A 56,528-nucleotide genomic window follows, 5' to 3' on the forward strand; every position below is an offset into this window, starting at 1 on the left:
ATCGGGGGTGGAGAGCGACGAGAAGATCACCCAAGCCGCCAGCGCTATGCCAGCTATATATATAGTATAGGCCGGGATGCGGCGGGCGGTTTGGTTGATCGCGTTGAGCATCAGTAATCCTTTGTCAGATCTTGGCCGGTATAGAGGCTGGCGACCTGATCGCCGTAGCCGTTGAACTTCACCGTATCGATACGGCCTGCGAACAGGCCCCCACCGATGCGACGTTCAGAGGCCTGAGACCAGCGCGGGTGATCGACCTCGGGGTTCACGTTGGCGTAGAAGCCGTATTCATTGGCGGCGAGGGTGTTCCAGGTGGTGACGGGCTGTTCGGCCACCAAACTGATCCGCACAATCGCCTTCACCGACTTGAAGCCATACTTCCACGGCACGATCAGGCGGATCGGGGCGCCGTTTTGGTTCGGCATCGGTTTGCCATACAGGCCCGTCGCCATGATCGTCAGCGGGTGCATCGCTTCATCCAGCCGCAGGCCTTCCCGGTAGGGCCAGTCGATCATGCTGCCGCTGATGCCGGGCATCTCATCCGGGCGGACTATGGTTTCAAACGCCACATATTTCGCGCCCGCCTGCACCCCCAGCTTTTGCAGCAGGCCGGACAGTTGGAAGCCTTGCCATGGCACGATCATCGACCACGCCTCGACGCAGCGGAAACGGTAGATGCGCTCCTCGATCGGTTGGCCTGCGATCAGATCGGAGAGGGAATAGCTGCCGGGGTTGTCGACGAGGCCGTCCACCACGACGGACCATGGGTCAGTTTTGAGCTTGCCCGCGTAGGCGGCGGGGTCGGCCTTGTCGTAGCCGAATTCGTAGTAGTTGTTGTAGGTAGTGATGTCCTCGAAAGTATTCGGGACCTCATCGGTGGAATAGGGGCTGCCTGCGCGGGCGGGGCTGGCCACGGTGAGGGCGGCGGCTCCGGCGATCAGGGCGCGGCGGTTCAGGAACATCTGTGGGGGGGTGACGTCGGCGGGGGTGTATTCGGGCAGGTAGGACATGGCGGGTCTCCTCTGAAGCTTGAGGAATAAGATGGCGCAGGATCAGGAAAAGACAAAATCATCTGATCTCACATCTGTGACAGGACGTTGAAATATATCGCCACGGGCTTTGTCCACGCGTGGACAAAGCAGGCTCTCTAGCAATTTCAATGAGTTATGTGGTGTTCATTAGGAGTTTATTAAGACTTTGGGCAGAGTGGTCTGGCCGTGTTGCCGCGCAAACAGGATAAAGCCCTGCCGCAGCGTCTGTCAGAACAGCCGCTTGGGCCGTGTTTCGCAGATTTCCCACGCATTATTACAAGTGCCCACTGTCCCGAGCAGCAGATACAGGCAGCCTTGCCTAAGCATCAACAAGGCTGCCCGCAGTTTCTTACTTCATCAGATCAGCGACCGGGATCGGGGCGGAAATCGTCCAGCTGTCGACCACGGCAGGTTTGCCCTTTTCGGTATCGACGATCAGGTATTTTGCCGAGTTCTGGTGGTGCAGTTCCGACGTGAAGGTGCGCGGACCGAACAGGGTCGGCTCGTCCTTCATCTTTTCCAACTCGGCCACCACGGCGGCGGTTTCGGTAGTGCCTGCCCGCTCCACCGCTTTGGCCCAAACGTCGATCATCACATAGCCGGGATAGACGTATTGGGTGGACGGGTCCGCGCCGGTGGCTTCCTTATACTTGGCGTTGAATTTGGTGACTTCCGGGTTCGGATCGTCGCCATAGACCGAGCCTTGCACTGGGACATAGAAGTTCGACAGATCCGGCACGGCTGATTGCCAATACGACCCATCAACACCCGAACCGTTCAGGATCATTGCGTTGATCCCAGCGGCGCGGATTTGTTTGATCGCCGACACCGCGCCCGGCATCATGGTGCAAAGCATGATCGCATCGGGTTCCGCAGGCAGCGATTTGATCCGGGTGATCTGGGCGGCGATGGAGGCATCTTCGTTCTTGAACGTGTCCTCGCCGACAAGACTTGCGCCTTCCAGCTTGGGCAGCATGTAGTCAAAGCCGTCGCAGATGCCTTTGTTATACTCGGTCCAGGTATCCAGCAGCCGGTAATAGGTGCGGGCGTTCTTCTTGGTGTAGGACCATTCCGCCATCGTGGCACCCTGCACCGCTGCCAGCACCGAGGCTGAGAACGAGTTCGGACCAACGCCCTGAATCCCGGCCTTGATCGACTCGGCACACAGGAAGAACGAGGGCAGGCCCGCGCCTTCGGCCGCCAATGCCGCCGGGGCGCCAAAGTCATAATCGCAGGATACCACGACCATATCAGCGCCGGCGTCGATCACCGAAAGGCCCGCTTTGGCGCCCTCGGCCCGGTCGGTTTTGGTGTCGGCGTTCACAACTTCAATCTGCTTGCCGAGCAAACCGCCTGCTTCGTTGATTTCCTTGATGCGGATCATGGCTGCGTCTTGGGCGGGCTTGTCATAGCCCTGCATGAAGCCGGATTCGGCGGTGGCAAAGCCGACGATGATCTTGTCGTCATCTTGCGCCAGCGCCGGGGTGACGAGGGCGGTGGCCCCCAGCAGCGCAAGGCCTAGTTTGGTAAGGGTCTTCATTTGGATACTCCTTGTTGGGTGGGCTTATTGCCGGGGTGTTCGCCCGGATTCTGTAGGTTGGCCCCTTCGGATCGGAAGAGCGGCCAGCGCAGTTCGAAATTTGCCATGATGCCTGCGGGGCGGCGGATCAGGATCAGGATCATCACGATGCCCAAGGCGATCTCTTGCAGTCCGTTCGGGATGGCGATGGTGGTAGTGCCGACGGTGACGCCCGCTTCAAGCCAGCGGAGGGCTTGGATCAGGCTGGACAGGATCACCACGCCCAGCACCGCGCCCGACAGGCTGCCGATGCCGCCGACGACCAGCATCGACAGGGTGGTGAAGGTCAGGGTGAGGTAGAAGGTGTCCGGGGTGACGACGCCGATGGAATGGGCGAAAAGTGCGCCGCCCATGCCCATGACCGCGCCCGACAGGATGAAGGCGATCAGGCGTTGTTTCGGGATATCGACGCCCGAGGCGGCGGCGGCAGTCGGCTCATCCCGTGCGGCGCGCAGGGCGAGGCCCGCGCGGGAAATCGCGTGTGCCCATGCCACGATCACGGCGATGATGGCCGCGATCAGGTAGGGCCAGATTGAGCGGATGATCGGGATGCCAACGACGGAGGAGGTGGCGGCAGTGACAGATTCCCAGTTGGAATAGACCGTGTTGATCATCGCCAACATGGCAAAGGTGGCGATAGAGGCCGCGATGCCAGACAACCGCATCAGGATTTTGCCGAACAGGGCGGCCCAAACGGCGGCCCAAAGGGCGGCAAAGATTGCTCCGGCCCAGTAGGGCAGTTGCGTGTTCATCAGCCAATCGGGCAGGCCGGGCAGCAGGGTTTGCTTCATCATCGGCGGCATGGTCAGCCAAGCGGCGGCATAGGCTCCCAAACAGGTGAAACCGATATGGCCGAACGACATCACGCCGGAATTGCCGATGAAGATATAGAGGCCGATCACAAGCACGACGCGCAGGAAGATGTCGATCACGGTCTGGTTGAACGGGCGCGAACCTGCGGCGACAGCGATCAAAGCGATGGCGATCAGGATCAGCGTCAGCAGGATCGGGGTGGAAATGGTGCGGCGGATCACCGACATGTCAGACCCTCTCTTTCGTGCCGCGCGCGGCGATCAGGCCTTGGGGTCGGAAAATCAGCACCATAATCACCGCGCCGTAGACGAAGGCATCGCGGAACGGGCGGGCATCAATCGGCAGCACCGTTTGCATGACGACTGAAGCGGCACCTAAGAGGAAACCGGCGAGGACAGCTCCGGGCAGGGAACCAAGGCCGCCGATCACCGTGGCGATGAAGGCCATCAGCATCACCGACGCGCCCATCTGGATATCGACGGTTCCGGTTTGGGCGGCGAGGATCAGGCCGATGGCAGCGGCAAGCGCGCCCGATAGCGCGAAGGCCCCCATGATCACCCGGTTGGCGCGGACGCCCAGCATCCGGGCCATGGTGAAGTTTTCGGCCGCCGCCCGCATCTCCAGCCCAAAGCGGGTGCGTTTCAGGAAGGCGGTCAGCGCGAACAGGATGGCGATGGTGGCGACGATGGTGATGACTTGCAGCAGCGGGATGCGCGCGCCGAGGATTTCAACAGGCTGGCTGAGGGCTGGCAGCAGCGAGATGGATTTCGGGCGGCTGGAGAACAGCATCAGCAGGAAATAGCGGATCACAAAGCCCAGCGCGAAAGAGGCGATCATCATCGTGGCCGGATTGGCGCGGCGAAAGCGGCGGAACACGATGATTTCCGAAAGCACCGACAGCCCCGCGCCCATCGCCAGCACGAAGGGGATCAGCAGGAACCACGGCAATTCGCCCGCGAATACGATGGCGACGGCATCGGTTGAGGGCCACAGCAACGCAAAGATGGAAAACGAAATCACATCGCCATGCGCGAAGTTGACCAAGCGCATCACGCCAAAAATCAGCGCGATGCCCAGCGCGCCAAGGGCATAAAGCGAACCAAGGCTGAGCGCGTCAAACAGGGTTTGCATCAATGCTCTCCATATCCAAAATAGGCGGCTTGCATGGCCTCGGATTGGCCCATCGCGCGGGCATCGCCATCCAGCAGGATTTCACCGCCCCGCATCAGGATCATTCGGCCGCCAACCAGTTGCGCGCGGGTGGAGGATTGCTCGACGATCAGCAGGGTCAGCGCGCGGTGGGCGCGCAATGCGATCAAACGTTCATAAACCTGATCAGTGATGTTCGGGGCCAGACCCAAGGACGGTTCGTCAATCGCGATCAAACGCGGGTTGGTCATCAGCGCCCGTCCGATCACCAGCATTTGCTGCTGGCCACCGGACAGCAGACCCGCCTGCGAATGGCGGCGGTCTTTCAGGATCGGGAAGGTCGCATAAACAGCCTCCAACTCGGTCGCGGCACGGCTGCGCCAGTTGCGGGTGGCAGCGTGCATTCCGGTGCCGACCAGCAGGTTTTCTTCGATGGTGAGTGACCCAAACACCTCGCGCCCCTCGGGCACCATCGACAGACCCATGCGGGCGATATCCTCGGGCGCGCGTCCGGTGATGTCTTGGCCGCCAAAATCAATCCGACCGCCAGCGGGTGGTGTCACCCCGGCGATGGCGCGCAGCAGGGAGGATTTGCCCGCGCCATTCGGCCCGGTGATGAACAGAATCTCGCCTTCGGTCAGGGTGAAGGTGACGTTGCGCACTGCGGTCAGGCGGCCATAGCGGATGGTCAGGTTGGACAGCGCAAGCAGGCTCATGCCATGACCTCCAACACCGGAAGGTTGGTATCGGCGGCGGTGCCCATATAGGCGTGACGGACTTTTTCACTGGCGCGGATCGCGGCAGGATCGCCCGTCTCAATCACCACCCCGGAATCCAGCACGACGATATGATCGCAGAGACTTAGGACCAGCCCAACGTTGTGTTCAATCAACAGCACACCGCAGCCTATCTCGGTAGCAATGCGGCGGATCAGGGCGGCAAGATCAGCGGCTTCCGGGCCAGACATGCCAGCGGCGGGTTCATCCAGCAGGATATAGGCGGGCTTGCCGATCAAAGCGCGGCCAATCGCAACGCGGCGTTCATCGGTATAGGGCAGGGTTCCGGCGATGCGGTTTTGCAAAGAGCCAATGCCGATCCAATCCAGCATCGCGGCGGCCTCTGCGCGGGCCTTGCTGCGCGATTGGCCAAGGCCCACGCCGGTCACTTCCAGATTGTCGATCACCGCCAGATCGCGGAACAACCGCCCGCCCTGAAAGGTGCGGGCAATGCCACGGCGGCGGATTTCATGCGGCTTCAACCCCGAGAGGTTCAGTTTAGCCGAGGCGGTGTCCAGCGACACCGCCCCGTCCGTGGGGGTTTGAAACCCGGTCAGCACATTGACAAGCGTGGTTTTGCCCGCACCATTCGGGCCGATCAGCCCGGTGATCTGACCGGGCGTGATCGTCAGATCGACATCCGACAGGGCCTTGAGCCCCGCGAAGGCAACCGACAGCTTGTCTGCGCTGAGTTGGCTCATTTTCTCTCCTTGCGGGTGATCAGGTAAGAGCCGGAGGCGTCTAAAGTGGCGCTCCATCCCGGCTCGATAACGATGGTGGTAGTGACTTCTTCGATCACCGCAGGGCCATTGATCTGTGCCCCTGCCCCCAAAGCGCCGCCTTCGTAGATCGGCGTGCGGGTGCGGCTGCCATCGGCGGAGAACACCGCATCGCGGTAGGCTTTGATCGCCTGATCGGCGGCTTTGCCGGGGGCGATGTGCATCCGCTTTGGCTTATCGACTAGCCCGTAAACCGTGCTTTCGATGTTCACCACCTCGACCGTCGAATGCGGTTCGGCGTAGGTGTAAAGCTGTTCGTGGCGGGCGTGGAAGGCGGCCTTGATCTGGTCGATGGTATCGGCGTTCACCGGGAAGTTGCCGATTTCCACCGTGCATTCATGCACTTGCCCGACATAGCGCATATCAAGGCTGCGCTTTATCATGGTGTTGCCCGCGCCAAAGCCATCCGATTGCAGATGCGCGATACCCTGCGCTTCGATCTCGGTGAACAACTGGTCGATGCGGGTATAGGCCGCGTCATTGTCCAGCCGCAGCACGGCGGTGGCCATATAGTTATACTTCACATCCGAGATGATCTGACCAAAGGCGCAGAGGCCCGAGGCGAGTTTTGGCAGCACGATGGTGTCGATGCCCATATCCGCCGCAAGTGCTGTGATATGCGCCGCTGTAGCGCCCCCGGCCCCGACCAGCACGAAATCGCGCGGATCGTAGCCGCGTTCAATCGTGACGCGGCGGATGCCGTTGACCATGTTGGCGTTGACGATAGTGAACATGCCGTAGGCGGCGCGTTCCACCGTCAGACCCAACGGGTCGGCGATGCTTTTCACCGCGTCATAAGCCTTTTGCGCATCCAGCGGCAGGCGGCCGCCAACAAGGCCATCCGGGTTCAGATAGCCCAGCACGATGTTGGCATCCGACACCGTGGGCAGTTGCCCGCCTTGGCCGTAGCAGGCAGGCCCCGGATCGGACCCCGCCGACTGCGGCCCCATTTGCAAAAGACCCATCTCGTCAATCCAGCCGATGGAGCCGCCACCCGCGCCCAAGGTTTCGACCTGAATCATCGGCACGCCAATGCGGTAGCGCAGGAAGTCGATGTTCTTGTTGATATTGGTCGAGCCGTCTTTGGTCAGCGTGATGTCAAACGAGGTGCCGCCCATATCCACCGTGATCACATCGGTTTTGCCGAAGGGGGTGCAGACATAAAGGCCAGCGGCGGGGGCCGAGGCGGGGCCGGAGTTGATGGCATAGACGGAACGATCCGTCATCGCCTGTCCAATCGCAAGGCCGCCGTTGGATTGGTAGTAACGCACGGGTTGCTTGGCACCCAGCTGTTGGAAATAGGCATCCACCGCCGTGACATAGCGCTTCATGATCGGGGCGAGGTAGGCATTGACCACCGCCGTTGAGGTGCGGGTGTATTCGCGGACTTGCGGGTAAAGTTCCGACCCCATGGTCAGGATCACCCCCGGCATCATCTCGCGCACAATCTCGCCGGCACGGCGTTCGTGCGACGGGTCGAGCACCGACCAGACGAAGCTGATCGCCACGGTTTCGATGCCTTCGGCAAGGAAGATTTCGCAGGCGGCGCGGACATCGGCTTCGGTCAAGGGCGTGCGGATTTCGCCGTTGGACAGGATACGCTCACGCACGCCCCGGCGCAGATAGCGCGGCACCAGCATGGTGGCGGGCGGGTAATCGGGGTCATAGCGGTAGCCGTCTTCTTTATGGCCGAGGCGGATCTCCAAGCTGTCCTCATGCCCCGCCGTGCAGATCAGCCCGGTTTTCGCGCCCTTGTGCTGGATCAGCGCATTCAGGCCAACGGTGGTGCCGTTGATGCAGAGATCGCAGTTTGAGATGATCTCAGATGCAGAAACGCCCAGTTCTTCGGTCATCAGGGCAAGGCCGTTCTTGATCGCCAAGGTGGGGTCTTGCGGGGTGGAAAGCGCCTTGAACAGGCGGACTTGCCCGGTTTGATCGGCGAGGACGAAATCGGTGAAGGTGCCACCGGCATCAATGCCCAAACGGTAATCGGTTTTCATCGTGGCGCCCTCCTAGTTCGCTGCCACGGCGCGGCGACGCGCACGCAGGGTTTCAGTTGCCGCCATATTGACGGTCAGGCTTTCAGAGATGATCACGCCGTAATCCTGTTCCGCCCCCTTCACCGAGACGAGGCCGTTCTTGATATCCCACACCACCTTTTCCACCGCCCGATCCATCGGGTCGCCATAGCCGCCGCCGCCGGGGTTCATGTTGGTGATGCGGTCACCGGGTTTGATCACTTTGATGACGTTCTCGCGGATGGTTTCGGAATGGCTGCCTTCCACCAGTTCCAGCCGCCCGACCTTTTCGTCGATCATCGTCGAACTGGCCCCTGCCGCCCCCACAGCCGGAATACGGCGACCCTCACCAAAGGTGATGAAGGTCATATCGTCGCTCAGCGGCTCCACCTCCCAAGCCGTGCCGGATCCGCCACGGAATTTGCCCGCACCGCCACTGTCGGTCATCAGCCCGTAACGGTGAATGATGATCGGATAGCTGTATTCCAGCAGCTCCACGTCACCCGAAGTCAGCGCGCCAAAGCAGCATTCCGGCCCGCAGGCGTGCCAGCCATCTTGCGCAGGCGTCGCCCCCGCGCCTGAGATGATGGTGGCCAGCACCATCGTCACATATTCCTCGTCGTGGCGCTTGTCCCATCCGGCGATGTTCAGCCCGTTGGCATGGCCCCAGCTTGCCGAAACCTTCGATGGCACGGCCTTTTCAAACGCCAGGCGCACCGCATCGGTCAGCGTCTCCATCGGCGTGGTGGTGCAATTCATATGCGGCGCGGGTTCTTTGGCGTTACACAGCGTGCCCTTCGGCCCCATATCGACCGAGATGCAGCGATACAGCCCCTCGTTATAAGGCGGCGGCAGTTGCGCGAACATCATCAGGCCGAGATAGACGCCGGAATACGAGTTCCCCTCATAGCTGTTGATGAAATACGGGATTTGCGGCGGGCTGGAGATTGCGATGTGGCAACTGTCGTCCTTGATCGTCACCGTCGCGGTGATGGTCAGATCGCCAAAGCCATGGCCAGCGTCTTCAACAATCGCCGAGCCTTCATAGGTGCCGTCCGGCACGGTGGAAATCAGGCTGCGCATCTGCTTTTCAGCCATGTCGAGCAGCGTGTCGATGCAGGCGTCCACCACGTCTTCGCCATACTTATCCAGCATCGCGATCAAAGCGCGCTCACCCACCTGACAGGCTCCGATCAACGCGTTGAAATCGCCCTCTTGGTCGCGCCGCGCCCGCATATTGGTGAAGATGAAGTTCAGCACATCCTTACGCGGCACGCCGCGATCCCAGATTTTCACCGGGGGAATGCGCAGACATTCGGCGTAGATTTCCTTGGCGTTGGGGTTATAGCCCGCAGGCACCGGGCCGCCGATATCGGTCAGATGGCCTTTGCAGACGGTCCAGTATTTCAGCTTTCCCTTGTAAAACACCGGCTTGTAAAAGCAGGTATCAATCGCGTGGCTGCCGCCCCAAGCCGGATCGTTGTGGATCAGCAGATCGCCTTCGTGAATATCGCCTTCAAAATATCCCGCGACCACTTTCATCGCCGGGATCAATGAGCCGAGGTGGATCGGAATATCCTGCCCCTGCAAGATCATCTCGGGCCGCGCATTGAACAGAGCGGTGGAATAGTCGTGCGCCAGATTGAACACCGACGAGCGCGCGGTTTTCTCAAGCGACAGCGTCATTTCGCGCTGCGTGGTTTCCAAGATGCCGCGAACGACCGATAGCGTGATCGGATCAACCTTCGTGGCAGATGTGGTGGCGCTGGCCATGCCTATTCCCCTTCAAATGCGCGGCGCAAAAGGGGGACGATCAGGCAAAATGCCCGCTGTGATCGCCGAAACTCCCTGTTGCGCGGCGTCTTCTGCACCGTTGCAGCGGTCAGGCTAGGCGGCGCGGGCGGCTGGCGTCTTTGCAGAGGGTGCATGGGTTTTTGTCGCAGAGCGCATTTTGACAAATTGCGCGCAACCGGCGCTTTACAGAAAGAATATTGCGTGGCCAGATTGGGGAAACCCGGGGGGCTGCGATGAAGACCACCATCACCACCAAAGGCGTCGATCTGGCCGCGCGCAGCCGTCACTGGCACGAGGCGATTGGGCAAGCCTATTTCCCGCTGGATCTGTCGTTCCGCCGTCCGGAAGCCTTCGACGGTGAATTGAGCATGTGGCAGTTGGGTGAGGTGTCGCTGTCGCGACTGACTTCCGACGCGTTGATGTATCGCCGCCTGCCGAAGCATTTGCAGGTGCAGGGCCCCGAGGAGTTTCTGGTCACCCTGCCCGCGAAATCGGAATTGCTGTTTGCCCAAGGCGGGCGCGAGGTGCGCGCCAACCCCGGCGCGTTCTTCATCGAACGCAGCCATGAACCCTATGAGTTCAGCCACGCCGAACCCGCCGATCTGTGGGTAATGAAGCTGTCGCTGGCGATGCTGGGCGGACGGGTGCGCGCGCCGGATCGGTTTTGCAGCTTGCAGTTTGATGCCACCAATGGCGCGAACGGGCTGTTCGTTGATATGGTGCATCTGATCCCGCAGCGTTACGACGCGATGAGCGAGGAAGCCCGCAGCATGGTCGGGCGGCAGTTGGCGGATTTGCTGGCGCTGGCGTTGCAGTCGGACGAGCGGGTGCTGAGTTCGGGCGGCTCGACGGTGCGGATGGCGCATTTGGCGCGGATCGAGAGCTTTGTGCGGCGCCATATCGACAACCCCGACCTGGGGCCGGATGAGGTGGCGGCGGGCTGTGGCGTGTCGGTGCGCTATTTGCATGAATTGCTGCGCGACACCAACCAGACCTTGGGCAGTTGGATCAGGGATCAGCGTTTGGCCGCAGCGCGCGAAGATCTGGGCAACCCGCGCGACAAACGTGCGATTGGCGAGATCGCATATGCGCGCGGCTTTGCCGATCAGGCGCAGTTCAGCCGCGCGTTCCGGCAGCGCTACGGCATCACCCCGAAAGAGGCGCGGGCACGAGAGTGAAGGGGAAACGTTGATCCGCATCACTCCCCCCTTTCCTTACCGCTGGAGATGGGCGCGGACGCGGGCGATCGCGGCTTGGCGATCGTGGCGGGCGGTAAGTGCCTGATCCAACGTCACTTCGACAAACCGCGCCGGGCTGTGTGGCTGAAGCTGGCCGATCAGGTCCATGTCGGCGGAAATGATCGTGCCCAGCATCATATAGCCGCCGCCCGACACCGCATCACGGTGCAGCACGATGGGCTCGGTGCCGGATGGCACTTGCACCGAGCCGTAGGGATAGCAGGCATCAACGATATTCGACGGGTCAGACCCCGCGCCAAACGGTGGCGTGCGGGGGACGAAATCCAGCGCTTTGCCGCCTTTGAAACGGTAGCCGATGCGGTCGGCCTCGGGGGCGACTTTCCAGGTGTCGGCGAAGAACTGTTGGCCCGCCTCGGCGGTGATGCGGTGCCAGTACAGCCCCGGCAACATCCGCAATTCCGCTGGATTGCCGGGACCACGGCGCAGGTTTGCGGGAACGAAGCCTTTGCCCGTGCCGCCCTGCCCCAAAGGCAGCGTGTCGCCTGCCTTCAGCGCACGCCCCTCATGCCCGCCCAGCGCGCCCAAAGTATAGGTCGATCGCGAACCGAGTTTCACCGGCACATCAATGCCACCCGAAATCGCAATATACGCCCGCGCGCCCGATTTTAGGAAACCGAACGACAGTTTATCACCGGGCTTGACCGGGAAGGTTTCCCAGGTCGCACGCTCATCGCCGTTGACTTTGGGGGGCAGTTCACCGCCCGTCACTGCCACCGTGGCGGCTTGGGTGAACTCAATTTCCGGCCCCATGAACACCGCTTCCAGCACAGCGGCACCTTCGTCATTGCCGACCAGCATATTGGCGGCGCGCAGGGCGAAGCGATCCATGCCACCCGAGATCGGGATGCCGAGATGGTAGTAACCGGGGCGGCCCAAGTCTTGCACGGTCGTCGATAGGCCGGGGGAGATAATCTTAACGGCCATGAAGAACCTCCATCAGCTTGGCATTGGTGCCGTTGATGTCTTTGTTGAACTCGGTCAGCGAAAAGCTGGCCTCGCGAATGGTCGGCAGGAATTTATTCTCATTCACCGCCTCGATATCCGCGTCATATTGATCGCGGCTGATCGGTTTCCATTTCACGATGTCGCCGGGACGGAACAGACACATTTCGTCTTGCAGGTAGCTAACCTGCTGATTGGGGTCATAAATCGGCATCGGGGTGACACCGAACATCTGATACCCGCCAGCCCCGCGCACCGAATAGATGCAGCTGAAGCAACCGCCGTGGCCGATGGTCAGCTTCGGCGTATCGGTGCGCGGGCGCAGGTATTTTGGCACCTGCAACTGCCGCTTGCGTTCGACCATCTGATACAGAAACGGCAGCCCCGCCACGAAACCCACCATCGAGACGAACCACGGCTGGCTGGAATGCGCCTGCACGAAATCCTCAACGCTGCCGAGGCCGTTCACCGCTGCGGCATATTCCAGATCGGTGGCTTTGGGGTCTTGGTGACGCTCGCGAAACCGCATCAGCGTCTCATGCGTCCACGGGTCTTGATAATAGACCGGGATTTCCATGATGCGGGTTTTCAGCGTGGCGTCCGATTTGCTGGCCGCCCCTTCCATCGACTGCAATTCGCGCAGCAGGTCGGCGGGCTTGATCTGGTCGGGGTCGTACTTCACCTGAAAGCTGGCATTGGCCGGACAAATCTCGGTCACGCCGCGGATACCGGCCTGCTTGACCGCATTGGTCATCGACAGGCTGGTGAAGAAGGCTTCCAGCGACATTTCTTCCGAGACTTCCGCGAAGATATGTTCGTCGCCACCAAAGCTGAAACGGATCGACATGGGTTTCTCCTACGGTTCAAGATTGGGGGTCAGGCGGGCGGCGTGGTGTTCCAGCCAGCCCTCCAGCCAGCGGGTGTGAAAATCGCCTGCCTGAACCGAGAGGTCGGCGGCCAGCGCCTGAAACAGCGGCTTGGTGGTTTTCAGCCCGTCGATCTGCAACTCCGACAGCGCACGCGCCATACGGGTGATCGCAGCCTCGCGGGTTTCGGCGTGGACGATCAGCTTGGCCAAAAGCGAGTCGTAAAACGGCGGCACGATGTAGCCGGGGTACAACATCGAATCGAAGCGCACGCCGGGGCCACCGGGGATGCGCAAGCTGTCCACCGTGCCGGGGAAGGGTGCGAAATCGCGGGCCGGGTCTTCGGCGTTCAGGCGCACTTCGATGGCATGGCCTTTGACCGTCACATCAGCTTGGGTCAGCCGCAACGGCTCGCCCCCGGCGATGCGCAGCATCTCAGCCACCAGATCAATGCCGGTGATCATCTCGGTGACCGGATGTTCCACCTGAATCCGTGTGTTCATCTCGATGAAATAAAACCGATCGGCGTCTTCGTCGTAAAGATATTCCACCGTGCCTGCGCCGGAATAGCCGACGGCAAGCGCAAGCCGGACGGCGCTGCTGCACAGCGCGTCGCGCAGATGCGAGGAAAGTGCCATTGAGGGGGCTTCTTCCCACACCTTTTGGCGGCGGCGTTGCAGGCTACATTCGCGCTCAAAGCAATGGATCGCATCGGTGCCGTCGGCCAGCACTTGCACCTCAATGTGCCGGGCTTTGGTGATGACCTTTTCCATATAAAGCCCACCGTCGCCAAAAGCGGCCAAAGCCTCGGCCTGTGCCTGCGGGAAGGCGTGCTCAAACTCGGCCAAGTCCTGCGCAATGCGGATGCCGCGCCCGCCACCGCCCGCTGCGGCCTTGATCATCACCGGAAAGCCGGTGTCGATCAGGATGTGGCGCGCAGCCACAATGCCATCGACCCGCCCCATCGATCCCGGAACAATCGGCACGCCCGCCGCATGGGCCGCCCCGCGCGCCGCCACCTTGTCGCCCATCAGCCGGATCGCATCACCCGATGGCCCGACAAACACCAACCCCGCCGCCGTCACCGCATCGGAAAAGCTCGCGTTTTCAGCCAAGAATCCATAGCCCGGATGCACGGAATCGCAGCCCGTCTCCGCCGCCGCCTTCAGGATCGCCGCGATGTTCAGATAGCTTTTCTTCGCAGCCGGAGGGCCGATGTTCACCGCTTCATCTGCCAGTTGCACATGCAACGCGGTGGCGTCGGCGTCGGAATAGACCGCGACGGTGGCAATCCCAAGATCCTGCGCCGCGCGGATGATCCGCACCGCAATCTCGCCCCGGTTGGCAATCAGCAGCTTTTTCAGCATCAGGACAATTCCGCCAGAACCGCGCCCGCCATCACCGGGTCTTCATTGTCGGTCACGAAGGTAATGGCGCTGCCCGCGACTTCGGATTTCACCTCGTGGAAGCTTTTCATCACTTCGATCAGCCCGATCACGTCGCCCACTGCGACCGCATCGCCATCCTGCTTGAACGGCGGGGTTTCCGGGGAAGATGAGCGGTAAAAAGTGCCGGGAAGCGGGGATTGGATGACGGGCATAGGGGCCTCCATTAAGTCAGAATGGCGCGCACGGCGCGGGCGATGTCGAGGGCATTCGGCGTATCAGAATGGATGCACACCGTATCGCAGCGCACCGGAATGTCGCTGCCGTCTATGGCGGTACCAAGGTTTTCCTGCATCGCACGGCGCACGCGGGCGGCCATCAGCGCGGGATCTTTGGAGTCATGCTCACGAGTGACGATCAGGCTGCCATCAGGGCGATATTCCAGATCGCCGTAGAACTCGGCGATAAAGCTATGGCCGCGCGCGGGGTAGATCGTTTCGTGCAAGGTGCCCGTCATGCCCAGCAGTGGCACGCCGAAAATATCGGCGGCATCGCAGACGGCATGGGCAATATCTTCCTGCCGCGCCGCCATGCCATAGAGGCTGCCATGCGGCTTGATATGGTTCAACTCGACCCCTTCCGCGCGTAGAAACCCGCACAAAGCGCCGATCTGGTAGATCATGCAGTTGGCCATTTCCTCGCGGCCCATCTTCATCTCACGGCGGCCGAAGCCTTGCAGATCGGGCAAAGACGGATGCGCCCCGACCTTGACGCCATGTTTCTTGGCCAAGCGCACTGTGGCGCGCATGTGGTCGAAATCGCTGGCGTGAAAGCCGCAGGCGACGTTGGCGATGTCGATGAAGGGCATCATTCCGGCATCATCGCCCATCCGGTACAGCCCGTAACTTTCGCCCATGTCGCAGTTGATGGTTACAGCCATAGTCCCCCCAAGGCGTTGACATAAATCAGCCTGCGACGAGTGCCTTATATTGTAAAATATCGTTTTTTGTGGTGTGTTATCTAAAATTCAGATACGCATCGCACAGCGGGAGGCGGCCATGGCTTTGACCTTGAAACAGTTGCGCTATTTCATGGCGGCGGCAGAAACCGGGCAGATCAGCCATGCGGCGATGGAGCTGAACATCTCGCAATCGGCAATCACCACCGCCGTGCAGGGGCTAGAGGCACAACTGGGCGTGCGGCTGTTTGACCGTTCGGCGCAAGGCGTGGTGCCGACGATTGAGGGCGCGCGATTCCTCAACCACGCCCGAAATATCCTTGCAGCGGTGGAAGATGCCGAGCGTCTGCCGCTGGGACAGGATCGGCAGGTGTCTGGGCGGCTGCGCTTGGGCACCACCTACACCGTCGCGGGCTATTTCATGTCGCGCCACTACGCCCGCTTTCGCCGCGCCCATCCTGATATTCAGATCGAGATGATGGAAATGCCGCGTCTGGCCGTTGAGGAAGGGCTGGCGACGGGCAGTCTGGATATGGCTGTGATGTTGGTGTCGAACCTTGCCAACTCTGCCGGACTGGAGCAGGAAATCCTGATGCGCTCGCGCAGGCGGCTGTGGTTGCCGACCGAGCATCCGTTGTTGTCGCAAGAGCGGATCACTCTGCGCGATGTCGCGGACCAGCCCTATGTGATGCTGACGGTGGATGAGGCGAAGGATACTGCCAGCCGCTATTGGGCGAAAACCGGGTTTGCGCCTTCGGTCTGCTTTACCACCAGCTCGGTTGAGGCGGTGCGCTCGATGGTCGCCAATGGGGTGGGGGTAACGATCCTGTCCGACATGGTGTATCGGCCTTGGTCGCTGGAAGGCCAGCGGATTGAATTGCGCGCCTTGGCTGATCCGATCCCCAGCATGGATGTGGGGCTGGCGTGGCGCAAATCGCAAGGCTTGACCGCCACCGCCGCGGTGTTCCGCGCCTTTATGTCGGTGGCGATGGGCGGCGGCGGTTAAGCGGGCTCAAGCCTTACCGCGCAACAAAGCCTCAACCACCGAGACAAAATCCCTGACCTGACGGTTGGCACCCTCACGATATCCGATGGCGATGACGCTGTGCGGCATATCGACGATCTGTTTGAAGATCACCCCGGGGCGGGCGTAGAACCGCGCGGTGCTGTCGGCGGTGATGCTGATGCCGCGCCCGGTCGCCACCGCGTGTAATTCGGATTCAACCGTCGCCGCTTCATAAACAACATTGGCCGGACGATTGCCCCGGTGGGCGCTGGCGATCCAATAATCGCGCCAGATGCTTTGACCGGGGGCGGCGATGATCGGCTCGTCCAAAATGTCATTCAGGGTCACGGCGGGCAGATCGGCCAAGCGATGCCAAGTCGGCAGACAGACCACGCAATGCTCACGCGACAACTCGACAAACGCGATGCCGGGGATGCCCAAAGGCGGGCGCACGATGCTGCAATCGACCTTGCCCGAAGCCAGACCTGCCGTCGGATCGCTGAAATCATACTCGGTCAATTCCAGCACCGATTCCGGGTGGCGCTGTTTGAATTCGCGCACGATATCGGGGATAAACTCTAAAGCCGTGCCAATCAGATAGCCGACGCGCAGCTCATTCTTGATGGTCTTTTGCAAAGCGCCAATTTCGGTGTGAAAGCTATCCATCTGCGCGCTTAAACGCTCCGCATGGGTCAGCAATGCCGCCCCCAAAGCCGTCAAACTGACGCTGCGGGTGGTGCGTTCAAACACCGCGAATCCGAGCGTATCTTCGAACTGCCGGATGGTCTGCGACAGGGCCGGTTGCGACACAAACAGCTTCTCGGCGGCACGCACATAGCTGCGTTCCTGCGCCACTGTCAGGAACGCCCGCACATGCCGAAAGTGGATATTAATAAGCGCCATGAATTAATTCATCAGCTAATCGTCCTTGTTGTCAAGCACCCTTGCTGAATAATCAAAGCAAGTTATGCAAGGAGCAGCCCAATGGACACCAGCCAAACAGCCCTGATGGAACGCGGCAAAACCGCCCTGATCCATGACCCGCGTGAGGGTGATAAAACCAAGATCACCTTGGTCAAAGCCAAAGGCTCTTTGGTCTGGGACGACAAGGGCCGCGAGTATCTCGATTGCACCTCGCAGGCTTGGTCAAACAGCCTTGGCGCCAATGATGACCGTGTGGTCGAGGCCGCTATTGCCCAGTTGCGCGACATCACCCATGCCCGGCCGAACTTCAACACCATCCCGCTGTTGAAGCTGACCGCCAAGCTGGCCGAGATTTCGCCGGGCGATCTGAACCGCATCGGCTATTGCCTGCACGGCAGCCTTGCGGTGGAAATGGCGCTGAAGCTGGCGTTCAAGAACAAGCCCGGCGCGCGCAATGTCATCGTGATGCAAGACAGCTATCATGGCCGGTCACTGGCGACGATGGCGGCAAGCTGGCCGCATCCGAACAACCCGTTCCACGCCTTGCAGCCGCAGTGCTTCACGCGCGTGCCACACCCCGACAGCTATCGCCCGCGCTTCGGCATGGATCTTGAGGCCGAAACCCGGATGTGCCTAAGCCTGCTGGAAGACACCATCACCAAAGGCGTCGATGGCGGTGTGGCGGCGCTTATCATCGAGCCGATCTTGGGCAACGGCGGCCATATCATCGTCGGCAAAGCGTTTCTGCAGGGGCTGCGCGATGTGTGTGATCGCCACAACATCGTGCTGATCTTTGATGAGATTCAAAGCTGCTTTGGCCGCACCGGCGAGATGTTTGCCGCCGATTATTACGGGGTGATCCCCGACATTATGACCTTCGGCAAAGGCGTCAGCGGCGGCTTTCCTTTGGCGGGGATCATGGCGAGTGATCGTCTGAACGGCTTCTCATCTGGTGAAGATGCGCTGACCTTCGGGCAGTTTCCGGTGGCAATGGCGGCGGCGGTGGCGACGATTGACGCGATCATCGCCGATGATCTGTGCGGCAAGGCGCGCGCTTTGGGGGCCTATGCCACGCAACGCCTGCATGAGATGTCGGAACGCCACCCGTTGATCGGCGATATTCGCGGGCCGGGGCTGTTCGTCAGTATCGAACTGGTCAGGGATCGTGTGACCAAAGAGGCCGCGCCGAAAGCGGCGTCGGAAGTCTATAAACGCGGTGTTGAAAAGGGCGTGCTGTTTGGGGAAAGCCGCTACGCGGGTCTTGGCAACCTGATCAAGATCAAGCCGCCGCTGGATTGCAGCCACGCGCAAATGTCACATGCTTTGGACGTGTTCGATGCCGTTCTGGGCAGCATAGAGGCCGATGGCATCGCTTGAGCCACCTGAAATAACCATGAACTCCACAACGGAGTCGCACAACAATAGGGAACACCATGACCAAACTGACCAGACGCGCGGTTCTGTCTTCGGCAGCGGCTGCAACGCTTTCCGCCCCCTTCGTGCGCCCGGCTTGGGCGGCGACGCCCGAGTTGCGGGCGCTGATGTGGGAAGCCTATCTGCTGCCCGATGTCGTCACCGCCTTTGAAGACACGCATCAGGTGAAACTGGTGCCGTCGTTCTTCGATGGCAATTCCGAGGCCTATAACAAGCTGCGCGTCGGGGGCGCGAACGAGTTTGATCTGGTGCAGGCCGATGGCTTTTGGCCGCAACTGTACTTCCGCGAAGGCCTGATCCGGGCCGTGGATTATACCAAAGTGTCAGGCACGGCGGGCTATCTGCCGGAATTCGCCGCCGAGGCGTTCAAGGTTTTGACCGATCCGGTGTCGGGCGCAAAAGTCGGCTTTCCGTTCTGCTGGGGGGCTTACGGCATCACCTATGACGCCGCCGTGGTCGCCCCCGATCAGACCCAAAGCCTGACCTGCATGTTTGATGCGGCTTGGGCAGGGCGGTTATCGACCTCATCGCGGTTTGAAGAAAACATCGCGCTTGCGGCCCTGCTTGTGACCGCCGAGATGGGCACCCGCGAAGCGCCGCGCCCGGATGGCAAGCCGTTCAACCCCTATGTGCTGACCGATGATGAAATGGCCGGGGTGGAAAAGCTGTTGATCCAGCAAAAGGGCCTGCTGCTGACGCGGTATCAGGACAATCCGACGCTGTTCCAGCTGCTGCAAAGCGGGGCTGTGGTGGCGGCGACCGAATTCGCGCAGGTGTATCGCCAGTTGCTGACGGCGACCGATGGCATGACCAAAGGCGATTTCCGACACACTTTGCAGCCGAAAGAGGGCGGCTTGGGCTGGGTCGACACTTGGCTGGTGACCACGGGCGTCGCGGATGGCGAAAAGATGGATCTGTGCAACGCCTTCGTCGATACCATGATCTCTGCCGCCGTGATGAAGCGTATCGGTGAGGTTGCCGGCTGCTCCACCACCGTCGATCTGCGCGCTACGGCAACCGAGGAGGAGCGTAAGCTCTATCTGATGGACCGCTCGTCTGAAATCGCCGGGTTGTTCATGTTCGATCAACCTTCGTCACCCGAGAAATGGGAACGCGTGTGGTCCAACGTTCAGGCCGCCTGATCTTTTTGCATTCTGCGCTGCGGTCCCCCGCAGCGCCCCAAAACAGGTAAAGCCTTATGACGGACACCAGCGCCTATATCAAAATCGACAACGTCTCGCGGCATTATGGCCCGGTGAAAGCGTTGCACAACCTCAGCATCGACATCGCCAAACACGAGTTCATCGCCATCCTTGGCCCCAGCGGATCGGGCAAATCCACCCTGCTGCGCCTGATCGCAGGCTTGGACCGCCCGTCCGAGGGGCGGATTTTCTTCAAGGGTCAGGATGTGACCGCCCTGCCGCCGCACAAGCGCGGCATCGGCATGGTGTTTCAGGAATTCCTGCTGTTCCCACACCGCACCGTGCGCGAAAACCTCGCCTTCCCACTGCGGATGACGCAGGAAACCCCGGCCAAGATCAAGGATCGCCTCGATTGGGCCGAGGGTATCTTGTCGCTGAACGGGTTGATGGATCGCTACCCCAACCAGCTTTCCGGCGGCCAGCAACAACGCGTCGCCTTGGGGCGCGGTTTGGTCGCCAACCCGACGCTGCTGTTGCTGGATGAACCGCTCGCCAACCTCGACCGCGAATTGCGGCAAGAGATGGAGGTGGAAATCCGCCGCTATCAAAAGCAACTTGGCATCCCGTTCATCTATGTCACCCACAATCAGGAAGAAGCTTTGTCGATGTCCGATCGCGTGGCGGTAATCAACAAGGGCAAGCTGGAGGCTTTGGGTGAGAGGCAAGAGATTTACGACCACCCCAACACGCCCTTCGTCGCCCGCTTTGTCGGCCGTGCTACCCGGTTCGATGGCGTATCCGATGGCACAACGGTCAATATCCCCGAACACGGCTATAGATTTGCGCCCAGCGCCCCGGTGGCGGCGGGTCGGGTCAGCGTTTTTGTGAAGAACGAACGCTTCGCATTGGGGGCCGCTGGCACGCCCGGTATCGCCTGCAAAGTGATCGACGTCGTGCTGCGCGGACCGTTTGTCGAATTCATTCTGGAAGCCGCCAACAAAGCCCGCATCATCGCGGTGCAACCCAAACGCCCCGATATGCACGCGATTGGCGCGGACATTTCGCTGACATGGGATGCCAACCTTGCCCACATTTTTCCGGCGGAGGCTTAAGCGATGTCAGAACCCAACGCCGCCGCCCGCAAACGGGTATTCCTGTATATCCCGACCACGTTCCTGGTGCTGTTCTTCGTGCTGCCCTTGGTGGCGCTGGTCGTGCTTAGCTTCTGGCAGACCGCCAACTACAAAATCGTGCGCGACTGGACCACGCTGAACTACGTCACACTGGCGACTGAGTCCGCCTATATCACCTTCTTCCTGCGATCCTTGGTGATGGCGGTTCTGGTCTCGGTGTTCCTAGTCGTCATCGCTTGGTCAATCGCCTTCTTCATCGTGCGCTTTGGTGGCCGCTACAAACTGATCTTCTCGCTACTGCTGGCGGTGCCATTCCTATCCGGCGAGGTGCTGCGGCTGATCGCCTTGCAGGGGATGCTCGGTCCAACTGGCTTGATCAACGGCGCGCTGCTGCGTCTGGGTGCAGCCCCCTTGCGGTTTATCATGTATTCCAACTCGGCCACCTTCATCGCCTTCGTCTATCTCTACCTGCCGATGACCGTGACCACGATCTACCTGTCGCTGCTGAACTTCGATCTGCGTCTGGCCTCAGCCGCAAGTGCCTGCGGGGCGGGCCGCCTAAGGGTATTTTCCGAGGTGATCTGGCCGCTGAACCTGTCCGGCACCATAATCGGCTTCCTTCTGTCCTTCATCCCCACCCTGTCTGCCTCGCTCGCCCCGCGGTTTCTCGGCGGCCCCAATGGCACGCTTTACGGCATGTCGATGGCGCAGCAATTCGGCGAATCCGGCACTTGGGCCTTAGGCGCGGCAATGGGCGTGGTGCTGGTGCTGTTTTCAATCGCGGCGCTGGTGATCCTTAGCCTTGGCGTCAATTTGCGGCGAACCGGATTTACCGGGATGGAGCGTTAAGATGGACAGCATGAGCCTGAAAGACTTTTTCGCGAAATGGATCATGGGCCTGATCCTGATCGTGGCCTATGTGTTCCTCTATATGCCGATCGTGCATATCCTGTTCGCGTCGCTGTCGAGCCACCCGAACTTTCCCTATCCGCCCGATTTCAACCCGAAAAGCTATGTCAATCTGGCGACCAACTCGATCTATCAAAGCGCCTTTCTGAACAGCCTGATCATCGCGTCCTGCACCGCTGTTCTGTCCACAGTCATGGGTTTTCTGGCAACCATCGGCGTGCTGCGCTTTGCCGGAAAGCGGGCCTTGTTCTACGCGGTGTTCTTCGCAGGACCACTGTTTGTCTCCGAGATTCTACTCGGGATTTCCAGTATGTCGTTGTATTATCTGGTGTTTGGCTTGCAGGGCAATATGGTGACGGCGATCATCGCCAACTCCGTGCATTGCTTTAGCTTCTGTTTCCTGATCATGGCGGCGATGCTGTATAAATACGATTGGCGGATGAACGAAGCAGCGATTGTCTGCGGGGCCACGCCATTTCGGGCATTTCTTGAAGTGATGCTGCCGCTGACATGGTCAGGCATCATGGGCAGCCTGATCGTGGCGTTCGTACTGGCGCTGAACGGCTTGGACATCTCGTTCTACTTGCTGGGGGCGACGCCAACCATGCCCTCGGTGGCTTGGGGCGCTTTGCGCTACGGCGTGAAACCCGAGCTTTACGCACTATCGACCATCATCAATGCGGCAGTGTTCTTGGCGATCATCGTGTTGTTCCTCAAGGCACGAAACACGAAAACCGCGCCCGTCTAAGCGGCCTTCATGGCATCAAAGCAAGGACCGTGGCTGCGCTGCGGTTCTTTACTCCATCATCTCCGGCACTGCGTGGTGATCATGCACGCATTGGCCGTGATCGCCCAAAACCTCAATCACCCGACAATCGGCGATGGTGCCGTGGGCGCATTGGATGACCATCCGCTGCAACTCCTGCTCCAGCGCTTTCAGCTGCGTGATGCGCGCCTGCACGGCGGCAAGCTGCGCCTTGGCAATCGCATCGGCGGCAGAACAGGGCAGTTCAGGCCGATCCGACAGGCTAAGCAGATCGCGGATCGCTTCCAGCGGAAAGCCCAGCGCGCGGGCGTGGCGAATGAAAGCCAGCCGTTGCCGCGCCAGCGGACCATACAGCCGTTGATTGCCACTGCTGCGCTCGGGTGGTGGCAGCAGGCCAATCTGCTCATAGTAGCGCACCGTCGGCACCTTCACTCCGGTCTCGGCGGCCAATTTTCCGATGGTCAGCATGAGAAACCTCTTGCAGCTATAGTTACTAGAGACATTAGCTTTAGGGTTGGGGTGCCGCAAGTAGCGCGCAAGAAGATCTCAAGAGGCTGAAATGACTGAGCTATCCGGCAAAGACTCACACGAATGGCGCATCTCCGGCATGGATTGCGCGGCCTGCGGCCGCAAAATCCAGACCGCTGTGGAGCGATTGCCGGGGGTCAGCGGGGTTGAGATCACCCTGATGAACGAACGCCTGCGGCTGAAACTTGCCCCCGAAACCACCCTGCCCGCCCAAGTCGAGCGCGCCGTGCAGGCACTGGGCTATGGCATCACCGCGCCCGCCGTAGCGGCCCCCGAACCCGCCGCGACAGAGGATCACGACACCGAAACCCACCCCGATCATACCGCCCACAACCACGCCGACCTGCCAACAGATGTGCGCTGGTATCAAACCGCCAAGGCCCGCTTAGTGTTTTTCACAGGCATCCTGCTGGCCGCCAGTCAGATCGCGAAATGGACCTTCGTCGCCGACCAGGCCATCTGGGCCTTCACGCTCGCCTGCCTGATCGGCCTGCTGCCCGTGGCGCGCAAAGCATTGGCAGCACTCCGGGCGGGAATGCCGTTTACCATCGAAATGCTGATGACCATCGCCGCGACTGGGGCCTTGCTGATTGGCGCCGCCGAAGAAGCCGCGCTGGTGGTGTTCCTGTTCGCAGTGGGCGAGTTGCTGGAAGGCGTCGCCACCAACAAGGCCCGCGACGGCATCCGCGCTTTGGCAAAACTGGTGCCCGCAACCGCGCTGCTGGAGCATGACGGCCAGAGCTCTGAGGTCGCCGCCGAAACCCTGCAACCCGGTCAGATCATTCAGGTGCGTCCCGGCGATCGGCTGGCGGTGGATGGCGAGATTGTCTCGGGCACCTCGGGTATCGACGAAAGCGCTGTGACCGGCGAAAGCATCCCGGTGACGAAAGGGCCGGGGGCCAGCGTATTGGCGGGTACGATCAACACCGAGGCCGTCTTGCGCGTTCGTGTGGTGAAAGCCAGCGCCGACAGCACCCTCGCCCGCATCGCCCAGATGGTGGCCGATGCCGAGGCCGCCCGCGCCCCGACCGAACGCTTCATCGACCGTTTCAGCCGCTGGTATATGCCCGCCATCGTCGGTGTGGCGCTGCTGGTGGCGTTGCTGCCGCCGCTGACCATGGGCGCGGATTGGGGCACCTGGACCTACCGCGCGCTGGCGCTGTTGCTGATCGGTTGTCCTTGCGCGCTGGTGATTTCGGTCCCCGCCGCCGTCGCCGCCGCACTTTCCACCGGGGCACGGCACGGCTTGCTGATCAAGGGCGGCGCGGTGATCGAGGCAATGGCAAACCTGCACACCGTAGCTTTGGACAAAACCGGCACCCTGACCGAAGGCCGCCCGGTGCTGACCGACACCCTGCCCGCCGAGGGCATCCCGGCGACCACGCTGCTGCAACTGGCGGCGACAGTGGAGGCTGGCTCCACCCATCCGCTCGCCAAGGCGATCCTCGCGCAAGCCAAGGCTGACGGCCTGACGCTGCTACCCAGCCAAGACGCCCGCGCCTTTCCCGGCAAGGGCGTCGAAGCGATGATCGCGGGCGCGCGGGTGCATGTCGGCGTGGCTGATGCCGCGACGCCTGCGGTGGCGCAGCTTCAGGCAAGCGGCAAGACCGTGGTGGAAGTCACCCGCGACGGCATCCCCCTTGGACTGCTGGCACTGCGGGACGAACCGCGGGTTGATGCCGCCGAGGCTTTGCAGCAGTTGAAGGCGCTGGGGTTGCAGGTGGTGATGCTGACCGGGGATAATCTGGGCTCTGCCATGGCGGTCGCGACCCGATTGGGCATCCAAGCGCAGGCGGGGCTGCTGCCCGAGGGCAAGATCGCCGCGATCCAGAAACTCGCAGCAGAGGGCGGCGTGATGATGGTCGGTGACGGCATCAACGACACCCCCGCCTTGCGGCAGGCCAGCGTAGGGGTGGCGATAGGGGCGGGCACCGATGTCGCGCTGGAGACCGCCGATGCCGCGATCCTGCGCAACAAGCTGACCGACCTGCCCGCGATGATCCGGCTGTCTCGGGCCGGGATGGCGAATATCCGGCAGAACGTCGCGGTGGCTTTGGGGCTGAAAGCGGTGTTTCTGGTGACCTCGGTTCTCGGCCTGACCGGCCTCTGGATCGCCGTGCTGGCCGACACCGGGGCCACCGTGCTGGTCACCCTGAACGCGATGCGGCTGCTGGCCCGCGATCCTCGGAGGGGTGGGTGAGTGTCCACGCGTGGACAGGGGGGCGGCGAATGGGATTTCAAGGGGTTAGGGGGCGGGTGTTAGGGAGTTGTTAAGGTTTGGACTGAGTGCCAAAGTATTCCCCAACGCCCAAAGGACAATACCAATGAAATATGACGCGGATATCTTGTTCAATCGTGCTGCATGGCAAGACCTGATTGTATCGCAAGAATTGCTGTTCAAACCCGAGGCGTTGGCGGCAATCTCAGATGGCCTTCGCATGGATTTCCATGAGGGTCATGCCCAAGGGCGAAATATGCCTGTCGTTCCCACCGAGGCCTATGCGAATGATCTTCTAGCAACATTCGACAATCATGTCGCTGGCTACGATCTGCCGTGTTTGCTATCCGCAGACCGCACAACGCGCGGTCGCGTGATGTTTTGCGCGCAAGACCCTCTCCGCAATGGCGTTCAAACGGGCATCACCGTTGGCACTTTCTTTGGAATTGACAGTGATTACTTGCGCCAGTCTCGTCGCCATTATGGCGTTCTCTGGCAGTTGATCCGGCGCTGTGTTGAGAATGGCTATGATGTCTGGGTGACTGACGCGATGAAGCTGTATGCGAAGGAAGCGCCCATTGATCCGCAGCTCTATGACATTTGTGGCAAGGTATTGCTTCGCGAAGTGGAATTGTTCAAGCCAGATCACGTTGTAGCCTTTGGCAATCGCGCGCGGCATCTTCTTGATAGATTCAACTTGAAAAAACCCGTTTTGCACGAGCGCCATCCAACGGCGCGAGGGTCCTCCGCAGCTTGGGCGAAGGAAGGTGCAGCACGCAGGTACTGCGAAACACCGCAAGGTCGACTTGAAGCTAAGGTTGATCGGTATTGCCGTGACATTTTTGGGTTTGAACTTGCCCTAACAACGTAATCCGTTGGGGTAGCTGACTGGCTTACGCCCTTTAGGTTAGATGGCATAAAGCATCACCACAGGGCAGCGCCTGACCACCGGGCGGGCGCTGCAACGCTGGTTCTAGGCACTTTATGGTTCAGCTCCCTCCCCAGAGGTTCTAGGCGAGACTTGTCAATAGCGCCCGCCCGAGGGGGCGGTCGGGCGCTGTCCGGCGGGCTTCGCCCTTGATTCCGGGCTTGGGTGGTTTGCTTGGCAGGCGGGATGGGGGAAGGGGCCTTGAATATCAAAACGCCTGCCCAAATGAATGGGCAGGCGCGTGTCATTCATTTAACCCCAGCCTTAGAACGGCGAGTCGGGGAAGTAGTAGGCGCTCGCGTTGTCTTTGGTGATCAGCGTCGCATCCAAGGTGAAAGTGCCGCGCATCGGCACTTGGCCGTAGAGGTTAGCGACGGTCATCTCCAGCGCGGTGCCGACCATGGCTGGCGGATAGAGCACGTCGACCGGAATCATCTTGTCGCCATCCATGACTTTCTTGATCATGTCTTTCGACCCAGCGCCCGCTACGACATATTGAATGTCGGTGCGGCCCGATTGCTCAATCGCCTGCAACACGCCGACGGCCATGTCATCATCCTGGCACCAAACCACGTCGATTTTCGGAAACTTGGTCAGGTAATCCTGCATGACTTTGAAGGCGTCATCACGGTTCCAGTTGCCGAACTGACGGTCCAGCACCTTCACGCCCGAACCTTCGATGGCCTTGTCAAAGCCATCCTGACGGGTCTGATCAATCGGGATTGGCAGGCCACGGATCACCACAACTTCGGCGTCCGGGGTGGTGGCTTTGATGTAATTGCCTGCGGTTTCGCCCAAGGAATAGTTGTTGCCAGCGATATAGAGATCGCGCACCGAGTCGTCATTCACCGAAGGCGCACGGTCAACGATGGTCACAAAGGTGCCCTTGGATTTGATCTCTTTGATCGAGTTCACCAGCGGATCGGGGTCGCTTGGCAGGATCACCAGCGCGTCAATGCCTTGGGTTTCAAGATCTTGCAGCGCGTTCGCTTGGCTTGCCGGATCGGGCGAAGTTTTGACGATGATATTCAGCCCCGGATGCTGCGCCATCAACACTTCGGCCACGCGGTTGGCATGGAACACCACGCCAGAGGTCCAGCCATGATCGGCTGCGGGGATCGAGACACCAATCGTATAGGCTTTGTCCTCGGCAAAGCCCGCCGTGCTGCCCAGCGCCAATCCGGCGACGGTCACAAGGCTAAGTAGTCCTTTACGCATTTTATTCCTCCCTTTGGTTGGGTCTGGCAGTGAATGACCGGGCGACCCACGCCCCGGCCAGTTATTTCACGATTTCCGCACCAGTGATCGTTGCACCAGCATGGCGATGATGATGATCGCGCCTTGGATCGCGCCGATCAGGTATTCACTGATGAAATTGGATAGCAGCATGATATTGCCCACCAATTCCAAGATGAACGCGCCGCAAATGGTGCCCCAAACCCGGCTTGCGCCCCCCTTCAGCGCGGTGCCGCCGATGACGACAGCGGTGATCGCCTGCAACTCCCACAAAATCCCGGTGGTGGCCGAAGTGGACCCCAAACGCGGCACATAGAGCATCACCGCGATGGCAACACAGACGCCTTGGATGACGAAAGCGGTGGTGCGGACGCGGTCCACCTTGATGCCGGAATAGCGCGCGACATTGGGGTTAGAGCCAACCGCCACAACATGGCGGCCATAGCGCATCCGATACAGCACGAAGGCGGCAACCGAAGTCACAGCCAGCACGACAATGATCGGCACTGGCACGCCCAAGATCACGCCGAAATAGGCTGGGCGATACAGGTCTTGCTGTTCTGCCGATTGCAGGGTGATTGCCCCGCCTTGAGAAAGCCAAGTGGTCAAGCCGCGATAGATGCCCATGGTGCCCAAAGTGGCGATGAAGGGTTCTATCTTGCCGACTGTGGTTATCAATCCGTTCGCCAGCCCGCACAACGCCCCCACCACCAGCGCCAGCAGCATCGCGGCGGCAATCATCATGCCGGGGTCTGCAATCGCGTTGGAATTCATGAACAGGATCATCAGGCTGGCGACAAACGCCACCATCGAGCCCACCGACAAATCCAGATCGCCCGAGGAAATCACAAAGGTCGCCCCCACCGCGATCAGCGCGATAAAGGCACTGCGGGTGGCGACATTGGCCAGATTATTCAGGCTGATGAAGTTGGAATTCACCATCGCCCCCAACAGCAGCAAAAGCGCCAGCGCCACAAACGGGGCCACCGCGCGCAAGTCTACATCCTGCCAGCGTCGCTTTGGTCCCACCTGATCTTCAGTTGTCACATTCGCCCCCATCTCAAGCCACAGCCTTTTGCTTCAACCCTGCCGAGTAGCGCATGATTTCCTGCTCATTAATCTCATCGCCCTCCAGCACGCCGACGATCCGGCCCGCCCGCATCACGACGATCCGGGTGCAAAGCCCAATGATTTCAGGCATCTCCGACGACACCACGATCACCGAACAACCCTCGCGCGCCAAAGCCGCGATGAAATGGTAAATCTGCTGCTTGGTGCCGACGTCGATGCCACGCGTCGGCTCGTCGATGATCAGGATTTTCGGGGTGATCTCCATCACCTTGGCGAGCAGCAGCTTTTGCTGATTGCCGCCCGACATCCGCCCCGCCACCACAGAGGCATCGCGCACCCGAATGTCAAACCGCCGCCGCGCCCGCGCCAAAGCTTTGCGCTCACTCGCGGGGCTGAGATAGCCCCAGCGGCCATGTTGATCCAAGGATTGCAGCGTCAGGTTGCTCGTCATGTCTGACCCGAGCAGCAGGCCTTTGGATTTGCGATCCTTGGTCATATAGGCCAGACCCGCCGCTGCGGTCGCCTGAATATCGCCCGCTGGCATCAAGGCATCACCGATCCGCACCTCACCCGAGACGCGCGGATAAAGCCCGGCAATCGCCTCCATCAGCTCGGTGCGGCCCGAGCCGATCATGCCGGAAAACCCCAGAATCTCACCCTTGCGCAGATCGAAATGCGCGTCGCGGACATGGGCCGTGTTCAGTCCCACCACCGACAACACGCGCGCCTCATCGACGTTGGGTTCCGATTTCTGTGGATACAGGCTCGACAGTTCCCGTCCGACCATCAGTTGCGCAATCGACTCGCCATCCAGCATCGCAGTCGGCGCGGTTTTCACCCATTGGCCATCGCGTAGCACCGTCACCCGGTCGGAAAGTTCAGTGACCTCGTCCAGCTTGTGCGAGACGAACACAAAGCTGGTGCCCAGATCGCGCAGCTTGCGCACCTGCTTGAACAGCGCCTCGGTTTCATCGCGCGACAGCACAGCGGTTGGTTCATCCATAAACACAATGCGGGCATCGCGGCTGATCGCCTTGGCAATCTCGACCATCTGCTTATCGGCCACGGTCAGCAACCCAATCACCGCCGTTTCGCTGATATGCGAGCCGAGCATATCCAAAACGCGCCGGGTCTCACGCCGCATATATTTGCGGTCCAGCAGGCCAAAATGCGCCACCTCGCGGCCCAGAAACAGACTTTCAGTGACGGTCAGATGTTCGGCAAGATTGAATTCCTGATGGATCACCACGATGCCCAGCGCCTCTGCCGCACCATTCGGTGGCAGTTTGACCGGCTTGCCATCGAGAAAAATCTCACCCGAGGTGGGTTGTTCAAAGCCGGACAACACCTTGACCAGCGTGGATTTGCCCGCGCCATTTTCACCCATCAGCGCGTGAATCTCGCCGCGGCGCAGGTCGAAATCGACGCTGAACAGCACCTGAACGCCGCTAAATGATTTGCTGATCCGCTGGGCCGACAGCACGATATCGCCGCGCGCAGGCGACGCGATTTGACGATTTTCGTGCGCGACCGACGCGACATCATCGCGTGCAGACACCACAATGTCGCCACTGCCCTTAGGCTCTGACTCCATGACTTCCCCCCTCGCGGCTCCTCTCCGCCCCTTAGGTGTAGTGCTTTGCATTTTTTATGTAAAGGTTTACATTCTAACAATGCAACGTCCGCTTTGCACCTTGTGCTGCCGCTCTATAAGCTGTGCGCAAGCAACCAAAGGCCCTGCCCCTTGTCGAATTCCCCCGCCACCATCGAAGACGTCGCCCGCATTGCCGAGGTGTCGATCGCCACGGTGTCCCGCGCCATCCATTTGCCGGAAAAGGTCGCGGTTTCGACGCGGTTGAAGGTCAACCAAGCGATTGCGCTGACCGGATATACCCCAAACGCCATGGCGCGCAGCCTGCGGCTGGGCAAATCCAACATGATCCTCGTGGTCGCCCCCGACATTGGCGACCCAAATTTCTCTAGCATTCTTGTGGGGTTAGAGAATGAAGCCCGCGCGCATGGCTACGGCGTGCTGATCGGCCATACCCAAAACGACGCCCAGCGTGGCATGGAATATCTGAAATTCTTCTCATCAAACCAAGCCGCCGGGATGATCCTGTTCACCGGCATCCTGCCCTTCGGCCACCAGTCGATGACCGCCCGCCTGCCGCCCACCGTTGGGGTGTTCGAGCCTGTGTTCAACGGCGGCATCCCCTATGTCGGCGTCGATGATCTGGAAGGCGCGCGCAAGGCGGTCGAATTGCTGATCGCCGAGGGCCACCGCAAAATCGCCTTCATCGGTGAGAATCGCAGCCGCCTCGCCTACAGCCGCCGCCGTCTGGGCTGTGAGGCGGGCTTGGATGCTGCAGGGATTCCGGCAGCCTCTCGCATGGTGATCGACGGCGATGGCACGATTGAAAGCGGGCGGTTGGCTGTCGATCAGCTGTTCCTGCGCGACACGTTGCCGACCGCCTTCATGTGCGTCAACGACCAGACCGCCATCGGCGTGATGCTGGGCCTGACCGCGCGCGGCTATGTGGTGCCGCGCGATTTCTCGGTGACCGGGTTTGACGACGTGCCGCAGGCCTCGTTCATCCAGCCGAGCCTGACCACGATCCGCCAGCCACGCGGCCTGATCGGCAAACACGCCATGACGCTGCTGCTACAGCTTTTGTCCGACACCCAACCCGAGGAAACCGAGATTCTCCTGCGCCCCGATCTGGTGGTGCGCAATTCGGTCGGCCCCCCGCCGCGTCGCTAACGCAGACCCAATCGCGCCGCATCAAAGCCGGCCTCGGCAAAGATCGCCAACACTCGGGCATCGAAACTGTCAGCGTGGATGTCCAGACAGTGCTGGCCGAAATACCAAGTGAGCGCGCGGGCATAGTCCGGCGGATCGGCGAAAGCCCGCGCCAAAGCCGCGCTGAAATCCCCCGGTTGGCGCACGGTTTCAACAAAGGCATGGAAATCCGAACGCCCGAACAACACCGCAGGCTTGCCGTGCAAGAACCCCTCCATGGCGGTGGCGGAATTCACCGACACCGTGGCGACACAAGCCGCCAGAATGTCATGCACATTGGCGTCGGTGGCGATCGGCGCATAACCCTTCGCGCGCACCGAAGCGATGATCTCCGCGCCCAACTCTGGCTTCAACGGATGCGGCTTGACCAGCACCGGACGGCCCCCAGCGCCCGCGCAAGCCGCCTCAACCATCGCCGAAAAACTGCAATACGCCTGCCCGTTTCGCTGCGGCGCTGGCCCTTGCAGGAACACCGCAATCGCCCCCTGCGGCAGAGCGCTGACCGCCTTCTGCTGCTTATAGCGCGAGCGTCGCGGCACCGCGAAGCGCTGCTGTAACGCGGCCAGATAGGCCGCCGCCACCGCCCCATCCACCTCCGTTGGATCATAGCGCAAACCGCCAATCAGGCTCGCCGCTTGAATCCCCTGCGGATCAACGTGGAAAAATCCCTCCAGATAGGCCGTCGCCGCGTTCAACACGCCAAGGCGCTGGCCGCTGCCGTTCTCGACGATATGCAGATTGCCATCCGGGCGATAGCGCTTGCCATCGAAGCCCTCAATCAGATCAACCACCCCGCCCCGCGCCACAATGCAATCGCGAATCCGAGCGTAAAGCAGTGGGTTGCCTGCGTCCAGCCGCGCCAACATGTAGCCCGGAAGATGCAGCACAACACGGGCTGTCACAGCCGCGCCTCGATCACCGCCACTGCCGCCGCAATCGCAGCCTCTATCGGCAACTCTGAAGTATCCAGAACCACCGCATCCACCGCAGGCTTCAACGGAGCAGCACTGCGCCCCATATCCCGCGCGTCGCGTTCTATCACCTCCGCCAGCACGCGGGCTTCATCGCCGCCGACCTCCAGCCAGCGCCGATGCGCCCGCACCTCGGCGCTCGCCGTTACATAAAGCTTCACCTCGGCCTGCGGGCAAATCACCGTGCCGATGTCGCGGCCATCCAGCACAGCCCCGCCTTCTGCCGTGGCAAACCGCCGCTGGAAATCGACCAGAGCCGCCCGCACCTCTGGGATCACCGCCACCACACTCGCCGCCTGCCCCGCCGCAAGCGAGCGCAGATCATCGCGCTCCAGATCGGCCGCCGTCAAACCCCGCGCCGCCGCCACCGGATCGCCGCCCAACGCGCCAACCGCCCGATACAACAGCCCGGTATCCAGATGCGCAAAGCCAAACCGCGCCGCCAGTGCCCGCCCAATCGTGCCCTTGCCCGCCGCCGCAGGCCCATCAATGGCCACTGTAAAGCGCATGGTCATCCTCTGTGCTCAAATATCCTGGGGGTTTGGGGGCTAGCCCCCAAGTCGCCCTGACCTAGCTGTCCAACTTGCGCGGCGCTTCCGGCGGATAGGCGTAAGCGTTTGAGACGATCATACCGCCCTGCTCCAGCACCTCGGACACCGCGTCGTCTTCCTCGAACTGGAATTCATAGGCGTCAAACGGAAACGCCTTGGCATCCACCAAGCCTTCCAGCGAGATGATCGCAATGCCCTCGGCCTCGAAATCTTCGACCAACTGCTGCAAAGCTGCGGCAGCGGTTTCGGCCTTGATCACCGCAAGCTGATAGTGCCCGCCATATTCGCCTTCGTCCTCATCCGCCCATTCCATATCAAACGCGTCGATGCAGACAGCATAACAGCCCGAGGCCACGCCATCCGACTCGTCCGGCTCGAACGGATGCGCTTCCGACACACAAATCTCGCCCGAGCCTTGGGCGGTTTCGGCCATGCCATCAATGTCGATTTCAAACGGCAGAATTTCATCCTCAAACGCTTCCACCGCCCCGGCGTGCAACACCCGGTCCAGCCGCAAGCCATTGACGGAAATCGAATTTGCCAGAGTGGCCAAGGCTTCCGACAAATCCTCTGCGATCAGCACAAAAAACCGCGCCTCGCCGCCATAATCTGCGCCATCGGGCATGTTGGCCGGGCCTTCCGGGTCGAACACCTCGACGGCTGCATAAAAAGTTCCCATCTGATGCCCTTCCTTTGGCGTAAAGTTCGGCCCGCAACCGAGCCTTTGCGCCTCTATACCCCGGCGCAAAGCCAAGCGCCACCAGACCCCGCGCCCAGAGTCGTCGGTAGGGTGCGTGATTTCACGCACCGCCTCCTAACGCGCAACCCGCCGCATCCGCCAAAGACCCCACAGTGCCAAGATCACCGCAATGGCGAGCGCCGCGAACTTCAAGCTGGTCACCAGTGCCACATTTTCCACGTCTGCGGCCACGCAAAGCCCGCCGCGCAGCAATCCGGCAACTTTGTCATTCTCCAGCAGATCAAAGCCAACATAGAGCATCGCGGGCAGGAACCATGGCCAATCCCACCACCAAATCGGTAAGACCAGCGTGGTGGCAAGACAAAACATCAGCAGGGCATCGGCGAGATGCAGCGGACCAAGGTAGATGGCTTTGGCAGCAGGCGTCAGCCCTGCCAAATAGGTCTGCGCCTGTTCAAAGCTGTAAAGTTGCAGATCAAACGGCGGCAGATCCCCGACATAGACTTGCGCCGCAAAATAGCGCCAAACGCCATAAGCGATCACGGTGGCCATCGGCAAAGCCCAATACAGATATTTCATCCCGCCTCCCCGCCGCTGTTGCGGCAAGGCGATCATGCCCTGTCGGTTCGGTCAAGCTTGCTGCGTCAAAGGTTAAGAAAGCCTTAAATCGCCCAGCCTAACCATTTGATTTAAAAAGATACAAAATGGTCCCGAGTTGGGACCATCCAAAAGCTATTGCCCACCCTGCCGCAAAGTAGCACCCAAGCCTGTCATCAAGCCCTCAAAAATCGGGAAAGACGTCACGATCGGCGAGGCATCATCGACCGAAACCGGACTTTTCGCAGCCATACCCAGCACCAGAAAAGACATCGCAATGCGGTGATCAATATGGGTCGCACAGGTCGCCCCACCGGGCACTCCACCCGCTCCCATGCCGTGCACGATCAAGGTATCCTCATCCTCCTCGATCTTCACCCCGCAAGCCTCCAACCCCCGCGCCATCGCGTCGATCCGGTCAGATTCCTTGACGCGCAGCTCCTTCACGCCCCGCATGATCGTCTTGCCCGTCGCACAGGCCGCCACCACCGACAGGATCGGATATTCATCAATCATCGACGGCGCGCGTTCGGGCGGCACCTCGATGCCCTTCATACTGTCGCTGAACCGCACCCGCAGGTCCGCCACAGGTTCGCCCCCCTCGGTGCGCGGGTTCTGAAACTCAATCTCCGCACCCATCTCGACCAGAGTCAGATAGAGGCCATTGCGAGTGAGGTTCTGGCTGACGCCGGGCACGAAGATATCCGAACCTTCGACGATCAGCGCCGCACAGACCGGAAACGCCGCCGAGGACGGATCGCGCGGTACCGCCACCGTTTGCGGGCGGAGTTCTGGCTGGCCGGTCAAAGTGATGACATTGCCCTCACTGGTCTTCTCAACGGTCAGTTGCGCCCCGAAGCCCAACAGCATCCGCTCGGAATGATCCCGCGTCGGCTCGCGCTCAATCACCACCGTCTGCCCCGGCGCGTTCAGACCCGCCAGCAGAATGGCCGACTTCACCTGCGCCGAGGCGACGGGCAAAGCATAGCGCACCGGAACCGGATTTGCCGCCCCCACTACCGTCATCGGCAGACGGCCCCCCTTGCGCCCGTAAGCCTGTGTGCCGAACAGGGAAAGCGGGTCGGTCACCCGCCCCATCGGGCGTTTGCGCAACGAGGCATCTCCCGTAAAGGTCGCGGTCATCGGCGTCGTGGCCATCGTCCCCATGATCAGGCGCACCCCGGTGCCGGAGTTGCCGCAATCAATCACATCGGCAGGTTCCTGAAACCCGCCGACACCGACGCCCTGCACCGACCAAGCCCCCGGCCCGTGCTGCAAGACGGTCGCGCCAAACGCCCGCATCGCTTTCGCGGTATCCAGCACGTCCTGGCCTTCCAGCAAGCCGGTGATCTTAGTTTCCCCCACCGCCATCGCCCCGAAAATCAAAGCGCGGTGGCTGATGGATTTATCGCCCGGAACCGAAGCGGTGCCTTTCAGCGGCCCGGATTTCGAGGCGGTCATCGGTTGGGCTGTGGCATGGGCGGACATCGGCACTCTCCTGCGCGGAATTTGCAAGCCTGATAGCGCAAGCAAGAGCCGGGGTCCACGGTTGACCTGATAGGGCTGCGCGCTTGGCCCCCATCGAGGGGGCACGCGCGCGCTGCTGTCGCGGGATGGGTTTGATGCGTGGTGAGGGCTGAGGGGGAGGTGCCTCCGACGGGAGTATTTCAGAAAGAGCAATGCGCAGGGCGCTTGTTGGATTTGCTCTTTTTGAAATACTCCCGCGCGGAGCGCAGCTGACCGCAGTTTCAGGCGTTGCGCTGGAAGGTCAGGTAATGCGGCGGGCGGCCTTCGCGCAGGGCTTTTTGCTCGTAGCGGGTGGAGAGCCAGTCGGACCATGGCTGATCGCCCTGATCCAGAAGGGTGAAGCCCGCTTGCGGCACTTCTTCCAGCGTTTGGCGGACGTAATCGGGGATGTCGGTGGCGACGCGAAACTCGGCACCCGGTTGCAGGGCGCGGGCGAGGGCTGCGAGGTAGCCTTGGGTGACGAAGCGGCGGCGATGGTGGCGGGCTTTCGGCCAGGGGTCGGGGTAGTTCAGGAAGGCTTTGGCTATGGAAGCCGGGGGCAGCACATCAAACAGATCGCGCACGTCGCCGGGGTGGATGGCGAGGTTGGTGACATTTGCCGCGCGGATCTTGCCGAGCAGCATGGCGATGCCGTTAACGAAGGGCTCGCAACCGATGATGCCGACTTCGGGATAGGTGGCGGCCATGTGGACCAGATGCTCGCCGCCACCGAAGCCGATTTCCAGCCACAGCGGTTTGTCTGCGAAACGGGAGAGGTCGATGGGCAAGCGTTCGGGGTTATCTTCCCGCGTCACACCGGGCAGGCTGAGACGGTCGAGATCTTCCTCCAGATAGGTCTTCTGGCTGGCGCGCAGGGTTTTGCCATGGACGCGTCCGTAGAAATTGCGGCGTTCGACGGGATCATACATGGGGGTCGCCTCGTGGTTGGGTTGCGGCCTCTAGCCTTGGTTTGCGGTCTGCGTCAACCCCGGCCCCGGTAAGGCGCGACGCCTTGGTCGGGCAGCCAGACGGCTTCGGGCGGGGTTCCGGTCTGCCAGAACACATCAATTGGAATGCCGCCGCGCGGGAACCAATAGGCGCCGATGCGCAGCCAGACCGGATCGAGCAAAGCGACCAGTTTCTTGCCGATGTCTAAGGTGCAATCCTCGTGGAAGGCACCGTGGTTGCGGAAACTGCCAAGGTAAAGCTTCAACGATTTCGACTCGACCAGCCAATCGCGCGGCACATAGTCGATGACGATATGGGCGAAATCGGGTTGGCCGGTCATCGGGCAGATTGAGGTGAACTCGGGGGCGGTGAAGCGCACGCAATAGAGCGTGCCGGCATGGCCTGCGGGCACCTTTTCAAGCACCGCCTGTTCCGGGCCTGCGGGCAAAGCCGTGGCCGCACCAAGCTGTGTCAGGCCGGAAACATCTGTGCTGGTCATTCTGCTATCCTCGCGGTGAAGGGGCCGACCTAGCGCCACTGGTTCAAGGCGTCAAGCCGGAGCTCAGCCGCGCTGGATCAGGGCAAGCCCCGCGACCATTGCCACAAGTCCGGTGGCGCGTGCCACTGAAACCGTGCGCACCATCGCACCGAACAGGCCGAACTGGTCGATCAGGGTGGCCGCGATCATTTGGCCGAGCAGCACACAGAACACCGCGTTGCCAACGCCAAAGCGCGGCGCAACCCATGTCACCGACAGCACATAGAAGGCGACGAACAGCCCGGCTCCGAACAGATATTTCGGTTGCGCGGGCAGCAGGGCGAGGGCATGGACCTGACCCGAGAAAGCCAGCACGAGGACGCAGGCCAGCAGGGCCACCGCGAACAGCACCACCGATGCCGCCACGGGTGCGCCAATCCGCCCGCCCAACTGGGCATTCAGCGCCGCCAGCATCGGAATACCGATACCCGCCAGCAGCATGATCAGGGCGTAACGCAAGGTGTCACTGGGCATTTGGCGGACTCCCAAGGCTGTCATCCCTGGTGTCTACTTGGCGCGGGGTGCGGATGCACCTTGGTCTGGAAGCCCACGGGTCACGCCGCAGAGTAGAGGGCTTCACGGGCGGCGACGGTGGTACATCCAGCCGCCGCCCATGAGTTTAGACTTAAACCGCCGCTTTCAGGGCGTCAATCAAATCGGTCTTCTCCCAGGAGAAGCCGCCATCAGCTTCCGGGGCGCGACCGAAATGGCCGTAGGCCGAGGTGCGGGCATAGATCGGCTTGGTCAGGTGCAGATGCTCGCGGATGCCGCGCGGGGTCAGATCCATGCAGGCGGCCACGGCGCGCTCGATCACATCATCGGGCACAGCGCCAGTTCCGTGGGTGTCGACATAGATCGACTGCGGCTCGGCCACACCAATCGCATAGGACACCTGCAAGGTGCAGCGATCTGCAAGGCCAGCTGCGACGATGTTCTTCGACAGATAGCGCGCGGCATAGGCCGCCGAACGGTCGACCTTGGTTGGGTCTTTGCCTGAGAACGCACCGCCGCCATGCGGGGCAGCGCCGCCGTAGGTATCGACGATGATCTTGCGCCCGGTCAGGCCCGCGTCGCCATCTGGCCCGCCGATCACAAACGTGCCCGTCGGGTTGACGTGCCAAATGGTGGCTTTGGTGATCCATTCTGCCGGAAGGATTTCGCGGATATAGGGTTCGACAATCGCGCGGATATCGGCGGAGGATTGCTTTTTGCTGGTGTGCTGGTGCGACAGCACGATCGAGGTGACTTCCACCGGCTTGCCATCGACATAGCGCAGCGACAGCTGGCTTTTGGCGTCAGGGCCCAAGGTCGGCTCTGCGCCGGATTTGCGCACTTCGGCCAAGCGTTTCAGGATCGCATGGGCGTATTGGATCGGGGCTGGCATAAGCTCCGGCGTCTCACGGCAGGCATAGCCGAACATGATGCCCTGATCGCCCGCGCCGTCTTTATCAACGCCCTGCGCGATATGCGCAGATTGTTCGTGCAGGTAGTTGTGAACCTTGATCTTTTCCCAATGGAATTTTTTCTGCTCGTAGCCAATATCTTTGACGCAAGCGCGCACGATGTCTTCGACTCGCTCGACCATCTCGGCGGTCTTTTTCTCGGTCGATAACCCCACTTCACCGCCGACAACCACGCGATTGGTGGTGGCAAAGGTCTCGCAGGCCACCCGTGCGTTGGGTTCTTCGGTCAGGAAGGCATCGAGGATGGCATCTGACACCCGGTCGCAGAGTTTGTCAGGATGGCCCTCGGACACGGATTCCGAGGTAAAAATGTAGTTTTGGCGGCTCATGGGGAAGTGCTCCGTTGGGTTATCCACGCACGCCAGGAAGCCGTTGTGCGGGTTTTATCGGCCTGCCTTAGACCCAATCCAACGGAAAGGTCAAGGCTTGGGGCGTTTGCGGGGGCGGAACAGGGCGGCTGCGAGTCCGGCCAGCAACACCAAAACCGGGATTTCCCCGAAACGGTCATAGGGCGTGATCGGCAAAGCGGCGGGGAGGGCGGCATCAAGATAGCTGGCGATCTCAAACGGCAGGCTAGCGGTGATGCGGCCGCGCGCGTCATACACCGCCGTCACCCCGGTATTGCCGACGCGCACCAGCGGCAGGCCTTGCTCGATGGCCCGCAACCGGGCTTGGGCAGCGTGCTGGAACGGCCCGGTCCACCGGCCAAACCACGCGTCATTGGTGATTTGCAGCAGCCAATCGGGCCGCTCGGTGCCGCGCAAGTCTTGCGGGAACACCGCCTCGTAGCAGATCAGCGGCAAAGCCCGGCCCAGTTTCGGGCCAAGGTCCAGCAGTTGCGGGCCGGGGCCAGCCATGTAGCCATTGCCGACCTGCGAGGCAAAGGCCGAGATATTGGCCCATTGGAACAAGGCATCGCCGAAGGGGATATATTCGCCGAATGGCACGAGATGGTGCTTGTCATAGGTGGCGCTTGTCATGCCGTCCGGGGCGATCACCGCGAGGGAGTTCCACGCCTTGTCACCCTCCACCCGCTGCATCCCTATGGCAACAGGAGCGCCCCCGCCCGCGCTTGCGATCATACCGCCGATTTCGGGGTGACGGTCGAGCAGATAAGGCAATGCGGTTTCCGGCCAGATCACCAGATCGGGCGTGGGTTTGGCGGCGGTCAGGCTGAGCAGGCGGTCAAAGAATTGCTGCGCCAGCGCTGGGTCCCATTTCGCCTGCTGTTCGGCATTGGGCTGCACAAGGCGCAGGGTGACGGGGCGGTCAGCGGGCATCGGTTGGGCGAGGGTCCAAGCACCGTAACCCCAAGCGGCGGCGAGGGTTGCGGCAGCAAGGCCGACGGGCAGCGGGCGGCGCAGTGCCAGGCCCGCAGCCAGCACAGCAGTCAGCAGCGACAGCCCGCTTGGCCCGATGAACGCTGACAGTTGCGCCACTGGCGTGTCGATCCAGATATGGCCGATCAGCGCCCATGGGAATCCGGTCAGCACATAGCCGCGCAAAAGGTCTGTGGCGGCGAGGGCAACCGCGAAGCCCAAGGCGGCGTTTCGACTATAGCGACTTAACCACCCCGCCAGCGCCCAAAACAATGCCATGCCAAACGCCATCAACACCAGCGCGAATGGGGCCATCCAACCATCGCGCGCGGCATCGACCATGAAGGGCTGCACGATCCAATTCAGCGCTGCCGCAAAGTAGCCCGCGCCTGCAAACCATGCCAGCCAGATCGGTGCAGGGCTGCGCCCGATCAGCCAGCAAAGTGCAGCCAAGGCGGGCAGGCTGAGATACCATGCCCCAAGCGGTGCTTGCCCGCAGGCCGCCAGCACGCCCAGCACTGCCGCCAAGCCAACGCCCCGCAGACCCGGCCAGCCCGCCCTGATCCTGCGCAACATCTTAGCCTTCGACCTCGGGTACCGCAGGCTCGGACACCACCTGTGCTATCGCCCCCGGCAGGCGCACCCGCAAACGCTTGATCCGGCGCGGATCAGCGTCCAGCACCTCAAACTCCACCCCGGATTCATGCGGCACGATCTCACCGCGCACCGGCACCCGGCCTGTGCGCAGGAACACGAGGCCACCCAGAGTGTCGATATCCTCATCATCCTCGCCGTTGCGCAGGGTCAGGCCGATGGCAGCCTCGAAATCATCCAGCGACACGGTGGATTGCGCCACGAACACACCCGGAGACTCTTCCTTCCAGAGCGCGCCTTCGACCTCGTCATGCTCATCTTCGATTTCCCCGATCACCGTCTCAATGAGGTCTTCGATGGTCACAAGCCCGTCCACGCCGCCATATTCGTCGATCACCAAAGCCATATGCACCCGGTCGCGCTGCATCTTCTGCAACAGCGTCGCGGCGGGCATCGAGGGTGGCGCGAACAACACCGGACGCAGCAGTTTCTTCAGCGAAAACCGCCCCGAGGCGCCAAAGCCATGCTGCAAGGCCAGATCCTTCAGCAGCACAAGGCCCTGCGGATGGTCCAAAGTGCCTTTGTAAACCGGCAGGCGGCTAAAGCCATGTTGGCGAAACGCTTCGACCAGATCATCCTTGCCGATGTCCAACGGCACGGCGGCAATCTCAACCTTGGGAATCGCCACATCATCGACCCGCAAGCGCCGCAGATTGCTCAACCCCAACAACCCACCTTTCGCGGGTGTCAACGCCGCCGCTTCCTCGTCGCCCTCGCTGCTGTCAGAGGAGTTGAAGGCGGACAACAGCCGCCCGAAGAATCCGCGTGGCGAGGCCTCGGCCTCATCGGCATCCGCGCGCGACTTTGGCGCTGCGGGTAACCCGTCGTTGCTACTGCCCATTGGTCCTTGTTCCAAAACGCCCCGAGGGGCCGATGCTCTCAGTATGGGTCAGAAAGCCCCAGACGCGCAAGTATCCGCACCTCGGTGGCCTCCATCAGATCACCGTCCGCGGCGCGGATGTGATCATAGCCCAGCAGATGCAACAGACCATGCACGATCAGATGGCTGACGTGATCCGCCATGGGCTTACCCGCCTCAGCGGCCTCAAGCGCACAAGTGTCATAGGAGATCGCGATATCACCAAGGGATTCGGGATCGTCCGCCTCACCCGGTTCCGGCAGATCGGGCACTTCGCCCGCGTCCGCGCCACGTTCTTCCGACGGCCAACTCAGCACATTGGTCGGCTTGGCCTTGCCGCGAAAATCGCCATTCAGTTCCAGAATCCGCGCATCGTCGCAGCCCATCAGACAGAGGGTAAAGCCCACCTCTGGCAAGCCCAGCTCGGCAAAAGCCGCACGCACCGCAGGTTCGGCGAGGGCTTCCAGCCCGAAAGCTTCCCAACGCGCATCTTCAAAGACAATATCAACAAGTGGTTCCATGCCGCCCCATAGCCCAAGCTGGCCTGCCGCTCAAGCTTTCACATTGGCATAAATATCCTGGGGGGAGCCGCAGGCGGGGGGCAACGCCCCCCTCCCGCGCGTAAGCGCTAAAAAAGCTTGCGCGGCACGCGCTCCGTTAGATCACGTGCCGCTGCCAGTTCAAGCTTGGGCTTCATCCCGCTCGTAAGCCTCAATCACGCGGGCCACCAACGGATGCCGCACCACGTCCTTCGAGGTGAAATAGTTGAAGGTCACGCCCTTCACCCCTTGCAGAATCCGCTCAGCATCTTGCAATCCAGACGCCGTACCGCGCGGCAAGTCGACCTGCGTGCGGTCGCCGGTGATCACCATGCGGCTGCCTTCGCCAAGGCGAGTCAGAAACATCTTCATCTGCATGGTGGTGGCGTTTTGCGCTTCATCCAGCACGACAAAGGCGTTCGACAAAGTGCGCCCGCGCATGAAAGCCAAGGGTGCGATTTCGATGCGTTTTTCCTCAAGCAGCTTTTGGATCTGCTTGGCAGGGAGGAAATCGTTCAGCGCGTCGTACAAAGGCTGCATGTAGGGGTCGATTTTTTCCTTCATATCGCCGGGCAGAAAGCCCAACCGCTCGCCCGCTTCCACCGCCGGACGCGACAGGATGATTTTTTCCACCGCACCCGAGATCAGCATGGTCACGCCAACCGCCACCGCGAGATAAGTTTTCCCCGTACCAGCCGGACCAATACCAAAGCCCATCTCATTGGCGAAAAGGTTTTTCACATATTCCTTCTGCGCCTCGGTCCGCGGTTCAATCGGCTTCTTCCGGGTGCGCAGTTCAATGCCGCCGCCGGTAAACATCTCAATCTGATCAGATGCTTCCAGTTTGGTATCTGGCATTGGCCGCCCCATCCGCATTGCGCCGTCAATATCGCCCGCTGCCACGCTGCGCCCCTGCTCCAGCCGCGCATATAAAGACCGCAGCACCGCCGCCGCCTGTTCGCGCGCACCTTTGTCGCCAATGACGGACAAACGGTTGCCCCGTCGCAGCACATGCACCCCCATCTGGTGCTCGATCTGGGCCAAATTGCGGTCAAACTCGCCGCAGAGGCTGATCAAAAGCCGGTTATCGGGAAATTCGAGGACAGTCTCGACAATATCCTCGGAACGGGTCGGGGGCGTTAGCGCGCTGATGCCCAAAGGGATCTCCTTGCGGTTCAGGTGACGTCTATATGCAGTGTAGACCTGCCAAAGACTCTGGCAAGAACAACCTGCATGGTCTTGATATCAAAGTGATGACAGCGACATCTTTGCGCAAGAACCGGGCAATAAAAAAAGACCACGGTATATCCCGTGGTCTTTGCTGTATTTTAGCCTGCGCGCACCGATATTAGCGGTTCGGCACCCAGTCTTTGATCGGTGCCGATGAGGTCTGGTAATTGCCCAGAACCGTACCTGGCGGATAATGGTTGTTGCAGACCGGAAGCCCAGACACCGGATCGTAGCGGCGACCCGAATAGCCTTCGATGCCGTCATCCATGATCCAGCCTTGGCAACCATCAGGGTCATAGGCGATGGCGGCTTCGCCCTCGATCAGACCAGTATGATCCCGGCCCGTGTCCCGCGCGGTTGCAATCACCGTATTCGGTCCCGCCGTGTAGGGCACGAGACCGGTGCCTTCACAGGCGCTGAGGCTGATTGCGGCAAGTGCCAGAAGCGGTAGTGCTTTGAGTTTTGACATGTTCATCACCACTTATAGCAGACGACTTCGACGCGGCGGTTTTGCTGCATCCCTTCGGCGGTTGCATTGGTGGCGCGCGGCTGACGCTCGCCATAGCCAATCTCACGGTCCACCATCGCGCCGACCGAGCGGGCAACAGCAGCCACCGAAGCAGCGCGGCGCTGCGACAGTTTGATGTTGTATTCATCCGAGGCGCGGCTGTCGGTGTGGCCATAGATCGCGTAGCCAAACGCGCCTGCGTTCTGGAAGAAATCGGTCAGGTAGCGGCGGCCATAAGCGGTCAGCTTGGAGCTATCGGTGGCAAACAATGTGTCGGTGTTTTGCACCAGACAGGTGTTGCGCTTCAGACAAACCGGCTTACCAGTCTTCGGGTTAACCCGGTCGAGCATATAGCCTTCGGCGCCGCCATCTGCCCACCAGTGCATACAGCCGTCGTCGTCAACCCAGACGCCCCATTCGATCTTGCCAGCGATCTGCGGCGCGGTCTGTGCCATCGCCCCACTTGCCATCATCAGGCCGACAGCCAGCGCCGCGCCGCCGATTGCCATTCGCACTGCTCTGGAAAAACGCTCCACTGTGGCAGCTCCCCTTTAACCATTCGGAATTCACATAGATATGAGCGAAGGTTTGCCGACGCGACCTTGTGAAGTAAAGCAAAATCTATGGGTTTATGGCTTTTTGAAGACTAGTTGTTGCGTGTTTGGCCATAATTTCGCCACTCAAGTTGCTTTGCCGACAGCGTGGAAACGATGCTGGTTGAGCGCCAATCACGAAATACGCGCGCCTGCCAAAGAGTTGGACGACGAAGCTAAGATTCTCACCCGAACCATCTCGCCAACGCGGCCATTTGGGTCATTCACAAACACCGCGTGCAGGTGATCCGACTTGCCAATCATCTGCCCGGCCTCGCGCCCGGCTTTCTCATAAAGCACCCCAACTTCACGCCCGACCATGGCCTGTTGCATCCCGCGCTGTTGTTCGGTGATCAGCGCTTGCAGGGTTTGCAGGCGGGCATCGGCCAGCGCAGCGTCAATCTCGGGCTTTTCCGCAGCAGGCGTGCCGGGGCGGGCGGAGTATTTGAAGCTATAGGCCATACCATAGTTTACCGTGCGGATCAGCGACAGCGTGTCCTCAAAATCCTGATCGGTCTCGCCGGGGAAGCCGACGATGAAATCGGACGACAGCAGAATATCGGGCCGCGCCGCACGGATGCGTTCGATCAGCCGCAGGTACTCTTCGGCGGTATGCTTGCGGTTCATCGCTTTCAGGATGCGATCTGACCCCGACTGCACGGGCAGATGCAGATAGGGCATCAGCTTTGGCTCATCGCCATGCGCAGCGATCAGATCGTCTTCCATGTCATTAGGGTGGCTGGTGGTGTAGCGGATGCGCTGGAGGCTGTCGACTTTTGCCAGTTCGCGGATCAGACGCGACAGGGTCCAGCCATCGCCATGATAGGCGTTGACGTTTTGGCCCAGCAGCGTCAAGTCGCGCACGCCCTTATCCACCAAACCGCGCGCCTCGGTCAGAATACGCTGCGGATCGCGCGACACTTCCGACCCCCGCGTATACGGCACCACACAGAAGGCGCAAAACTTGTCGCAGCCTTCCTGCACGGTCAAAAACGCCATCGGGCCACGGCTGGCCTTGCGCTCTGGTAGAAGGTCGAACTTATCCTCCAGTGGGAAATCGGTATCGACCTGCGGCGTGCCTGCGCGGGCCATCTCGGGCAGGCGGTGATAGGATTGTGGGCCTACCACCAGATCGACAATCGGCATCCGCCGCATGATCTCGGCCCCCTCGGCCTGCGCCACGCAGCCCGCCACACCGATTTTCACATCGGGTCGCGCCAGTTTCAGCTTTTTCAGCCGCCCCAGATCGGAATACAGCTTTTCGCCCGCCTTTTCCCGAATATGGCAGGTGTTCAGCAGCACCATATCGGCATCTTCGGCGCTGTCGGTGGTGACATAGCCGTCCGCGCCCATGGCCTCGGCCATACGCTCGGAATCATAGACGTTCATCTGACACCCATAGGTCTTGATGAACAATTTCTTCGGATCGGCCATGGCGCACCCCTGTCTGGGCTGTTGATCTATGCCAAACAGGCCCGCTTCGCAACGCCGGGGCTTGCGTTGCAGGGATTGTTAACGGATTCTCCCGCAAATAAGCCAGAGGCATATGGGCAGGGCATGAAGTATACGTCGCTTAATCAGTTTCTGGCCGAGGCCAAGACGGCCTTGGTGAAAGGTCCGCTCGCCTTGATCTTCGCCGAAGACGCGGTAGAGGTGGATACCACCATCCGCCATCATCTTGAGGCTGGCTTTGTCCAGCTTGCCCTGTTTGCCCCCGATGCCATTCCGGTATCGGCAGAGCTCGAAGCGAAAATCCACCGCATTCCCTATGAGGCCCCCACGGTAGAGGCTTTGGTGGAAGCCGTGAATAAGGTGATCGCCGCTGCCCCCGGCATCTGGTTGTATTACTGCTACAACGCCGAATATCTGTTCTACCCGTTCTGCGAGACCCGCACGATCCGCGAAATGCTGGCCTTCCACAGCGAAGAACGCCGCGACGCGATGCTGTCTTACGTGGTCGATCTGTACGCCGATGATCTGAATGTGTTCCCCAATGCGGTGTCACTGGATCACGCGCATATGGATAAATCCGGCTATTATGCTTTGGGTCGGCCTGATGTCGCGAACCACAATTACCCGAAGGAACGCCAGTTGGATTTCTTTGGCGGGTTACGCTGGCGGTTTGAAGAACATATCCCGGTGCCGCGCCGCAAGATCGACCGCATCGCTTTGTTCCGCACCAAGCCGGGGCTAACCCTTCGGTCGGATTTCACTTTGTCGGATGAAGAATATAACACTTACGCTTGCCCGTGGCACCACAACATCACCACCGCCATCGTCAGTTTCCGCACCGCGAAAGCCCTGCGCTCAAACGCGGGCTCTCGCTTTGATATCCATGATTTCAAATGGCACAACTCCACGCCGTTTGATTGGCACAGCCAGCAGTTGATGGATCTGGGGCTGATGGAGCCGGGGCAGTGGTTTTAGGCCAGCGCAGCGATCGCGTTCAGCCGCGCGAGATGGCCTTCGTCCAGCTTAAACCCCGCCGCCGCGATATTGCCGCGCAGATGGCTGCGGCGCGAGGTGCCGGGGATCAGCAGCATGTTCGGGCTGCGCTGCAACAGCCACGCAAGCGCCACAGCCTGCGCGGACTGACCAAGGCTTTGGGCAACCTGCTTTAGCCCGTCGCTTTGCAGCGGCGTGAAACCACCCAGCGGGAAATACGGCACATAGGCGATGCCATCGGCTGCAAGGCCGTCAATCATCGCGTCATCGGCGCGGTGGACCAAATTGTAATGGTTCTGCACGCAAACAATTGGCGCAATGTCGCGGGCGATGGCAAGTTGGGCCGCATCCACCGTGCTGACGCCGATATGCGCGATCAGGCCTTCGTCCTGCATCTGCCGCATCACCTGCATCGGGGCGGCAATGTCATCCTCTGACCCACCCATGCGCAGGTTCACAATCGCCATCTGGTCAAGGCCAAGCCGTTTCAGATTGTCCTCAACCGACTTGCGCAGAAAATCCGCGCCGCGCTCCAGTATCCAGCCGCCCTTGTCATCGCGCCACGCACCGATCTTGGACACCAGCACCAGATTGGCGGCATAGGGGAACAAGACCTCACGGATCAATGCGTTGGTCACAAACGGGCCGTAATAATCGCTGGTGTCGATGTGATCGACGCCCAAAGTCAAAGCCTCGCGCAGCACAGCGCGGGCTTCATCTGGGTCGGCGGGCGGCCCGAAGGCGTGGTGCCCGGCCAGTTGCATGGCACCATAGCCCATGCGATTGACGGAAAGTTCGGTGCCGGGGAAGGTGAAACGTCCGGCGGCGGCTGTCTGGGTCATGTGAATGCTCCTGTTGATCAGCCCTAAATAGCCGTTCGGTAGAAATTGATAATCCGATCAAATCCGAATAGGCTGATCGGCATGTCGAACAATGCCACCTCGCTTGACGATCTACAGGTCTTCCTTGCCGTGACCGAGGCGGGCGGCTTTCGCACCGCCGCGCGCCGCTTGGGGCTTTCGGCCTCAACCGTCAGCGAAACCATCACCCGACTTGAGGCCAATTTAGGTACACCACTGCTGACCCGCACCACGCGCAGTGTGATGCCAACCGAAGCCGGGCGCATCCTTGCCGCCCGGATCGCACCGCTGTTGTCCGAAGCCCATGCCGCGCTGAACGACGCGCAAAGCGCGCAAGGACAGGTGCGCGGGCGGCTGAAACTGAACGTGCCGGGGGCGGTGATGGTGGATATTCTGCCGCCGCTGCTGGATCGCTTTCTGGCGCGCTATCCGCAAGTGCGGCTGGAAGTGGTGGTCGATGATCGCCTTGTCGATATCACCGCCGCCGATTGTGATGCCGGCATCCGCTATGGCGAGCATCTGGCGCAGGATATGATCGCAGTGCCGATTGGGCCCGCCGTGCAACATACTGCCCTTGTCGCCGCGCCGTCGTATCTGGCGGCACGCGGCACGCCATTGCACCCCAGCGACATCACCGCGCATGACTGCATCCGCACCCGTTTTACCAGCGGCGCCTTGACCGAATGGCAGTTTGAGAACGGGCGCGAGGTTATCACGGTTGATCCCCCGGCCAAGCTTCTGCTTACAGTGGTCGCGTCCGCAGCCGCGATCAACTTTGCGATCGCAGGGCACGGGTTGATCTTTGCTTTCCAAAACTGGCTGCAACCGCATCTGGACAGCGGCGCGCTGGTGGCCGTTCTGCCCGAGTGGTGGCCAGAATTTGACGGCCCCCGGCTGTATTTCTCCAGTCGCTTCATGCCCGCCCCGTTGCGGGCCTTCGTGGATCTGGTAGCGGAAGAACGCGCCAAACAGCCCAACCCTAGGCCAAAGCATCCCGGTTGACGATCAGCCCCGGATCAAGCCTGCCGTTGAGGAAATCCAGCACGTTTTGCACCGAGGCCACCGCCATCCGCTCGGCACTTTCCGCCGTCAGCCCGGCGATATGCGGCGTCAGGATCACCTGATCAAAGCCCAGCAGCGGATGATCCGGCAGGGGGGGTTCGGCCTCAAACACATCCAAGCCCGCCGCCCCGATCTGCCCGGCGTGCAAGGCCTGCGCCAAGGCGACCTCATCCACAGTGCCGCCGCGCGCCGTGTTGATCACCATCGCCCCCGGCTTCATCTGCGCCAGTTCCGCCGCGCCAAGCACGGGTCGGTCGGCTTTGGGCAGATGCACCGAAACCACATCAGCCCAATCCAATCCATCAGCCAGTGTCGGCACCGCCGCAACCGCCCCCTCCGGCCAGCCCTGCGCCAGCAGGTAGGGGTCATAGGCGCGAATCTCCATGCCAAACCCCGCAGCCATCCGCGCCAGATGCCGCCCGATCCGGCCATAGCCGAGGATCAGCAGATGCTTGCCGGAAATCTCGCTCGCCTCCAACCGATTGCGCCAGCCCCACGGGCCTTGCCGGGCGCTGGCATCCGCCCGGATCAATCGCTTTGCACAAGCCAAGATCAGCATCATCGCGTGCTCGGCCACCGAAACCGAGTTCACATCCCCGACGATGCACAGCGGAATCCGACGCGCGTTCAGCGCCGCCACATCGACCGCATCATAGCCAACGCCATGGCGCGAGACGATTTTCAACCGCTGCGCCAAGGCCACCGACGCCGCCCCCAGTGGCTGCGTGCGGATCACAATCGCGTCTGCTTGCAGCAAATACGGCTGATACGAGGCCTCAGAAATCTCCTCGATATGATCAAACGTCACCCCCTCCGCCGCGTTGAGCAGCGCCAAGCCAGCCGGGTGCAGCTTGCCCGCCACGACAATATGCGGCATCAATAGGCCCCCTTTTCGGCCTTAACCTCACCCAATGTCAGATCGCGAAACCGCGTCACAGCCGCCCCCGCAGCCGCCGCCAAAAACCGCGCATCGCCACCCACCGTGGTCAGATCAAACCCCCAGCCAATCGCCCGCGCCGCATAATCCGGCGTGCCGCAATGCAGACCCGCGCGCAGGCCATTGGCTTTGCACGCGGCGAGAATCTTCTGAATAGCCGCGATCATCTCGGGTTCTTCGCGGTCAAATCCCGGTGCCAACCGCCCTTCCGCTAGCGACAAAGTCAGATCCGCTGGCCCGATATACAGCCCATCCAAGCCCGGCGTAGCGGCAATCGCGTCCAAATTCGCCAAAGCCTCGGCGGTCTCGATCATCGCGAAGCCAAGGATATTGTCGTTCGCCTCGCCCGCGTAATTCGCCCCAGCCGCAAACGAAACCCGCGTCGGCCCAAAACTGCGCTGGCCCAACGGCGGATAGCGCAGGTAGCTGACGAAGCGCGCGGCATCCTCGGCGGTGTTGACCATCGGGCAGATGATGCCGTAGGCCCCGGCATCCAGCGCCTTCATCACAATCCCCGGCTCGTTCCACGGCACGCGGGCCATCAGCACAGCACCTGACGCCCGCATCGCCTGAAACATCGGCAGCAGGTTGCAATAATCCAGCGCGCCGTGTTGCATATCAATGGTCACAGAATCGAAACCCTGCGCCGCCATGATCTCGGCGGTGAACGGGTTTCCGATACTGCACCAACCATTGATCGCAGGCCTGCCTGCCGCCCAGAGCGCTTTCAGTTTGTTCGCAATCATCGCCATCTCCAGACTTGTTCTGCAATAGTCATTGCGAAAAATCACCATTGTCAATATTCAATCCAAATGCGTATGCTTCGGGCAAGCTTTTGGGAGGAGCCAGCATGTCCAAAGCCACCATTCGCCTGACATTAAGCCAAGCGCTGGTGCGCTGGTTGAAGGTTCAGATGACTGAGATCGACGGCCAGAAAGTGCCGCTGTTTGCGGGCGTGTTCGGCATCTTTGGCCATGGCAACGTGACCTGCCTGTCCGAAGCTTTGGAGGCCGTGCAAGACCGCCTGCCGACATGGCGCGGCCAGAACGAACAGTCGATGGCCCTCGCCGCCATAGGCTTTGCCAAGGCGAAGCGGCGGCGGCAGATTATGATTGCCACCTCGTCGATTGGGCCGGGGGCGTTGAACATGGTGACGGCGGCGGGCACCGCGCACGCCAACCGCTTGCCGGTGCTGCTGATCGCAGGCGACACGTTCAGCAACCGCCTGCCCGATCCGGTGCTGCAACAGGTTGAACATTACAACGACCCGACGCTGACGGTGAATGACGCCTTCAAAGCCGTCACCCGCTATTGGGATCGCATCACCCATCCAGCGCAGATTATCTCATCCTTGCCACAAGCGGTGGCGGCGATGCTGGACCCAGCCGATTGTGGCCCCGCCTTTATTGCCTTGCCGCAAGACACCCAGGAATTGGCCTTCGACTACCCCGAGGCGTTCTTCGAGGAACGGCTGTGGACGATTCCTCGCCCGCGCGCCGACCGCAGCGCTTTGGCGCAAGCCGTGGCACTGCTCAAAACCGCCAAAACCCCGCTGATCATCGCAGGCGGCGGCGTGCGCTATTCTGGGGCCGAGGTTGCGGTGGCCGAACTCGCCGCCCAGCGCGGGATTCCGGTTGTCGAAACCAACGCGGGCAAGGGCGGGCTCACCCACTGCCACCCGGTGCATTGCGGCCCGCTTGGCATCATCGGTTCTACTTCGGCCAATGCTTTGGCGGCTGAGGCGGATGTGATCGTGGCCATCGGCACAAGGTTGCAGGATTTCACCACCGGGTCTTGGACCGCCTTCGCGCAAGACGCCCGGTTTATCTCGATCAACGCGGCCCGCTATGACGCCACCAAACACCGGGCTTTGGCAGTGGTGGGGGATGCTTTGGAAACCGTCACGGAGTTGAACGCGGCCCTAGGCGATTGGCACGCCGACCCCGCTTACCTACCCCGCGCCAAGGCTTTGTTCGCCGCATGGGACGCGCTGCTCGACAGCCACCAAGCCACGACCAACACTCCGGTGCCAACCTATGCCCAAGTCGTCCACCAAGTGAACCTTGCGGCGGGCGAACATGACACGCTGATCTCTGCCGCTGGTGGTCTGCCCGGTGAGGTTGCCAAGGGCTGGCGCGTCAAGGCCCCGCATACCTTTGATCTGGAGTTCGGTTTTTCCTGTATGGGCTATGAGATTGCCGCTGGTTGGGGCTGTGCGATGGCGCAAAGCGGGCCCGGTGCGGTCAGCGGGACGCCCATCGTCATGCTCGGCGATGGCACCTATATGATGATGAACTCTGACATCTATTCCTCGGTGCTGTCGGGTCACAAAATGATCATCGTGGTCTGCGACAACGGCGGCTATGCTGTGATCAGCCGCCTGCAACAGGCCAAGGGTGTGCCCGGCTTTAACAATCTGCTGAAGGATTGCCGTGTGCAAAACCCAAGCGCCCCCCTGCATGTCGATTTCGCAGCCCATGCGAGCGCAATGGGGGCGGCAAGCCGCCATGTCGAAAGTCTGTCTGACCTCGCCGCCGCGCTCGAATGGGCCAAGACCACCGACCGCACCACGGTGATCTCGATCACCACCGACGCCTATGCCTGGGTGCCCGGTGATGCCGATTGGGATGTTGGCGTGCCCGAGGTATCCTCCCGCGACAGCGTGCGCCAAGCCCGCGTCCAGCAAGAACACATCCGCGCCAAGCAGCGCATCGGAGTCTGATATGAATGCCAAACCGCATCTGAAAGCCAAACTCGGCATCGCCCCTATCGCGTGGTGGAACGACGATCTGGCCGAACTGTCCGACGATGTGACGCTGGAAGAATGTCTGCGCCAAGCCTCCGTCGCAGGCTTTACCGGGATGGAGACGGGACGGCGCTTTCCGATGGATATGGCCGAACTTGGCCCAATCCTGAGCCGCTTCGGCATCTCGGTCTGTGGCGGTTGGTTCTCGGGCACCGTGCTGGACGATGGCATTGCGGCCAACAAGGACCGTATCCGCGCCCAGATGGATTTCTTCATCGCCGCAGGCGCGCCTTGCATCGTTTACGGCGAGGTGGCCCGCTCGATCCAAGGCGACCGCGCCAAACCCCTCGCCAGCAAACCCAAGCTGTCCGAAGATCAAATCCGCGCCTATGCCCATGATATGACCGCCTTTGGCGAATGGTGCGCAGATCAGGGCATGCCCTTGTCCTACCACCACCACATGGCGGCGGTCATTGAGACAGAGGCCGAGCTTGATCTGTTCATGAAACACTCCGGCGCAGGCATCCCCCTGCTGTTTGACGCAGGCCACATGGCTTTTGCCGGTGGCGATGTGCTGCGGGTGCTCGACAATCACCACAACCGCATCAGCCATGTCCACACCAAAGACGTGCGGATGGACGTGATCAACGGCCTAGATCGGTCGCGTGAGAGTTTCCTAGATGCGGTGATGAAAGGCGCGTTCACCGTGCCAGGCGATGGCTCCCTCGACTTTGAAACCATCGTCAAACGCTGTGCCTCTTACGGCTATGAGGGCTGGTTTGTGGTTGAGGCAGAGCAAGATCCCAAGGTTTCGCCTCCGTTAGCGATGGCGCAAAAAGGCCATAAAGAACTGCTGCGCGTCATGGCAGCGGCTGGCTATGAGGTTGTGCAATGACCTTCTCCGGCAATCGGATGGACGGCAAAATCTGTGTTGTGACAGGGGCGACGCAGGGGCTTGGCGCTGCCATCGCCCACCGCCTTGCCGCCGCAGGTGCTGCTGGCATCATCGTCACCGGGCGCAATGCCGCGCGGGGTGAGGCTGTTGCCAAATCGCTGCACCAAACCCACGGCACCAACGCGCATTTCATCGCCGCCGATTTTGGCGCGGTGGACGATTGTCGCGCCGCCATCGCGCAAACCGACCGCCTGTTTGGCCGCCTTGATGTGCTGGTCAACGCAGGCGCTTTGACCGATCGCGGCACGATTCTGGATACCTCGCCGGACCTGTTTGACCGCATGTTCGCCGTCAACGTGCGTGGCCCGTATTTCCTGATGCAAGACGCGATCAAACTGATGATCCGCGACGGCGTTCAGGGGGCGATTTGCAACATCGGCTCGATCTCGGCCCTCGCAGGTCAGCCCTTCATCAACGCCTATTGCGCCTCCAAAGGCGCGCTGACCACCCTGACCACCAACACCGCGTTTTCGGTGATGGCCAACCGCATCCGCGTTAATCAGCTGAACATCGGCTGGATGTCGTCGGACCACGAACGCGCCTTGCAAGCCGCCACTGGTGGGGCGGATTGGGAGGCCAAGGCCACCGCAAACCTGCCCTTCGGCCGCTTGGTTGACCCCGCCGAGGCCGCCCGCGCGGTGAACTTCCTTGTCTCCGACGACGCAGGCCTGATGACCGGGGCTGTGGTCAACTTTGACCAATCGGTCTGGGGTGCGGTTGCGGGCGGGATGCCGGTGCCGGATGGCCCGATGACGCTGTAATCAGCGCGCTGTCACAATCGGAATACGCGGCGCGCCTGCGGTCTTTTGCAATCGCGCCGCCAAAGCCACCGTCAAAGCCTGCGCCAGACAGATCGGCGCCGCCAAGGATCGCGAGAAGGTATATTCATGCTCGGGCACCGAGAACAACACCTGCGCGTTCTTCGCCAAGGGCGACAGGGTGCTGTCACTGATCGCCACAATCGGCACACCCCGCGCTGCGACCTCCTCGACGATATTCACCACCTCGGTCGCGTAGAACCGAAAGCTGACCGCAAACAGCAGATCGCCCGGCTGCATTGTCCGCGCCATATGCGTCGCCAGCCCGCCGCCGGGGTCCAGCAAAACCACCCGCTTGCCCAGCATCGTCAGCACATAGCGCAGCAAATCCACCACCGGGGCGGATCGAAGTTGCCCCAGCAGATAGATCGTATCCGCCACCTCCATCAGATCCACCGCACGCGCGATTTGCACCCCGTCAATCGAGGCCAGCAGGTCCTGCAACGAGGTCAAATCCCGCACCACCAGATCGCGCAGAAAGCCGATCTCGGAATGATCCGCCCGCGCGCCCAATTCCGCTTCCAGCGCCCGCACACGCGCATCAAAACCGGGGGCTGCGGTGGACAGCCTGCGCTGAAACAACACCTGCAATTCCTTGAACCCGCGATAGCCCAAGGCCTGCGCGAACCGCACGAAGCTCGACGCATGCACATCGCATTTCGCCGCCAACGCCGTGACGCTCAGCACCGCCACATCATTCGGGTTCTGCGTCAGATAGCGCGCGATGATCTGATAGGATTTGCTCATCGTCTCGTAGCGGTCATGAATGACCCGGATCAGGTCTTCATAGCTGTGCGGAACATCGGCGTCTTGCATCTGGAAACCACCCTCTCCCCTGTTTCCTATGACAACCCAGCGCGATTGCAACAGAATTCACCGCCACGCCCGCTGATGGCTTTTGACGAGGCTTTGGGCCTGCCAAAGATCGCGCACTTGACCAAACCAAGCCCCAACCCTATCGCGGATTTCATCCCGAAACCGCAGCTGACCCCCATAAGGACGCCCTGATATGAGCAAACCGAAACTTCGCATCGGCCTGATTGGCACCGGCTTTATGGGCAAGGCGCATGTGTTCGGCTTCACCTCGGCCCCGCGGGTGTTTGAGCTTCCCTGTGATCTGGAACTGCATACGGTGGCGGATATCACGGATGATGCGGCAGCACGCGCGGCGCGGACTTTGGGCTTTTCAAACGCCACCTCTGATTGGCGCACCATCATCGCGGACCCCGAGATTGATCTGGTGTCGATCACCGCGCCGAACGCCCTGCACAAGGAAATGTCGCTGGCCGCGATTGCCGCTGGCAAGCATGTGTATTGCGAGAAACCATTGGCCCCGATGGCGGCTGACGCCTTGGAAATGACCCTCGCCGCCGAAGCTAAAGGGGTGAAAACCCAAGTCGGCTTCAACTACCTGTGCAACCCGATGCTGGCGCTTGCGCGGGATATGATCGCGGCGGGCGAGTTGGGTGAAATTCGTGGCTATCGTGGCCTGCACGCCGAAGATTACATGGCCGACGCCAATGGCCCCTACGGCTTCCGCCACGACCCGGCGGGCGGTGGGGCGCTGGCCGATATTGGCTCTCACGCGCTCGCCAGCGCCGAATTCCTCTGCGGTCCGATCACCCGGGTGATGGGCGACGTTGTGACGATGATCTCCGAGCGTCCCGATGGCAAAGGCGGTCGCAAAGCTGTGACGGTGGATGATGTGGGCCGCGCTTTCCTGCGGTTTGAGAATGGGGCGACGGGCTCCATAGAAGGCAACTGGATCGCCACCGGCCGCAAGATGCAGCATGATTTTGAAGTGTATGGCACCAAGGGGGCGCTGGCGTTCAGCCAAGAACACTTCAACGTTCTCAATTACTTCTCGACCGCCGATGCCAAGGGTCGCCAAGGCTTCCGCCGCATCGAGGCTGGGCCAGATCACGCCCCCTACGGCTTGTTCTGCGTCGCCGCTGGCCACCAGATCGGCTTCAATGACCTGAAGGCCATCGAGGTCGCAGGCTACATCAACGCCATCGCGGGCAAAGCGCCCGAGCCGTTCAACTTCCGCAAGGGCCTGCGGATTCAGACGCTTGTGGAAACCATCCAACAATCGTCGCAACAGCAAAGCTGGCTCGATGTGACCTAGGCCCGAAGCCGCAAACCATATGGGAAGCGCGCGGGCTGCACTGTCTGCGGTGGAAAGCGGGGTCGCACCCCGCTTTCAGATCTTGTCGAAACCGTCGCCCGCCGCAAGGAAGCCGCCGCTGACCCGCAGGGACTCGATTGCGCCATGCTGCTCGATT

Annotated in this window: 56 protein-coding genes and 1 riboswitch (2 of these 57 cut by a window edge); of the genes, 16 read left to right on the forward strand and 40 right to left on the reverse strand. The window is 61.1% G+C overall.

The genetic code is table 11. The features are described 5' to 3' along the window. The 9 genes from msrQ to capB form a co-directional block, all read right to left on the reverse strand. Positions 1–111, reverse strand: the 5' end (the start) of a protein-coding gene (gene msrQ / locus ACS5RD_RS01985; protein ID WP_054004513.1) for a protein-methionine-sulfoxide reductase heme-binding subunit MsrQ. Its footprint begins 489 nt before the window's first position; the window shows 111 of its 600 coding nt (coding positions 1–111); it begins with the start codon at positions 109–111; its stop codon lies beyond the left edge, outside the window. Continuing rightward, a complete protein-coding gene (gene msrP / locus ACS5RD_RS01990; protein WP_489929760.1) occupies positions 111–1,010 on the reverse strand; it encodes a protein-methionine-sulfoxide reductase catalytic subunit MsrP in 900 nt (299 codons plus the stop codon). The genes msrQ and msrP overlap by 1 nt, the downstream gene beginning before the upstream one ends. 370 nt (positions 1,011–1,380) lie before the next feature. After that, a complete protein-coding gene (locus ACS5RD_RS01995) occupies positions 1,381–2,571 on the reverse strand; it encodes an ABC transporter substrate-binding protein (RefSeq protein WP_489929761.1) in 1,191 nt (396 codons plus the stop codon). Further along, positions 2,568–3,650: a branched-chain amino acid ABC transporter permease gene (locus ACS5RD_RS02000; protein ID WP_489929762.1), complete on the reverse strand. Its 1,083-nt coding sequence runs from the start codon at positions 3,648–3,650 to the stop codon at positions 2,568–2,570. Before ACS5RD_RS02000 ends, ACS5RD_RS01995 begins: the two co-directional genes overlap by 4 nt. A gap of 1 nt (position 3,651) precedes the next feature. Next, positions 3,652–4,554 (reverse strand): branched-chain amino acid ABC transporter permease, encoded by a 903-nt coding sequence (locus ACS5RD_RS02005; RefSeq protein WP_489929763.1) that lies wholly within the window; start codon positions 4,552–4,554, stop codon positions 3,652–3,654. Continuing rightward, positions 4,554–5,288, reverse strand: a complete 735-nt coding sequence (locus ACS5RD_RS02010; RefSeq protein WP_489929764.1) for an ABC transporter ATP-binding protein — start codon at positions 5,286–5,288, stop codon at positions 4,554–4,556. Before ACS5RD_RS02010 ends, ACS5RD_RS02005 begins: the two co-directional genes overlap by 1 nt. Then, a complete protein-coding gene (locus ACS5RD_RS02015; RefSeq protein ID WP_489929765.1) occupies positions 5,285–6,049 on the reverse strand; it encodes an ABC transporter ATP-binding protein in 765 nt (254 codons plus the stop codon). Before ACS5RD_RS02015 ends, ACS5RD_RS02010 begins: the two co-directional genes overlap by 4 nt. Next, the gene (gene capA / locus ACS5RD_RS02020; RefSeq protein WP_489929766.1) at positions 6,046–8,127 is read right to left on the reverse strand and encodes a caprolactamase subunit alpha; all 2,082 of its coding nucleotides are present in this window, start codon (positions 8,125–8,127) and stop codon (positions 6,046–6,048) included. The genes ACS5RD_RS02015 and capA overlap by 4 nt, the downstream gene beginning before the upstream one ends. A 12-nt stretch (positions 8,128–8,139) precedes the next feature. Continuing rightward, complete coding sequence (gene capB / locus ACS5RD_RS02025) at positions 8,140–9,918, reverse strand: caprolactamase subunit beta (protein ID WP_489929767.1); 1,779 nt, start codon at positions 9,916–9,918, stop codon at positions 8,140–8,142. A 254-nt stretch (positions 9,919–10,172) separates the two neighbouring features. On the opposite strand from capB, the gene ACS5RD_RS02030 reads away from it, so the two are divergent. Beyond that, positions 10,173–11,117: an AraC family transcriptional regulator gene (locus ACS5RD_RS02030; RefSeq protein ID WP_489929768.1), complete on the forward strand. Its 945-nt coding sequence runs from the start codon at positions 10,173–10,175 to the stop codon at positions 11,115–11,117. A gap of 36 nt (positions 11,118–11,153) precedes the next feature. Here the strand turns inward: ACS5RD_RS02030 and ACS5RD_RS02035 are convergent, their stop codons facing one another. The 5 genes from ACS5RD_RS02035 to ACS5RD_RS02055 are packed head-to-tail and all read right to left on the reverse strand — an operon-like array spanning position 11,154 to position 15,331. Beyond that, entirely contained in the window at positions 11,154–12,122 is a 969-nt protein-coding gene (locus ACS5RD_RS02035; RefSeq protein ID WP_489929769.1) for a 5-oxoprolinase subunit C family protein, read from the reverse strand. After that, positions 12,112–12,987, reverse strand: a complete 876-nt coding sequence (locus ACS5RD_RS02040; RefSeq protein WP_489929770.1) for a 5-oxoprolinase subunit B family protein — start codon at positions 12,985–12,987, stop codon at positions 12,112–12,114. Before ACS5RD_RS02040 ends, ACS5RD_RS02035 begins: the two co-directional genes overlap by 11 nt. Positions 12,988–12,996: 9 nt before the next feature. Continuing rightward, positions 12,997–14,376: an acetyl-CoA carboxylase biotin carboxylase subunit gene (locus tag ACS5RD_RS02045; protein WP_489931319.1), complete on the reverse strand. Its 1,380-nt coding sequence runs from the start codon at positions 14,374–14,376 to the stop codon at positions 12,997–12,999. Next, on the reverse strand, positions 14,373–14,606 hold the full coding sequence (locus ACS5RD_RS02050) for an acetyl-CoA carboxylase (protein WP_054004501.1): 234 nt from the start codon (positions 14,604–14,606) through the stop codon (positions 14,373–14,375). Before ACS5RD_RS02050 ends, ACS5RD_RS02045 begins: the two co-directional genes overlap by 4 nt. An 11-nt stretch (positions 14,607–14,617) precedes the next feature. After that, entirely contained in the window at positions 14,618–15,331 is a 714-nt protein-coding gene (locus tag ACS5RD_RS02055; protein WP_054004500.1) for a LamB/YcsF family protein, read from the reverse strand. Positions 15,332–15,449: 118 nt separating this feature from the next. On the opposite strand from ACS5RD_RS02055, the gene ACS5RD_RS02060 reads away from it, so the two are divergent. Next, positions 15,450–16,355, forward strand: coding sequence for a LysR family transcriptional regulator (locus tag ACS5RD_RS02060; protein WP_489929771.1), 906 nt, complete (start codon positions 15,450–15,452; stop codon positions 16,353–16,355). A 6-nt stretch (positions 16,356–16,361) separates the two neighbouring features. On the opposite strand, the gene ACS5RD_RS02065 is transcribed toward ACS5RD_RS02060, so the two are convergent. Further along, positions 16,362–17,258, reverse strand: coding sequence for a LysR family transcriptional regulator (locus tag ACS5RD_RS02065; RefSeq protein WP_489929772.1), 897 nt, complete (start codon positions 17,256–17,258; stop codon positions 16,362–16,364). Positions 17,259–17,339: 81 nt separating this feature from the next. Between ACS5RD_RS02065 and ACS5RD_RS02070 the strand changes: the two genes are divergently transcribed. The 5 genes from ACS5RD_RS02070 to ACS5RD_RS02090 are packed head-to-tail and all read left to right on the forward strand — an operon-like array spanning position 17,340 to position 22,645. After that, positions 17,340–18,656: an aspartate aminotransferase family protein gene (locus ACS5RD_RS02070; protein WP_489929773.1), complete on the forward strand. Its 1,317-nt coding sequence runs from the start codon at positions 17,340–17,342 to the stop codon at positions 18,654–18,656. Positions 18,657–18,712: 56 nt separating this feature from the next. Next, the gene (locus ACS5RD_RS02075) at positions 18,713–19,855 is read left to right on the forward strand and encodes an ABC transporter substrate-binding protein (protein WP_489929774.1); all 1,143 of its coding nucleotides are present in this window, start codon (positions 18,713–18,715) and stop codon (positions 19,853–19,855) included. Positions 19,856–19,911: 56 nt separating this feature from the next. Beyond that, positions 19,912–20,967, forward strand: a complete 1,056-nt coding sequence (locus ACS5RD_RS02080; RefSeq protein WP_489929775.1) for an ABC transporter ATP-binding protein — start codon at positions 19,912–19,914, stop codon at positions 20,965–20,967. Between the two features lie 3 nt (positions 20,968–20,970). Continuing rightward, on the forward strand, positions 20,971–21,837 hold the full coding sequence (locus ACS5RD_RS02085; protein WP_489929776.1) for an ABC transporter permease: 867 nt from the start codon (positions 20,971–20,973) through the stop codon (positions 21,835–21,837). A 10-nt stretch (positions 21,838–21,847) separates the two neighbouring features. Further along, complete coding sequence (locus ACS5RD_RS02090; RefSeq protein ID WP_489929777.1) at positions 21,848–22,645, forward strand: ABC transporter permease; 798 nt, start codon at positions 21,848–21,850, stop codon at positions 22,643–22,645. A 48-nt stretch (positions 22,646–22,693) separates the two neighbouring features. Here the strand turns inward: ACS5RD_RS02090 and ACS5RD_RS02095 are convergent, their stop codons facing one another. Further along, positions 22,694–23,131: a MerR family transcriptional regulator gene (locus ACS5RD_RS02095; protein WP_489929778.1), complete on the reverse strand. Its 438-nt coding sequence runs from the start codon at positions 23,129–23,131 to the stop codon at positions 22,694–22,696. Between the two features lie 91 nt (positions 23,132–23,222). Here ACS5RD_RS02095 and ACS5RD_RS02100 point away from each other — a divergent pair, with 91 nt between their 5' ends. Further along, entirely contained in the window at positions 23,223–25,391 is a 2,169-nt protein-coding gene (locus tag ACS5RD_RS02100; protein WP_489929779.1) for a heavy metal translocating P-type ATPase, read from the forward strand. Between the two features lie 124 nt (positions 25,392–25,515). Beyond that, positions 25,516–26,280 (forward strand): uracil-DNA glycosylase family protein, encoded by a 765-nt coding sequence (locus tag ACS5RD_RS02105; protein WP_489929780.1) that lies wholly within the window; start codon positions 25,516–25,518, stop codon positions 26,278–26,280. Between the two features lie 321 nt (positions 26,281–26,601). Here ACS5RD_RS02105 and ACS5RD_RS02110 read toward each other — a convergent pair whose 3' ends face one another. The 3 genes from ACS5RD_RS02110 to ACS5RD_RS02120 all read right to left on the reverse strand — a co-directional run bounded on the left by ACS5RD_RS02110 (position 26,602) and on the right by ACS5RD_RS02120 (position 30,238). Beyond that, entirely contained in the window at positions 26,602–27,555 is a 954-nt protein-coding gene (locus ACS5RD_RS02110) for a substrate-binding domain-containing protein (RefSeq protein ID WP_489929781.1), read from the reverse strand. A 66-nt stretch (positions 27,556–27,621) separates the two neighbouring features. Continuing rightward, positions 27,622–28,560, reverse strand: a complete 939-nt coding sequence (locus ACS5RD_RS02115; protein WP_489931320.1) for an ABC transporter permease — start codon at positions 28,558–28,560, stop codon at positions 27,622–27,624. Positions 28,561–28,633: 73 nt separating this feature from the next. Next, a complete protein-coding gene (locus ACS5RD_RS02120; protein WP_489929782.1) occupies positions 28,634–30,238 on the reverse strand; it encodes a sugar ABC transporter ATP-binding protein in 1,605 nt (534 codons plus the stop codon). A gap of 150 nt (positions 30,239–30,388) precedes the next feature. Between ACS5RD_RS02120 and ACS5RD_RS02125 the strand changes: the two genes are divergently transcribed. Next, the gene (locus tag ACS5RD_RS02125) at positions 30,389–31,405 is read left to right on the forward strand and encodes a LacI family DNA-binding transcriptional regulator (RefSeq protein ID WP_489929783.1); all 1,017 of its coding nucleotides are present in this window, start codon (positions 30,389–30,391) and stop codon (positions 31,403–31,405) included. On the opposite strand, the gene ACS5RD_RS02130 is transcribed toward ACS5RD_RS02125, so the two are convergent. The 16 genes from ACS5RD_RS02130 to miaB all read right to left on the reverse strand — a co-directional run bounded on the left by ACS5RD_RS02130 (position 31,402) and on the right by miaB (position 45,854). Further along, a complete protein-coding gene (locus tag ACS5RD_RS02130) occupies positions 31,402–32,346 on the reverse strand; it encodes a hypothetical protein (protein ID WP_489929784.1) in 945 nt (314 codons plus the stop codon). The two genes, ACS5RD_RS02125 and ACS5RD_RS02130, sit on opposite strands and share 4 nt — an antisense overlap. Beyond that, positions 32,343–32,924, reverse strand: a complete 582-nt coding sequence (locus ACS5RD_RS02135; RefSeq protein WP_489929785.1) for a (d)CMP kinase — start codon at positions 32,922–32,924, stop codon at positions 32,343–32,345. Before ACS5RD_RS02135 ends, ACS5RD_RS02130 begins: the two co-directional genes overlap by 4 nt. A 61-nt stretch (positions 32,925–32,985) precedes the next feature. Further along, the gene (locus tag ACS5RD_RS02140) at positions 32,986–33,645 is read right to left on the reverse strand and encodes a hypothetical protein (protein ID WP_489929786.1); all 660 of its coding nucleotides are present in this window, start codon (positions 33,643–33,645) and stop codon (positions 32,986–32,988) included. 135 nt (positions 33,646–33,780) lie between these two features. Further along, on the reverse strand, positions 33,781–34,245 hold the full coding sequence (locus ACS5RD_RS02145) for a hypothetical protein (RefSeq protein WP_489929787.1): 465 nt from the start codon (positions 34,243–34,245) through the stop codon (positions 33,781–33,783). A 153-nt stretch (positions 34,246–34,398) separates the two neighbouring features. After that, entirely contained in the window at positions 34,399–35,751 is a 1,353-nt protein-coding gene (gene aroA / locus ACS5RD_RS02150; protein WP_489929788.1) for a 3-phosphoshikimate 1-carboxyvinyltransferase, read from the reverse strand. A gap of 260 nt (positions 35,752–36,011) precedes the next feature. Beyond that, positions 36,012–36,698, reverse strand: coding sequence for a tRNA (guanine(46)-N(7))-methyltransferase TrmB (gene trmB / locus ACS5RD_RS02155; protein ID WP_489929789.1), 687 nt, complete (start codon positions 36,696–36,698; stop codon positions 36,012–36,014). 53 nt (positions 36,699–36,751) lie between these two features. Further along, positions 36,752–37,216 (reverse strand): preQ(1) synthase, encoded by a 465-nt coding sequence (gene queF, locus ACS5RD_RS02160; protein ID WP_489929790.1) that lies wholly within the window; start codon positions 37,214–37,216, stop codon positions 36,752–36,754. 63 nt (positions 37,217–37,279) lie between these two features. Next, complete coding sequence (locus tag ACS5RD_RS02165; RefSeq protein WP_054004521.1) at positions 37,280–37,729, reverse strand: DMT family transporter; 450 nt, start codon at positions 37,727–37,729, stop codon at positions 37,280–37,282. Positions 37,730–37,880: 151 nt separating this feature from the next. Then, the gene (gene metK / locus ACS5RD_RS02170) at positions 37,881–39,047 is read right to left on the reverse strand and encodes a methionine adenosyltransferase (protein ID WP_489929791.1); all 1,167 of its coding nucleotides are present in this window, start codon (positions 39,045–39,047) and stop codon (positions 37,881–37,883) included. Between the two features lie 7 nt (positions 39,048–39,054). Then, a riboswitch (SAM-SAH riboswitch) is annotated at positions 39,055–39,102 on the reverse strand. Between the two features lie 35 nt (positions 39,103–39,137). Then, entirely contained in the window at positions 39,138–40,613 is a 1,476-nt protein-coding gene (gene lnt / locus ACS5RD_RS02175) for an apolipoprotein N-acyltransferase (protein ID WP_489929792.1), read from the reverse strand. A gap of 1 nt (position 40,614) precedes the next feature. Then, positions 40,615–41,532, reverse strand: coding sequence for a hemolysin family protein (locus ACS5RD_RS02180; RefSeq protein ID WP_489929793.1), 918 nt, complete (start codon positions 41,530–41,532; stop codon positions 40,615–40,617). Between the two features lie 38 nt (positions 41,533–41,570). Then, complete coding sequence (ybeY, locus tag ACS5RD_RS02185; RefSeq protein ID WP_489929794.1) at positions 41,571–42,071, reverse strand: rRNA maturation RNase YbeY; 501 nt, start codon at positions 42,069–42,071, stop codon at positions 41,571–41,573. Positions 42,072–42,230: 159 nt separating this feature from the next. Continuing rightward, the gene (locus tag ACS5RD_RS02190) at positions 42,231–43,247 is read right to left on the reverse strand and encodes a PhoH family protein (protein ID WP_489929795.1); all 1,017 of its coding nucleotides are present in this window, start codon (positions 43,245–43,247) and stop codon (positions 42,231–42,233) included. 190 nt (positions 43,248–43,437) lie between these two features. Further along, positions 43,438–43,788 (reverse strand): hypothetical protein, encoded by a 351-nt coding sequence (locus tag ACS5RD_RS02195; RefSeq protein WP_489929796.1) that lies wholly within the window; start codon positions 43,786–43,788, stop codon positions 43,438–43,440. A gap of 5 nt (positions 43,789–43,793) precedes the next feature. After that, the gene (locus ACS5RD_RS02200; RefSeq protein WP_054004478.1) at positions 43,794–44,336 is read right to left on the reverse strand and encodes an OmpA family protein; all 543 of its coding nucleotides are present in this window, start codon (positions 44,334–44,336) and stop codon (positions 43,794–43,796) included. Positions 44,337–44,555: 219 nt separating this feature from the next. Beyond that, a complete protein-coding gene (gene miaB, locus ACS5RD_RS02205; protein WP_489929797.1) occupies positions 44,556–45,854 on the reverse strand; it encodes a tRNA (N6-isopentenyl adenosine(37)-C2)-methylthiotransferase MiaB in 1,299 nt (432 codons plus the stop codon). Positions 45,855–45,977: 123 nt separating this feature from the next. Between miaB and ACS5RD_RS02210 the strand changes: the two genes are divergently transcribed. Continuing rightward, complete coding sequence (locus ACS5RD_RS02210; RefSeq protein WP_489929798.1) at positions 45,978–46,847, forward strand: glycosyltransferase family protein; 870 nt, start codon at positions 45,978–45,980, stop codon at positions 46,845–46,847. Here ACS5RD_RS02210 and ACS5RD_RS02215 read toward each other — a convergent pair. After that, on the reverse strand, positions 46,844–47,707 hold the full coding sequence (locus ACS5RD_RS02215; protein WP_489929799.1) for an oxidoreductase: 864 nt from the start codon (positions 47,705–47,707) through the stop codon (positions 46,844–46,846). The genes ACS5RD_RS02210 and ACS5RD_RS02215 overlap by 4 nt on opposite strands. An 81-nt stretch (positions 47,708–47,788) precedes the next feature. On the opposite strand from ACS5RD_RS02215, the gene ACS5RD_RS02220 reads away from it, so the two are divergent. Then, complete coding sequence (locus tag ACS5RD_RS02220) at positions 47,789–48,727, forward strand: LysR family transcriptional regulator (RefSeq protein WP_489929800.1); 939 nt, start codon at positions 47,789–47,791, stop codon at positions 48,725–48,727. Here the strand turns inward: ACS5RD_RS02220 and ACS5RD_RS02225 are convergent. After that, positions 48,705–49,664: a hydroxyacid dehydrogenase gene (locus ACS5RD_RS02225; protein WP_489929801.1), complete on the reverse strand. Its 960-nt coding sequence runs from the start codon at positions 49,662–49,664 to the stop codon at positions 48,705–48,707. The genes ACS5RD_RS02220 and ACS5RD_RS02225 overlap by 23 nt on opposite strands. After that, the gene (locus ACS5RD_RS02230) at positions 49,664–50,470 is read right to left on the reverse strand and encodes an HpcH/HpaI aldolase family protein (protein ID WP_489929802.1); all 807 of its coding nucleotides are present in this window, start codon (positions 50,468–50,470) and stop codon (positions 49,664–49,666) included. Before ACS5RD_RS02230 ends, ACS5RD_RS02225 begins: the two co-directional genes overlap by 1 nt. A 104-nt stretch (positions 50,471–50,574) precedes the next feature. On the opposite strand from ACS5RD_RS02230, the gene iolD reads away from it, so the two are divergent. Genes iolD through ACS5RD_RS02245 form a run of 3 tightly spaced genes read left to right on the forward strand, consistent with a single transcriptional unit; the run spans position 50,575 to position 54,186 of the window. Next, on the forward strand, positions 50,575–52,446 hold the full coding sequence (gene iolD, locus ACS5RD_RS02235) for a 3D-(3,5/4)-trihydroxycyclohexane-1,2-dione acylhydrolase (decyclizing) (protein ID WP_489929803.1): 1,872 nt from the start codon (positions 50,575–50,577) through the stop codon (positions 52,444–52,446). 1 nt (position 52,447) lies between these two features. Then, a complete protein-coding gene (gene iolE / locus ACS5RD_RS02240; protein ID WP_489929804.1) occupies positions 52,448–53,365 on the forward strand; it encodes a myo-inosose-2 dehydratase in 918 nt (305 codons plus the stop codon). Then, a complete protein-coding gene (locus ACS5RD_RS02245; RefSeq protein ID WP_489929805.1) occupies positions 53,362–54,186 on the forward strand; it encodes an SDR family oxidoreductase in 825 nt (274 codons plus the stop codon). Before iolE ends, ACS5RD_RS02245 begins: the two co-directional genes overlap by 4 nt. Here ACS5RD_RS02245 and ACS5RD_RS02250 read toward each other — a convergent pair whose 3' ends face one another. After that, the gene (locus ACS5RD_RS02250) at positions 54,187–55,059 is read right to left on the reverse strand and encodes a MurR/RpiR family transcriptional regulator (protein WP_489929806.1); all 873 of its coding nucleotides are present in this window, start codon (positions 55,057–55,059) and stop codon (positions 54,187–54,189) included. 193 nt (positions 55,060–55,252) lie between these two features. Here ACS5RD_RS02250 and ACS5RD_RS02255 point away from each other — a divergent pair, with 193 nt between their 5' ends. Continuing rightward, the gene (locus ACS5RD_RS02255) at positions 55,253–56,371 is read left to right on the forward strand and encodes a Gfo/Idh/MocA family protein (RefSeq protein ID WP_489929807.1); all 1,119 of its coding nucleotides are present in this window, start codon (positions 55,253–55,255) and stop codon (positions 56,369–56,371) included. A 75-nt stretch (positions 56,372–56,446) separates the two neighbouring features. Here ACS5RD_RS02255 and ACS5RD_RS02260 read toward each other — a convergent pair whose 3' ends face one another. Then, a protein-coding gene (locus ACS5RD_RS02260) for a hypothetical protein (RefSeq protein ID WP_489929808.1) crosses the window boundary here: on the reverse strand, positions 56,447–56,528 show its 3' end. 311 nt of this gene lie beyond the right edge of the window; only the last 82 of its 393 coding nucleotides appear in the window; its start codon lies off the right edge, out of view — the gene reads right to left on this strand; its stop codon occupies positions 56,447–56,449.

Source organism: Cypionkella sp. PAMC25878 (assembly GCF_058135695.1).

Bases quoted from the DNA above. Each gene is read 5' to 3' on its own strand.
- msrP (WP_489929760.1), bottom strand. From the start codon at position 1,010: ATGTCCTACCTGCCCGAATACACCCCCGCCGACGTCACCCCCCCACAG.
- ACS5RD_RS01995 (WP_489929761.1), bottom strand. From the start codon at position 2,571: ATGAAGACCCTTACCAAACTAGGCCTTGCGCTGCTGGGGGCCACCGCC.
- ACS5RD_RS02000 (WP_489929762.1), bottom strand. From the start codon at position 3,650: ATGTCGGTGATCCGCCGCACCATTTCCACCCCGATCCTGCTGACGCTG.
- ACS5RD_RS02005 (WP_489929763.1), bottom strand. From the start codon at position 4,554: ATGCAAACCCTGTTTGACGCGCTCAGCCTTGGTTCGCTTTATGCCCTT.
- ACS5RD_RS02010 (WP_489929764.1), bottom strand. From the start codon at position 5,288: ATGAGCCTGCTTGCGCTGTCCAACCTGACCATCCGCTATGGCCGCCTG.
- ACS5RD_RS02015 (WP_489929765.1), bottom strand. From the start codon at position 6,049: ATGAGCCAACTCAGCGCAGACAAGCTGTCGGTTGCCTTCGCGGGGCTC.
- capA (WP_489929766.1), bottom strand. From the start codon at position 8,127: ATGAAAACCGATTACCGTTTGGGCATTGATGCCGGTGGCACCTTCACC.
- capB (WP_489929767.1), bottom strand. From the start codon at position 9,918: ATGGCCAGCGCCACCACATCTGCCACGAAGGTTGATCCGATCACGCTA.
- ACS5RD_RS02030 (WP_489929768.1), top strand. From the start codon at position 10,173: ATGAAGACCACCATCACCACCAAAGGCGTCGATCTGGCCGCGCGCAGC.
- ACS5RD_RS02035 (WP_489929769.1), bottom strand. From the start codon at position 12,122: ATGGCCGTTAAGATTATCTCCCCCGGCCTATCGACGACCGTGCAAGAC.
- ACS5RD_RS02040 (WP_489929770.1), bottom strand. From the start codon at position 12,987: ATGTCGATCCGTTTCAGCTTTGGTGGCGACGAACATATCTTCGCGGAA.
- ACS5RD_RS02050 (WP_054004501.1), bottom strand. From the start codon at position 14,606: ATGCCCGTCATCCAATCCCCGCTTCCCGGCACTTTTTACCGCTCATCT.
- ACS5RD_RS02055 (WP_054004500.1), bottom strand. From the start codon at position 15,331: ATGGCTGTAACCATCAACTGCGACATGGGCGAAAGTTACGGGCTGTAC.
- ACS5RD_RS02060 (WP_489929771.1), top strand. From the start codon at position 15,450: ATGGCTTTGACCTTGAAACAGTTGCGCTATTTCATGGCGGCGGCAGAA.
- ACS5RD_RS02065 (WP_489929772.1), bottom strand. From the start codon at position 17,258: ATGGCGCTTATTAATATCCACTTTCGGCATGTGCGGGCGTTCCTGACA.
- ACS5RD_RS02070 (WP_489929773.1), top strand. From the start codon at position 17,340: ATGGACACCAGCCAAACAGCCCTGATGGAACGCGGCAAAACCGCCCTG.
- ACS5RD_RS02075 (WP_489929774.1), top strand. From the start codon at position 18,713: ATGACCAAACTGACCAGACGCGCGGTTCTGTCTTCGGCAGCGGCTGCA.
- ACS5RD_RS02080 (WP_489929775.1), top strand. From the start codon at position 19,912: ATGACGGACACCAGCGCCTATATCAAAATCGACAACGTCTCGCGGCAT.
- ACS5RD_RS02085 (WP_489929776.1), top strand. From the start codon at position 20,971: ATGTCAGAACCCAACGCCGCCGCCCGCAAACGGGTATTCCTGTATATC.
- ACS5RD_RS02090 (WP_489929777.1), top strand. From the start codon at position 21,848: ATGAGCCTGAAAGACTTTTTCGCGAAATGGATCATGGGCCTGATCCTG.
- ACS5RD_RS02095 (WP_489929778.1), bottom strand. From the start codon at position 23,131: ATGCTGACCATCGGAAAATTGGCCGCCGAGACCGGAGTGAAGGTGCCG.
- ACS5RD_RS02100 (WP_489929779.1), top strand. From the start codon at position 23,223: ATGACTGAGCTATCCGGCAAAGACTCACACGAATGGCGCATCTCCGGC.
- ACS5RD_RS02105 (WP_489929780.1), top strand. From the start codon at position 25,516: ATGAAATATGACGCGGATATCTTGTTCAATCGTGCTGCATGGCAAGAC.
- ACS5RD_RS02110 (WP_489929781.1), bottom strand. From the start codon at position 27,555: ATGCGTAAAGGACTACTTAGCCTTGTGACCGTCGCCGGATTGGCGCTG.
- ACS5RD_RS02120 (WP_489929782.1), bottom strand. From the start codon at position 30,238: ATGGAGTCAGAGCCTAAGGGCAGTGGCGACATTGTGGTGTCTGCACGC.
- ACS5RD_RS02135 (WP_489929785.1), bottom strand. From the start codon at position 32,924: ATGCGCTTTACAGTGGCCATTGATGGGCCTGCGGCGGCGGGCAAGGGC.
- ACS5RD_RS02140 (WP_489929786.1), bottom strand. From the start codon at position 33,645: ATGGGAACTTTTTATGCAGCCGTCGAGGTGTTCGACCCGGAAGGCCCG.
- ACS5RD_RS02145 (WP_489929787.1), bottom strand. From the start codon at position 34,245: ATGAAATATCTGTATTGGGCTTTGCCGATGGCCACCGTGATCGCTTAT.
- aroA (WP_489929788.1), bottom strand. From the start codon at position 35,751: ATGTCCGCCCATGCCACAGCCCAACCGATGACCGCCTCGAAATCCGGG.
- trmB (WP_489929789.1), bottom strand. From the start codon at position 36,698: ATGTATGATCCCGTCGAACGCCGCAATTTCTACGGACGCGTCCATGGC.
- queF (WP_489929790.1), bottom strand. From the start codon at position 37,216: ATGACCAGCACAGATGTTTCCGGCCTGACACAGCTTGGTGCGGCCACG.
- ACS5RD_RS02165 (WP_054004521.1), bottom strand. From the start codon at position 37,729: ATGCCCAGTGACACCTTGCGTTACGCCCTGATCATGCTGCTGGCGGGT.
- metK (WP_489929791.1), bottom strand. From the start codon at position 39,047: ATGAGCCGCCAAAACTACATTTTTACCTCGGAATCCGTGTCCGAGGGC.
- lnt (WP_489929792.1), bottom strand. From the start codon at position 40,613: ATGTTGCGCAGGATCAGGGCGGGCTGGCCGGGTCTGCGGGGCGTTGGC.
- ACS5RD_RS02180 (WP_489929793.1), bottom strand. From the start codon at position 41,532: ATGGGCAGTAGCAACGACGGGTTACCCGCAGCGCCAAAGTCGCGCGCG.
- ybeY (WP_489929794.1), bottom strand. From the start codon at position 42,071: ATGGAACCACTTGTTGATATTGTCTTTGAAGATGCGCGTTGGGAAGCT.
- ACS5RD_RS02195 (WP_489929796.1), bottom strand. From the start codon at position 43,788: ATGTCAAAACTCAAAGCACTACCGCTTCTGGCACTTGCCGCAATCAGC.
- ACS5RD_RS02200 (WP_054004478.1), bottom strand. From the start codon at position 44,336: ATGGCAATCGGCGGCGCGGCGCTGGCTGTCGGCCTGATGATGGCAAGT.
- miaB (WP_489929797.1), bottom strand. From the start codon at position 45,854: ATGGCCGATCCGAAGAAATTGTTCATCAAGACCTATGGGTGTCAGATG.
- ACS5RD_RS02210 (WP_489929798.1), top strand. From the start codon at position 45,978: ATGAAGTATACGTCGCTTAATCAGTTTCTGGCCGAGGCCAAGACGGCC.
- ACS5RD_RS02215 (WP_489929799.1), bottom strand. From the start codon at position 47,707: ATGACCCAGACAGCCGCCGCCGGACGTTTCACCTTCCCCGGCACCGAA.
- ACS5RD_RS02220 (WP_489929800.1), top strand. From the start codon at position 47,789: ATGTCGAACAATGCCACCTCGCTTGACGATCTACAGGTCTTCCTTGCC.
- ACS5RD_RS02225 (WP_489929801.1), bottom strand. From the start codon at position 49,664: ATGCCGCATATTGTCGTGGCGGGCAAGCTGCACCCGGCTGGCTTGGCG.
- ACS5RD_RS02230 (WP_489929802.1), bottom strand. From the start codon at position 50,470: ATGATTGCGAACAAACTGAAAGCGCTCTGGGCGGCAGGCAGGCCTGCG.
- iolD (WP_489929803.1), top strand. From the start codon at position 50,575: ATGTCCAAAGCCACCATTCGCCTGACATTAAGCCAAGCGCTGGTGCGC.
- iolE (WP_489929804.1), top strand. From the start codon at position 52,448: ATGAATGCCAAACCGCATCTGAAAGCCAAACTCGGCATCGCCCCTATC.
- ACS5RD_RS02245 (WP_489929805.1), top strand. From the start codon at position 53,362: ATGACCTTCTCCGGCAATCGGATGGACGGCAAAATCTGTGTTGTGACA.
- ACS5RD_RS02250 (WP_489929806.1), bottom strand. From the start codon at position 55,059: ATGCAAGACGCCGATGTTCCGCACAGCTATGAAGACCTGATCCGGGTC.
- ACS5RD_RS02255 (WP_489929807.1), top strand. From the start codon at position 55,253: ATGAGCAAACCGAAACTTCGCATCGGCCTGATTGGCACCGGCTTTATG.